We start from the raw sequence: 55961 nt of genomic DNA on the forward strand, positions 1-55961 counted from the left end.
GCCGGTGAGCGACGGGTAGTCCGACGGCGAGGGCGGCGACTGCGCCGCAGCGCCGGGCTGGCCGGGAACCGGCGGTCGCCCGATCGGCGGCGCGGCCACCGGTGGCGTGACCGGTGGTGTGACCGACGACGGCCCACCCCGCTGCTCGGCGACCGCAGCCCACGGCGGCACCGCGCCCCGGTCGCCCGGATCCGGCGGCCAGAGTGGTTCGACGTCCCGCTCCGGCACCGGCTGCTGGCCGGGCACCTGCGCCCGGTCGGCGTTCTCGTCCATTACGGCCCTCCCCAGTCCTCCTGCGAGGATAGGCCCAATCACCCAGCAGGGCCGATCGGCGCAGGCAGGTCGGCCGGTCGGTGCCGGTCGAGGTCAGATCGACCAGACCGCCCAGGCGCCCGGCTCGACCCACCAGGAACGCTTACGGGTCAGCTCGCCCTCGACACCATCGTCGAGGTACGGCACCTTGCCCTCCCTGGGCAGCACCGACACCGCCCGCCCACGGGCCCGCCGAACTTCGAGGCGTACCCGCTTGCGCCCCCACGCCGAGCGGACGACCACCGGCACGGCCACCGCGACCTCGACCTGGCCGTCGGCCGGGTCCGGCGCGGTCAGCAGCGTCACGTCGTTGAGCGTCGCGTACCCGCCGGCGTTGCCGACCGCGCAGGCCAGCAGCGGTTCCGTACCGTCGGTGAGGATGGTGTCGTCGACCTCCACCCGGGCGCGCCAGTGCAGCGGCCGGCCGGCGTCGTCGGCAGCGCCGAGGAGCGCGCCGTCCAGGGTCACCGAGCCGCCGTCGTTGCGCAGCAGGTCCAGCCGGCGCGGCGTGCCGTCCAGCACCGCGGCGGCCACCGCCGCCGGGTCACGGGGCAGCCCGAGCTGCGCGGCCAGGTCCCGGTGGGTGCCGCCACGGGCCGGATCGAGCGGGAGTACGGCCACCGGCGGCAGGTCGGGCAGGGTCCGGTTGCCGGGCAGATCCGCCGGGCGCTTGCTCGGCGCCGGGGCGTACCGCTTGACCAGTCGGCGCAGCACGGCGCGTAACTGCCCGTCGCTGGCCGTGGCGACGATCAGCCGGGTCTTGCTGTCCGGGTCCGGCCAGGTGAGGCCATCCGGGCGGGCCGGGCCGTCGAGCCGGGCCAGCACCGCGTCGATTTCCGCGTCGGAGCGGGCGGTGACCGTCTCCACCCGGGCGCCCCGGGCGTTCAGCGCGTCGGCGCAGGCCAGCACCGGCACCCGTGGCCGTTCCGTCGCGCACTGCTCGGTGTCGGTCTGGCCGCTGCTGGCCTGATCGGTGTTGGCCTGGCCGGAGTCGGTCTGGCTGCTGCTGGCCTGGTCGGTGTTGGCCTGGCCGGAGTCGGTCTGGCTCGTCGGGACGGTGTCGGCCCCGGTCGCGCCGCCGCAGCAGGCCCCACCGCTGCCACAGCCCCCGGGAGCGTCCCGCTCCGAACCGAGGGTGAGCAGCACCACGTCGTACACGGAAGGAGCCTCCTGCCTCTCGACGCGACCCCTGCCGGCCACGCCGTCACTACTTGTTAACCTGACACCCCGGGCTCGCCGAGCGGTCGCCACCTGGCACCCGAGCCTTCTGGAGGCGGAAAAGATGCCAGCGATCGTGCTCATCGGCGCTCAGTGGGGCGACGAGGGCAAGGGCAAGGTTACCGACCTGCTGGGTGAGCGGGTCGACTACGTCGTGCGCTACTCCGGCGGCAACAACGCCGGGCACACGGTGATCACCCCGGACGGCCAGAAGTACGCGCTGCACCTGATGCCGTCCGGCGCGCTCTCGCCAGACGCGATGATCGTCATCGGCAACGGTGTGGTGGTCGACCCGAAGGTGCTGCTCGCCGAGATCGACGGCCTGGCGGAGCGCGGTGTCGACGTGTCCCGGTTGCGGATCTCCGGTGACGCGCACCTGATCATGCCGCACCACCGGGCGCTGGACCGGGTCATCGAGCGCTACCTCGGCTCGTCCCGGATCGGCACCACCGGCCGCGGCATCGGCCCCGCGTACGGCGACAAGGTCGCTCGGATCGGCATCCGCCTCCAGGACCTGCTCGACCCGGGCATCCTGCGCAAGAAGCTGGAACTCGCGCTGCGCGAGAAGAACCAGATCCTGTTCAAGGTCTACAACCGCAAGGCGATCGACCTTGAGGCGACAGTCGAGGAGTACCTGGCGTACGCGGAGCGGCTCAAGCCGTACATCGCGGAGACCCGGGCGATGCTCTGGGACGCCCTGGACCGGGGCGAGACGGTGCTGCTGGAAGGCGCCCAGGCCACCATGCTCGACATGGACCACGGCACCTACCCCTTCGTGACCTCGTCCAACCCGACCGCCGGTGGTGCCTGCGTCGGCGCGGGCATCCCGCCGACCGCGATCACCAAGGTCATCGCGGTGAGCAAGGCGTACACCACCCGGGTGGGTGCCGGGCCTTTCCCGACCGAGTTGTTCGACGCCAACGGTGACCACCTGCGCAAGATTGGCGCGGAGTACGGCACCACCACCGGGCGGGAGCGCCGGTGTGGGTGGTTCGACGCGGTCGTCGCCCGGTACGCCTGCCGCCTCAACGGCGTCACCGATCTGGTCATCACCAAGCTGGACGTGCTCACCGGCCTGCCCAAGGTGCCGATCTGCGTCGGCTACGAGATCAACGGCGTCCGGGTCGACGACATGCCGATGAGCCAGACGGACTTCCACCACGCCAAGCCCGTCTTCGAGGAACTCGACGGCTGGTGGGAGGACATCACCAAGGCCCGCACCATCGACGACCTCCCGGAGAACGCCCGCCGCTACATCGCGAGGGTCGAAGAACTCTGCAACACGAGGGTGAGCGTCGTAGGCGTAGGCCCAGGCCGAGAAGAAAACGTAGTCCTCCACCCCCTCCTCCCCTAACCCCCACCCGATCACTGCGGTGATCATGGGGTTAACGGGCTATTCGATCTACCAGAGTCCCGTTAACCCCATGATCATTGAGATGGTGGGCACCATTGTCCACAGGGTTATCCACAGGGCTGGTGGTTGGCTGGTGGAGCGGTCAGCGTGGGCTGTGTGGATCGCGCAGAGTTTGTTCGCTCGGTTGCTGCCACGCAGGATGGCCTGATCACCCGAGCGCAAGCGCTTGGAGCCGGCTTCAGCCGGCACGAAATCGACCATCTGGTAGCTGTTGGTCGTTGGCGAGCACTTGCACGAGCGGTCTATCTGACGCGCGGCCCGTACGGTGACCCACCTGCTCGTCGGTGTCGCATTCGTGCTGCCGTTCTCTCGCTAGGCCCGGCGGCTCATGCGGTGTTCGGCACCGCGGCCGAGTTGTACGGCATCGCCGGACTGCCGCGTCGGGACGAGATCCATGTGGCGCTGCCGGGCAGGGCGGCAAAGCTGGCGCGGGTGTCGGACCCCGCAATCGTGCTGCACCAGATCGAACACCCTCTGGGCGCGGTGGCGCGGGTGAACGGGATCGCGGCTACGGAGCCACGGCTGACCGTTTCCGAGATCATCCTGCGGGAGTGCCGGTACGCGGCGGTCGCGGTGCTCGATTCCGCCCTCAATCGGGGACTACTCACACCCGAATGCCTAGCAACCATTCCAGCCCTGATTCGAGGCCGACGTGGTGCGGTCGCAGCACGCGGTTACCTCGCTGAGGCGGATGGCCGGGCACAGTCGCCACTGGAGACTCGCTCTCGACTGCGATGCGTTGACGGGGGAGTTCCGCCGGACACGCTGCAGTTGGAAGTGCGCGACGATGACGGCTATCTGCTCGGCATTGGCGACCTGGGCTGGCGCGGCCCAAGGCTGATCGCCGAAGCGGACGGCCGAGACGCGCATGGCACCCCGGAGGCCGCCTACGCCGACCGCCGTCGCCAGAACCGCCTGGTCAACGCCGGCTGGACCATCCTCCGTTTCACCTGGCAGGACACCCTCCAACCCACCTACATCCCCCACACCGTCCGCCAAGCGATCGCAGCCCTTCGCACCCGTTGATCATGAGGTTGACTGGCCAGTGGATCACCAGATGGCCCGTCAACCTCATGATCAACAGGGTGGGGGAGGGGGACAGTAGGATCTCGGGCGTGCGGGTTCTTTTGGTGGGTGGTGGTGGGCGGGAGCACGCGCTTGCGCTTGGCCTGGTGGCGGATTCGGGTGTTTCCGCGCTGATTGCGGCACCGGGTAATCCGGGGATCGCTGGCGTGGCTGAGCTGCGAGCGGTCACTCCGACGGATCCGGCCGCGGTGGCGGCGTTGGCCGTGGAGGTGGCGGCTGACCTGGTGGTGGTCGGGCCCGAGGCGCCGCTGGTCGCCGGGGTCGCCGATGCGGTACGAGCCAAGGGCATCGCCGTGTTCGGTCCATCCGGTGCGGCCGCCCAGCTGGAGGGCTCCAAGGCGTTCGCCAAGGACGTGATGACTGCCGCCGGCGTGCCGACCGCACGGGCGTACGTCTGCGCGGACGAGGAGAGCACCGCTCGGGCGCTGGACGAGTTCGGCGCGCCGTACGTGGTGAAGGACGACGGGCTCGCCGCCGGCAAGGGCGTGGTGGTGACCGACGACCGGGCCGCCGCGTTGGCGCACGCCAACGAGTGTGGACGTGTCGTGGTCGAGGAGTTCCTCGACGGCCCGGAGGTCAGCCTCTTCGTGGTCACCGACGGCGAGGCGGCGTTGCCGCTGGTGCCGGCACAGGACTTCAAGCGGCTCGGTGACGGCGACACCGGGCCGAACACCGGTGGCATGGGGGCGTACGCGCCGCTGGCCTGGGCCCCGTCCGGCCTGGTCGACGACGTGATGCGCGATGTGGTCCACCCGACGCTGGCGGAGATGCGTCGCCGGGGCACGCCGTTCGCCGGCCTGCTCTACGTGGGGCTCGCGATCACCGCCGCCGGCCCTCGGGTGATCGAGTTCAACGCGCGCTTCGGTGACCCGGAGACCCAGGTGGTGCTCGCGCTGCTGGAGACCCCGCTGGGTGGGTTGCTGCACGCGGCGGCCACCGGCACGTTGGCCGAGCACCCGCCGCTGCAATGGCGGGACGGCAGCGCCGTGACCGTGGTGCTTGCCTCGGCGGGTTACCCGGCCGCTCCGCGCACCGGCGACGTGATCACCGGTGCGGACCGTCCGGGCATCATCCACGCGGGCACCGCCCGCCGGGCCAGCGACGGCGCGTTGCTCTCCGCCGGCGGCCGGGTCCTCTGCGGTACGGCCACCGGCGCCGACCTGGCTGCCGCGCGGGACGCCGCGTACGCGCTGGTGGACGGGGTAGAGCTGGCCGGCTCGCAGCACCGCACCGACATCGCCGCCGCCGCAATCGAGGATCGGATCACGATTCCCGGCTGAACCCGGGCAACCTCGGCCCGCCTCGTCTCCGTTTGCTCAGTGAGACGAGGGGGTGGCGGCGGATGCCGGTTGATGTCGAGGGCTACCGCGACTACGTCGGCGCGCGGCTGGAGTCGTTGCGCCGCACGGCGTACCTGTTGTGCGGCGACTGGCACACGGCCGACGATCTGGTGTCGACGGCGCTGGTCAAGCTGCTCAGGCATTGGCCGAGGGTGTCCGCCATGGACAGCCCGGACGCGTACGTCCGGCGGACCCTGTTGCGGGTCTGGCTGGACGAGCGGCGCCGGCCGTGGCGACGTGAGGCCGCCTGGGCCGAGGTGCCGGAACAGGCGGCTGCGGCCGGCGGCACGGACGGCGCTGCCGACCGACTGACCATCCTCGCTCTGCTGGCCGAGCTGCCTCCGCGTCGTCGGGCGGTCCTGGTACTGCGCTATTTCTGTGACCTGTCCGTCGAGGAGACCGCCCGCGAGTTGGGTTGCACCGCCGGCACCGTGAAGAGCCAGTCGGCTCGCGCGATCGAGGCGCTGCGTGGTCGCCTCGTCGACGTGCCGACTCGAGTCGAGGAGGTACGGACCGATGGATGAGCTGACGGAGCATTTCCGGGACGCCGCGGCCGGGTCGCCGCCGAGCCGGATCGATCTGGACGGGTTGATCGCCGCCGACCGGCAGCGCCGTCGACACCGAGCGTGGACGTTGGCCGGCACCGGGGTGGCCGCGGCCGTCGCGGCCGTCGCGGTGCCGACCCTGGTAGCCGCACCGGGACCGGGCGGGATGGCCCTGCCGCCGATGAGTTCCGAGTCAGGTGACGGGTCGCTCTGCGCGGCACCGATCCCGTCGCCCAGCGGGCCGGAGCCATCGTTGCAGACGTACGACACGGTGCGCGCACGTCCGACGGAGTCCTCGGAGGCGGGCGTGCCTCGGCTGACCGCGGCGCTGCGGGCGGCGCTGGCCACCACCGTGCCCACGAACCTCACGGTGACCGGGACGGTGCCCGAGTGCGATCGGCCGCAGTTCGCGTATCAACCTCCATACCGGCAGTACGAGACGATCGCGACTCTCAGCCGCGACGGGCGGCACAGCCATCTGAAGGTCGCCGTGCACCCCACTGGAGCCGAAGCGCAGGCGGACTGTGTGGGCGCGCCTGACCCTCGCAACTGCGAGGTGCTCGGGCTGGACGACGACGGGAGGGTGATGCTCAGCACCAGTACGGACCCGGCCGGGGGCACTCTGCGCTGGGTGCGGCTCATGCGGGTGGACGGCACATCGGTGACGGTCACCGTTGGCAACCTCCTCTACGGGGACCGCGGTCCGGTCGACCGGGCTGCCCGCGAGGCGCTGCTGACCTCGCAGGAGCTCGTCGAACTGGCGCGGGCGCCGGGTCTGACCCTCTATCCGTGAACGGCGGTCAGCCGTAGTAGCGGCGCAGTTCTCGGGTGAGCACCTTGCCGGTGGCGTTGCGGGGCAGGTACTTCACGAAGATCACGTCTCGGGGGACGCTGAACCGGGCCAGGAAGTGCCGGACGTATTCGCGGACCGCCTCGGGGTCGAGGGTCTCGCCGGGGTGCAGGGCGAGGAACGCGGAGAGGCGCTGGCCGTATTCGGGGTCGGGCACGCCGATCACGGCGGCCTCGCGGACCTGTGGCAGTTGCGCGAGCAGGTCCTCCACCTCGGACGGGAAGACGTTCTCGCCACCAGAGACGATCATGTCGTCGGCCCGGCCGTCGACGAAGAGCAGCCCGTCGGAGTTGAGCCGGCCGAGGTCGCCGGTGTCGAGCAGGCCGTCGTGGGTTTCCCGGCTGGCACCTGAGGTGTAGCCCTCGAAGAGCATCTCGTTGCCGACGAAGATCCGCCCGACCCGTCCGTCCGGTACGGGTTGGCCGTCGTCGTCGAGCAGCTCCAGTCGGGTGCCGTGCGGCGGACGACCAGCGGCGGTGGGTGCCTGACGCAGGTCCTGCGGGCCGGCGATGGAGGCCCAGGAGACCTCGGTGGACCCGTAGAGGTTGTAGAGGACGTCGCCGTAGACGTCCATGAACTTCGGGGCCAGCCCGCCGGGCAGGGCTGAGCCGCTGACCGCGACGACAGTGAGCGGGGGGCGCGGGTCCGGCGGGGGCACCTCCATCAGCCGTTGCACCATCACCGGTACGGCGAAGAGCGCGTCGCACCGGTGCGCGGTCAGGGCGGCGAGCGTGGCGGCCGGGTCGAAGCGGCGGTGCAGCACGATGGTGGCCCGTAGTGCCAGGCAGACCTGGAGAGCGGCGAATCCCCAGGTGTGGAAGATCGGCGCGGCGATCATCACCCGGTCCCGGGCGTGCAGGGGGATGCGGTCGATGATGGACACCAGTGGGCCGAAGCCGCTGGGCGTCGGCCGGCGGGCGCCCTTGGGCGTACCGGTGGTGCCGGAGGTGAGCACGATGATCCGGCCGTCGCGCTCGGGCGGGTGCAGGTCACCCGGCAGTGCCCCGGCCACCAACTCCTCGCGGGCGCGTTCGTCGAGCCGGGGCAGCTCGGCGGGGAGGCCGAGGACCCGCTCGGCGAACTCGTCGTCGTGCACGAGGAGCCGCAGCCGCTGCTCCTCGGCGACGGTGCCCAGCTGGGCGGCGCTGAGCCCGGTGTTGACCAGTACCGCGTCGACGCCGAGCAGGGTGGCGGCGACGATCGTTTCGATCAGCCCGTGGTGGTTGCGGCAGAGCACGCCGATCCGGTCGCCGGCCTGTACGCCGAGCCCGGCCCGCATCGAGCGGGCCATCCGTTCGGCCCGGTCGAGCAGGTCGTGGTAGGTCAGCTCGACCCCGTTCTCGTCGATGACGGCGGGACGGCCCGGGTCCCGGGCGGCTGCTTGGCGTAGCTCGCCCGCCAGGCTCCACCCCCACGTCCGCAACGCGTTGAGCTGCGAGGCGACCCGGACCGGGCTACCGGGGGTGAGCAGCCCGCGACGGGTCAGCGTGGCAACGATGAACGGCAGGTCCATGCCGCAGACCTCCTCGGGGTGGTGCGCGGACGGGGCGGCTGCCGGCCCGTCCATCAGGGCTTCTTTCCTTGATCATGCACTGGGCGCGGCTGAAGGCCCAGTTGACGTCGGCGTGGGGTGACAAAGACGGCACAGATCGTGGAATCCGGGCCACCGTCGGCCCGACCCCTGTCGAGGAGGGGCTGGGCCGACGGCGGTCAGCGGATCTGCATCCCGGAGATCGCCCGGGAGATGACCAGTCGTTGGATTTCCGAGGTGCCCTCGAAGATGGTGTAGATCTTGGCGTCCCGGTACCAGCGCTCGACCGGGTGGTCACGCAGGAAGCCGGCTCCGCCGAGCAGTTGCACTGCCTTCTCGGTGACCGACACGGCCACCTCGCCTGCCTTGAGCTTGGACATCGACCCTTCGCCCGCGGTGAACGGGCGGTTGTTGCGGCCCATCCACGAGGCCCTCCAGACCAGCAGCCGCGCCGCGTCGATCTCCATCCGCATGTCGGCCAGCGCGAACGCGACCGCCTGGTTCTCGATGATCGGGCGTCCGAACTGGACCCGGTCCTTCGCGTAGTCGAGGGCGTACTCATAGGCGGCCCGGGCCACGCCGAGCGCCTGGGCGCCGACTGTGGGCCGGGACAGCTCGAAGGTGCGCATCGCGGCCTGTCCGGTGGCCCGCTGACCGGAGCGGGCCCGGTCCAGGCGTTCCAGCAGGGCGTCCCGTCCGCCGAGCAGGCAGCGGCCGGGTACGCGTACCCCGTCGAGGAAGACGTCGGCGGTGTGTGACGCGCGGAGGCCGAGTTTGCGCAGCTTGCGGGTGGCGGCCAGGCCGGGGGTGCCCGGTGGCACGACGAACGCCGCCTGACCCCGGGAGCCGAGCGCGGGGTCGACGGAGGCGGTGACCACGTGCACTCCGGCGATTCCGCCGTTGGTGGCGTACGCCTTCTGGCCGGTGAGCACCCACTCGTCGGTGGCCTCGTCGTAGACGGCCCGGGTGCGCATCGCGCCGACGTCGGAGCCGGCTTCCGGCTCGCTGGTGCAGAAGGCGGCGACGGCCGGCGAGTCGACGTCGCCGAAGCACTGCGGCACCCATTCGACCATCTGGTCGGGGGTGCCGGCGCCGTAGATGGCGGCGACGGCGAGCGAGGTGCCGAAGATGCTCAGGCCGATGCCGGCGTCACCCCAGAAGAGTTCCTCGCTGGCGATCGGCAGGGAGAGCCCGGTCGGGTCGGCCCAGCAGGTGGCGAGGAACTCGAAGCCGTAGAGGCCGACCTTGGCGGCTTCCTGGATCACCGGCCACGGGGTGTCCTCGCGCTCGTCCCACTCGGCGGCGGCTGGGCGCACGACCTCGGCGGCGAAGCCGTGCACCCAGTCGCGTAGATCCCGCTGTTCCTCGTTCAGGTCGAGCGAGAACTCAGCCATGTCAGGCCTTGGGGATGTCGAACAGGTTGGCGATGTTGGCGGCGAGGCCGAGGTCGCCCTTCGCCTTCAACTTGCCGGTCATGAACATCATCACCGGGTTGGCGCCACCGGAGACGATCTTCAGGAACTCGACCGGGCCCATGGTGAGGCTCAGCTTCGGGTCGTGCTGCGGGGTCTCGTTCACGACGCAGGTGCCGTCGGCGATGACCACCTCGTAGGTGTCGCTGCCGCCGTCGGGGCGACCGGTGATGATCCAGTGGATGACCGCGTTGGTGGAACCGGCCCGGTCCGCGCGGAACAGCGACGGCATCCGGCCGAACACCTCGCCCAGGACCTTGTCGCGCATGTCGCCGGACATCACCTGGGCGATCTTGTCGTCCGGGGTGGACTTGACCAGCTGGGCGAACTCCTTGGGGCCCACGTTGGCGAAGGTGGCCGGGTCGAAGTCAGTCATCAGGTGCGCCTTCCGGAAGATTGGCTACTCGCGCGTAACCCTACGCACGAGTAGGTATGCTCGCAAGGTGTCCAGCGTCCCCGCATTCAAGCGCCTGCCTCGCGCCGTCCGCGAGCAGCAGATGCTCGACGCGGCCGTCAAGGTCTTCTCCCGACGAGGCTTCCACGCCGCCAGCATGGACGAGATCGCCGAGGACGCCGGCATCTCCAAACCCATGGTGTACGCGTACCTCGGCACCAAGGAGGAGCTCTTCGTCGCCTGCCTGCACCGGGAGGGCACCCGGATGATGCAGGCCATCGCCGGGGCGGCGGCCCCCGACCTGCCGGCCGACGAGCGGCTCTGGCGCGGGCTGAGGGCGTTCTTCGGCTTCGTGGGCGCCCACCGGGACGGCTGGGCGGTGCTCTACCGGCAGGCCCGGGGCGAGCAGCCGTTCGCCGGCGAGTTGGCCACCATGCGGGCCCGGCTGGTCGAGGTGGTGGCCGGCATGCTCGACCACGCGCTGCGCGCCGAGGGCCGCGAGATCGCCGCCATCGACCTGGAGGTCGTCGCGTACGCCCTGGTCGGCGCCACCGAGTCGCTGGCCGACTGGCTCGCGGACCACCCGGACGCCGACCCGGAGAAGACGGCCACCCGGATGATGAACGTGGCCTGGCTCGGTGCCGCCCAACTGCTGCACGGCGTCACCTGGCGTCCGCCGGCCGACTGACGGCCCCGGCGGGAAGAACGTCGGTGCCCGGCTCACCGGCCCGCGCCGTACGGCGACGGTTGCGGAGCCAGCGCACCAACTCGACGACCACCGTCACCGTCAGGGCGAGGCCCAGACCGAGCAGGAGACCACGCAGCGGGTCCTGCTCGAAGGCCAGCCCGCCGAGGTAGCCGACCAGCGCCGAGTAGAGCCCCCACGAGCCGGCGGCCAGCGCGTCGAAGGCCAGGAACCGTCGCCGTGGATAGCGCACCGCCCCCATGGTGAGGGTGACAGCGGTCCGGCCGCCCGGAATGTAGCGGGCCACGGTGAGGATCAGACCGCCCCGGGTGGCGATCCCCCGACGGGCCCGGTCGATGGCGGCTCGGCGTCGACCGTCGGGCGGCAGCCGGTCGAGCAGCCGGGTGCCGCCACCCCGCCCGATGGCGTACGAGACGTGGTCGCCGACCAGCGCCCCGGCGGCGGCCACCAGGATCACCGCCGGCAGGTACGGCGCTCCGGAGGCCGCGAACACCCCCGCGGTGATCACCGCCGTCTCGCTCGGCACCACCGGGAAGAAGCCGTCGAGCACCGCGATCGCGAAGATCGCCAGGTACACCCAGGGCGAGGACATCGTGTCGTGCAGCAGGTCGAGCAGATCCATGATCCCGATGCTGGTCGGGGCGGCGGCTCCCGACATCGGCCAGTGGTCAGGTGAGCGGCACTACTTAGGTAGCGGCCGGCCCGGACTGTGCATCGGGGTCATCCCCCACCTCACCCGGGTACGGCGCTGCGGGGCGGCCCCATGCGTCGGCTGAGTTCTAGGCTCGCTGCGTGGCCTCCAGCGCCGTCGCCCTCCGGCGGGTCGTCCATCGGTACGCCCCGCCGCTGCTCGCTGTCCTGGTCGCCGCGGCCGTGTGGGCCAGCGCGACCGGTGACATCGGGGTCCGCTCGCCGCTGCCGAGCGTGGTCGTGCTGCTGATCGCACTGGGCTCGGCGTGGGCAGCCGGCACGGTCCGGACCCGCCGCTGGCCGTTGTTCCTGGCCGCGGCGGTCGGCTGGTTGGTGCTCGCCGCTGCGGCCGCCGGGGTGCTGGCCTCGTACCAGGCGGGTCTGCGGTTGCGAGGTCGCCAACTCGCCGGCTACCTCGCCGGGGCGGCAGTGGTGCTGACCGGTGGGGTGCTGGTCGGGCTGGCGGTGGGTGGCGTACGCCGGATCACCACCGCCAGCACCGGCAACGTGCTGCTGCTCGCCGCCTGTCTGGTGGGGCTTCCGTTGGTCTTCGGCCTCTGGGTGCGGGCCCGTCAGGACACGCTCGCCGCTCTGCGGGACCGGGCCGAGCGGCTGGAACGCGAGCAGGAGGCCCGCGCCGACCGGGTCCGTGCCGAGGAGCGGACCCGGATCGCTCGGGAGATGCACGACGTGGTGGCGCATCGGGTCTCGTTGATGGTGGTGCATGCCGGGGCGCTGGAGGTGACCGCCGTGGACCCGGCGACCGTCGAGGCCGCCGCGCTGATCCGGACGACCGGCCGGCAGGCGCTCACCGACCTGCGCGAGGTGCTGGGTGTGCTGCGCCAGGCCGGCCCGGCCGTGACACCGGAGCGGGGGCTCGACACGTTGGACGAGTTGATCGGGGAGTCCCGTGCCGCCGGGCTGCGGGTGTCCCGACAGGACGAGGGTGTGCCGGCGACCCTTCCGGCGACGCTGGGGCGTACCGCGTACCGGGTGGTCCGTGAGGCGTTGACCAACGTGCGCAAGCACGCGGCCGACGCCGAGACGACGGTCTGCCTGCGCTACCTGCCCGACGGGCTGGAGGTGCTGGTCCGCAACGGCCCGTCCGAGGGCGGGTCGACGCTGCCGGGTGCCGGGCAGGGGCTGCTCGGGCTGCGTGAGCGGGTGGAGCTGCTCGGCGGCCGGTTGGAGGCAGCTCCCGTGGACGGCGGCTTCCTGGTCCGGGCCCTGATCCCGCTGGCGGGTGCGGCGTGATCCGGGTGGTGGTGGTCGACGACGAGCAGCTGGTTCGGGCCGGGCTGCGGCTGATCCTTGAGGCGGCGGAGGACATCACTGTCGTCGGTGAGGCAGCGGACGGCGCCGGCGCGCTGGAGCAGGCACAGCGGTTACGCCCCGACGTGGTGCTGCTCGACGTGCGGATGCCGGGCGTCGACGGGCTGACCGTGGCGCCCGACGTGGTCGCCGTCGGCCCAAAGGTGATCATGTTGACCACCTTCGACCTCGACGAGTACGTGCACCGCGCGCTGCGGGCCGGCGCGGTCGGCTTCCTGCTCAAGGACACCCCGCCCCGCGAGTTGGCCGCCGCCGTTCGTACGGTGGCCGCCGGTAACGCCATGCTCGCCCCGACGGTGACCCGGCGCCTGATCAGCTCGTTCGCCGAGCGTGGTCCGGCCCGCCGGGACGCGGCCCGTGAGCGGCTCGCACCGCTGACCGAGCGGGAGTTGGCGATCGTCCGGGAGGTGGCGCGCGGGCACGGCAACGCGGAGATCGCCCGGCGGATGACGATGAGCGAGGCCACCGTCAAGGCACACGTCAGCCGGGCACTGGCGAAACTCCAGGCGGGCAATCGGGTGCAGCTGGCCATCCTGGTGTACGACGCCGACCTGCTGTGACGGGTGTCAGGTCGACCCGGCCCGATCGGTGGTGGCGGCGGCGCGGCGGCGCGCCCGGTGCCGCAGCCAACGGATGCCCTCGATGCCCAGCGTGACGATCACCGACAGGCCGATCCCGGCGAGGACGCCCTTGACGGGGTGCCGTTCGAAGGCCAGCCCACCGAAGTAGCCGAGCAGCCCGCAGTACAGGGCCCAGGTGACCGTCGCGATCGCGTCGTACAGCAGGAACGACCGGCGGGGATAGCGCACCGCGCCCATGGTGAGGGTGACGGCGGTCCGCCCGCCCGGCAGGTACCGGGAGGTGGTCAGGATCAGCCCGCCGCGCCGGTTCAGCGCGCGCCGGGCCCACTCCGAGCTGGCTCGTCGGCGGCTGCCGTCGGGAAACCCGGCGAGGCGTCTCGCGCCGCCACCGCGCCCGATGGCGTACGAGACGTGGTCACCGGCGCAGGCACCCAGCGCGGCGGCGACGATCACCGCCGCCAGCTTGGGATTTCCGCTTGTGGAGAGCACGGCGGCGGTGATGACGGCCGCCTCGCCGGGTACGGCCGGAAAGAACGCGTCGACCGCCGTGAGCCCGAAGATCAGCAGGTACACCCACGGTGAGGTGACCAGCTGTCGGAGCAGGTCGAGCGCGGAGTCCATGCCCCCCATGCTCGCCGGGTGCGACCCGCCCGGTGGCCGAAGCCGCTGGATAACCCCCACCTCGCCCCGCGCCGATCTTGCACTCTGTGCCCGAACCAAACTCTGCAAAAGCCGCGGAACAGCGACCGAAAGTGCAAGATCGACGGGTTGGGGCGGGTGGTCAGGCCGTGCGGACCAGGGCCGGTGGGGCGAGCAGCGAGCCGTGTGGGGTCTTGTCGTCGGAGGTGGGGCCCTGCGAGGTGAGCACCACCGGGGTGTCCAGCTCCGCGCGTACCGCTGCCGGCCAGTCCTCCGGCGGTTCGTCGTACACCGGGCGGGAACGCAGCAGGCGGGCGGTGAGCGCGGCCTGCCGGCCCAGGTCACCGGGCTGGCCCGGGGTGAGCCGGTCGGTGGTGTCGTAGCGGCGGCAGATCCGCAGGTCGGGGCCGGCCAGGTCGAGGTGGGTCAGGGCCAGGCCGTCGACGCCGCCGGCCGCCGCGAGGGCGTACCGGTGGGCGACCGCGTCGAAGTGGCCGAACCGGAACCGGCCCTGCCACGGGTTCGTGGCGTTGTGCGCGTCGGCGAACGGCAGGCTCGGGTCCTCGGTCACCAACGGGCCGTGCCCGTGCCGGGTGGTGACCACGCGGAGCACCCCGATCCGGGTCACGTCGCCGGGCCGGCCCGCCTCGGCGAGCAGGCTGTCGACGTTGGCGAACGTGGTGGTGCTCCAGGTGGTGTACGGGTGGAAGCCGTGCCACTCGTCGAGCAGCACCCCCTGCGCGCCCTCGAAGACGCAGGTCCCGGTGCGCAGCGCCCCGGCGAGCCAACCGCCGTCGACGATGGCGACCCGGTCGGCGAACCCGGTGTACGCGGGCAGGCAGTCCTCGATCGGTGGCGCGTCCAGTGGGCCCAGCTCGGCGGTCAGTCGGTCCCGCACTGTGGTCAGCCGGCGGCGCAGCAGTGCTGGGTGGTGGCAGTCGGCGACCCGGGGTGCGTCGTCGGGGTGGGCGAGACCGTACGCGACGGCCTCGCCCACCCCCAGCCCGCAGGAGCCGTGCCGGTCGGCTCCCCGGGCGATCTCGCGGGCCCGGTTGGCGGCCCGGTGGTACGGGGTGGCGAGCAGTGCGTCCCCGTCGACGGTCAGCCGGTCGAGCGCGTCGGGCACCCCGACCGTGGCGAGGTGGTTGGCCTCGGCGGCCAACGCCAGCGGGTCCACCACCACGTGCCGGGACAGGTGCGTTCGCACACCGGGATGGAACGTGCCGGCGCCGAACTGGGCGAACGTGTGGTGCCGCCCGTCGCGCAGCACGACGTTGTGTGCCGCCTGCGCGCCCCCGTTGAAGCGGACCACAGTGTGTACGGGACGGGTGGCGCAGAGCCAGTCCACCACCGTGCCCTTGCCGGCGTCGCCGTAGCCGAGGTCGACCACCGCCACGTGGTTCACAGCCGGGTCACCACGCTGGCCGTGTCGGTGAACGCCGGCAGCGTCGACACCTCGGCGCGCCGGTCCCGGCCGAGGCGGGCCAGCGCCTTCGACACGGTCCCGGTGGCGCCGGAGCCGGCGCGGTCCAGGTCGCGCAGGCCCTCGTCCAGGTCGATGGCCTGTTCGCCGAGGCCGATGGTGAGCGCGATGGTCTCGCAGACCGCGTCGAGGTCGTCGAGCACCACTGCGTTCTGCCCGAACAGGTCCCGCCAGAAGTCGAGCACCTTGGCGTTGCCGGCGTAGTGGCTGCCGGCGGGGAGCAGGTAGTAGGTGTCCCAGCGGCGGGTCACCTCGTCGACGACCTGCCGCAGCGGCACGTCCTCGGAGAGGCCGTCCCCAATCAGGCTGGCCACCTCCCGGGCCTTCACCCGCTGGTACGCCAGCTCGTCGCCGATGATGAACAGGTAGCCGCGCCGGCCGCGCTTCTCCCAGTTGTCGGTGACTGTGTGCCGCGCCATGAAGTACATGGCCAGCTCGTACGACTCGCTCATCTGTCCGCCGCCACCGCCCTCCAGCACGATCCGGCCGAGGTCGTCGTCCATCCGGTTGTCCGACTCGAACTGGCCCACCTGCAACGGCACCCGGTCGCAGGTGGCGTCGCCGATGGCACCGAACATGATCTGCGGGTCGCTCGCGTAGCCCTGCCGTTGCAGCAGCCCGAGCAGTTGCGGCAGCTTGGTCTGCAGGACCCGCGGCACCGTGCGCATCGAGCCGGTCACGTCGAAGAGCACCGCGACGGGCGTCGACCGGGGGTGCTCGTCGGAGTCGCGGCTCTCGCGGGTCGCGTCCCTGGGGTCGAGCGCGGGGTGCACGGTGCGCGCCCCGCTGTCGCTGTAGGAGAAGGCGCTCCTGCCGGTGGACCGGCGGTAGCGGTCGGCGGCGTCGTACACGTCGGTGGACCAGATTCCACTGCCCATGACAGCTCCTTAGGGGGTGAGGGTGAAGGGTCGGAAGGTGCGTGGCCCGTAGAGCCGGTCCAGCACCTGGTCGAGTTCGCGCAGCAGGCGCCAGGCGTCGTCGGGGCGGGCGCCCAGGGATCGTTGCCGGCAGCCCTGCGCGAAGGTGTGCAGCTCGCGGGGTACGCGCGGCCCCATCAGCCAGCTCATGCAGTGGCTGGCCATCGCGATGTCGGTGCCCGGCCCCGAGGGCTGCTTCTTGAGGACTTCCTCCGGGTCCCAGCCGTGGCCGGGTACGACCGCCGGGATCGTGCTCCCGACGGCCGCGGAGAAGCACCAGTCGATCAGCACCACGCCGTGGGCGTTCGGCTCGATCAGCACGTGCCGGGGCACTACCGCGCCGTGCACCACGCCCGCCCGGTGGGCCAGGCCGAGCACCACCAGCAGCCGCCGCCACATCCAGGCCACATCCCGGGCGTCCAGCCCGTCGGGGTACGCGCGCCGCACCTCATCGAGGTCGTGCAGGCCGGGTGCGGCGGCGAGGACGTTGATCCGCCGTTCCGCGCCGGTGGCGGCGTCCCGGTGCCGGAACTCGTCGACGAGCCGGGGCACGTACGGCAGGTAGCGCGGGTCGCCGCGCTCGGCGATGGTGCGCAGGGCATGCGCCTCGCGGGCCATCAGGTCGTTGTCGGTGGGCCGTCGAGGAAGCTTGAGCAGCCGGTCTTCGCCGACGTCGTAGAGGTCGGCCAGGTCACCCGAGTGGGCCGGCGCGCCGAGCCGGTAGTCGCCGAGGACGGTGGTCTGCCGTGCCTGCCACCGTGTGGTGACGTGGACGAACGCGTCGATGGCTTCGGCGCGTACCGCCGGGTCGGTCGGCAGGCGGTCGGGGTGCAGGGCCGCGACCAGCTCGCGGTAGCGGCGGGCGGGCTGGTCGGCGCCGAACAGGTCCGCGTCGGTGCGGGCGGCCGCGACCAGGCGAATGGCCTCCGCGGCCCTCACCGCGCCGTCTCCTCGCGGGCGGGGCGCAGCAGCGCCGGGTGCAGCAGGCGGGCGTCGCCGGCCCGGTAGAGCCGGGCGCGCGGGCCGCCTCGGGCACCACCGCGCTCGGTGCTGGCGCCGGTGCTCTCCACGAAGCCCGGCACGGAGAGCACCTTGCGGTGGAAGTTGCCGGCGTGCAGCGGGTGCCCCCAGACCGTCTCGTAGACGGCGCGCAGCTCGCTGATCGTGAACTCGGCGGCGAGGAAGCGGGTGGCGAGCGGGGTGTACTCCAGCTTGGAGCGGGCCCGTTCCAATGCGTCGTCGATGATCCGGCCGTGGTCGAAGGCGAGCTGTCGGCTGGTCAACGCGGTCACCGGCAGCCAGACTGCCTCGTCGGCGTCGCTGCCGGCGGCCGGGTCCGGCAGGTCGGGGGCGAACGCGAGGTGGGCGATCGAGACGACCCGCATGCGCGGGTCACGGTCGGGAGCGCCGTAGCTGCCCAACTGCTCCAGGTGTACGCGGCGCAGCGCCTCGCCGCCGAGCCCGGTCTCCTCGGCCAGCTCCCGTCGGGCGCCAGCGGTCAGGTCCTCGTCGGGGCGGACGAAGCCCCCGGGCAGCGCCCAGTGCCCCGCGAAGGGTGCCTCGCCGCGCCGGATCAGCAGCAGGTGCAGTGCGTCGTCGCGGATGGTCAGCGCCACCACGTCGACGGTCACGGCGACCGACGGATAGGCCCGGGGGTCGTACGCGGCCAGGAACTCCTGCTCGTTCATCACGTCTCTCTCATTCTGAGAACATCTCGCTGTGAGAACAACCTAGCGCAGAAGTGCGCGCCTGCCAAGGGCAACTCAGCGCACGAACCTGCCTGGTGCGTTCAGCGCACGAGACCAGCGCGGTGCGTTCAGCGCACGAGACCAGCGCGGTGCGTTCAGCGCACGGAACCGGTCAGGTGGGGTCGGCCACGGGAGTCGTGCAGGGCGAACCCGCCGTCCGGCAGGAGCGCGAAGCTCACGGTGCTCGGCAGCGGCACGGGCAGCTTGAAGGCGACCTCGACGGTGTACACGTCCGGCAGCCGGGCCTCCAGCGCGGCCAGGCAGCGCGCCTTGCTCCACATGCCGTGCGCGATCGGCCGGCGGAAGCCGAACAACCGCGCCCCGAGTCGGGAGGTGTGGATCGGGTTGTGGTCGCCGGAGACCCGCGCGTACTCCGTACCGATGCGCGGCTCCACCCGCCAGCTGGCGGTGGCCGTCGGCGCCGCGGGACGTTCGCCGGCCTCGCGCCCGCCCGGCTTGCGCTCCCGACCGAGGTACGTCGAGACGCCGCGCCACACCTCCTCCCCGTCAACCGAGCCGACCAGCACCACGTCCACCTGCCGCCCCCGGTCGTGTGGGCGCAGGTTCTCCGCGTACGTGGTGAAGTCGAGGGTCTCGTCGGCGGTGATCGGGCGGTGCGTGGTGATCCGGTTGCCGACGTGCACCAGGCCGATCAGCGGGAGGGGAAAGTCCGGCGCGGTCATCAGGCGCAGGGCCAGCGGAAAGCCCATGACGTGCGGAAACGTCGCGGGCAGCCGGTCGCTGAGCCGGAACCCGCAGACCCGGTCGTAGTCAGCCACCTGCGCCCGGTCGACGCTCACCCCGCCCACTGTCAACTCGACCGCGGGCAGGTCGGGCCCGCGCCGCCCCTTGCCGAGGCCCGGCAGCGCGCCGAGCAACGCCCGTCGGTGCAGCGCCCCGACCGCCGGCATCCGGGGCAGCTCGACAGGGGTACGGCTGCCCGACTCCGGCCGCGCGCCCATCACGCCCCCAGCAGGCTCTGGCCGCAGACCCGGACCACGTTTCCGCTGACCGCACCGCTGGCCGGCCAGGCCAGCCAGCCGATCGTCTCGGCCACGTCCACCGGCAACCCGCCCTGGGCCAGGCTGTTCATCCGCCGGCCCGCCTCGCGCACCACCAGCGGGATGCGCGCGGTCAGCCGGGTCTCGATGAAGCCGGGGGCCACCGCGTTGACGCTGATCCCGCGCTCCCGCAGGGCCGGTGCGAGCGAGTCGACCAGCCCGATCACGCCGGCCTTGCTGGTGGCGTAGTTGGTCTGGCCCCGGTTGCCGGCGATCCCGGCGATCGAGGAGACCGAGATGATCCGCCCGCCGGGCGGGATCAGCTCCCGCTCCAGCAGTACGTCGTTGATCCGCTCCTGGCTGGAGAGGTTGACGTCGATCACCTGGTCCCACCGGTCGGCGTCCATCCGGCCGAGCGTCTTGTCCCGGGTGATGCCGGCGTTGTGCACCACCACGTCGACCCGGCCGTGCCGGCTGGCCAGGTGCTCGGCGAGTCGGGTCGGTGCGTCCGGCGCGGTCAGGTCGAGTTGGACGGCGGTGCCGCCGATGTCGTTCGCCACCGCGGCGAGCGCGTCACCGGCGGCCGGGATGTCCAGGGCCACCACCTTCGCGCCGTCGCGGGCGAGCACCTTCGCCAGTGCCGCACCGATGCCCCGTGCGGCACCGGTGACCAGCACGACCTGCCCGTCCAGTGGGCGGTCCCAGTCGGCCGGGACGCTCGCCGCGCCGCCGCCGACCCGGATGACCTGTCCCGACACGTACGCGGACCGGCCGGACAGCAGGAACCGGAGTGTCGATTCGAGGCTGGTGGTCCTGCCAGCGGAGTGGGCCGGGTCGTCGGCTGCGGTACTGCTCAGGTAGACGAGGTGCGCGGTGATGCCCCGGCCGAACTCCTTGCCGATGCTGCGGACCAGCCCTTCGAGGGCGCGCTGGGCGGTCGCCTCGCGGGGTGTCGGGCACTCCTGCGGCGGGGTGCCCAGCACGATCACCCGGCCGCTGGGCAGCACGGCCCGGGCCTGCGGGTGGAAGAAGTCGTAGAGCTGGCGCAGCTCGGCCGAGTCGGTGATCCCGGTGGCGTCGAAGAGCAGTGCCCCGTAGCGCTGCGGGGTGGCGGCGGCCGGGTCGGCCAGCTCGACACCGGCGGCGGTGAGGATCTTGGCGATCGGCTCGCCGAGCCGGCCGCCGGTGGCCGCGCCGAGCAGGGCCGGGCCGGCCAGCAGCGGGTCGCCGGGGTGGTGCCGGCGCAGTCGGGGCGGGTCGGGCAGCCCGAGGCGCTTGACCAGCGCGCGGCCGGCGGCCGATTGGACGAAGCTCGCGTACCTGTCGGTCATGGGCGTAGCCTACTGGCGAGTAGGGTTCGAGCAACACATGTCGAGGAGGCGGATCGTGCAGAGCATCCGGCGGGTCGCGGTCATCGGGGGCAACCGCATCCCCTTCGCCCGTTCCAACGCCCGCTACGCGGACGCGTCGAACGCGGACCTGCTCGGCGCGGCGCTCGACGGCCTGATCGCCCGCTACGGGCTGGCCGGGCAGCGCATCGGCGAGGTGGTCACCGGGGCGGTGCTCAAGCACTCCCGCGACTTCAACCTCACCCGCGAGGTGGTCCTCGGCTCCCGGCTCGACCCACACACCCCGGCGTACGACATCCAGCAGGCCTGCGGCACCGGCCTGGAGGCGACCATCCTGGTCGCCAACAAGATCGCCCTCGGTCAGCTCGACGTGGGCATCGCCGGCGGTGTCGACACCACCTCCGACGCCCCGCTCGCCGTCAACGAGGAGATGCGCCGCACGCTGCTCAAGCTCAACTCGGCCCGCACGCTGGGCGAACGGCTCAAGATCGCGGCGAAGCTGCGCCCACTTCAGCCGTTCAAGCCGGAGATCCCGCGCAACGCAGAGCCGCGTACCGGCCTGTCCATGGGCGACCACGCCGCCCGCACCGCCCTGCGCTGGCAGATCGACCGGCGCGCCCAGGACGAGCTGGCGTTGCGCTCACACCAGCGCCTCGCCGCCGCGTACGACAGGGGTTTCTTCGACGACCTGATGACGCCGTACCTGGGGCTAACCCGGGATCAGAACCTGCGTCCCGACAGCAGCCTGGAGAAACTCGCCTCGCTGAAGCCGGTCTTCGGCACCCGCGGCCCGGATGCCGAGCAGGCCACCATGACGGCCGGCAACTCGTCACCGCTCACCGACGGCGCGTCCACAGTGCTGCTGGCCAGCGAGGAGTGGGCGGCAGCGCACCACCTGCCCGTGCTGGCCTGGTTCAGCTGGTCGGAGACGGCGGCGGTGGACTTCGTGCACGGCGACGAGGGGCTGCTGATGGCACCCGCGTACGCGGTGCCCCGGATGCTGGCCCGTGCCGGGCTGACGTTGCAGGACTTCGACTACTACGAGATCCACGAGGCGTTCGCGTCGCAGGTGCTGGCCACCCTCGCCGCCTGGGAGTCGCCGGAGTTCGCCAAGGACCGGCTCGGGCTGGACGCCCCGCTGGGCGCGATCGACACCGACCGACTCAACGTCAACGGTTCGTCGCTGGCCGCCGGGCATCCGTTCGCCGCCACCGGTGGACGGATCGTGGCGACCCTGGCCAAGCTGCTGGCCGAGCGGGGCGGCGGGCGAGGGCTGATCTCCATCTGCGCCGCCGGTGGTCAGGGCGTGACCGCCATCCTGGAGCGCTGAGCGGAGTGTGCAAGGCGACGCCCGCCGGACCCGAGGGTCCCGGCGGGCGTCGACAGTGCGGTGGGGCTCAACCGAGGGTGAACCTCTCCCAGGTGCTGATGACCGGGCCGTTGGCGATCAGTGGCTTGCTGCCCGCGCCGTCGGCGCTGACGTACTTGTTGTTGACGGCGGCCTTGAAGCTGACAGTGCCGTCGCTGCTGCGGACCATTGTGAACCGCTCGCAGGTGCTGGCCGTCGATGCGCTCGCGATCAGCGGCTTGGCGCCTGCGCCGTCGGCCGACACGAAGCGGTTGTTGACGCGGGCGAGGAGGCCAACCTGCCCGTTGCCGAGATCCACCACGTCGAACCGCTCCCAACTGCTGGCGGTTGCCGCGCTCGCGATCAACGGCTTGGTCCCCGCGCCGTCGGCGCTGACGAAGCGGCTGTTGACCTTCGCCTTCAGGGACCGGTTCGCGTCCGGTACGACGACCTGGAGGAACTTCTCCCAGGTGCCGATGGTGGACACGCTGGCGCTCATCGGAACGGCGCTGTCGACGTCGGCGGTCACGTACTTGTTGGTGATGGGGGCCTGGAGGCTGATGGTGCTGTCGCCGTTGCGCACCAGCGTGAACGACTCGCGTACGTCCACGAGGATGCTGTCCGCCGTCAATACGGAGAGGTCGAACTGGGAGATGGCGACGTAGCGCCCGACCGCCCGGGAGAAGAGGGCGACCTTGCCGTTGCCAGCGTCCGCCAGGTCGAACTGCGCGATGGTGCTCGGTTCGGCCTGGTTGGGCCGAAGCCCGAAGCCGGTCTCGTAGCTGACGTAACGCCGGTTGGACAGGGCGCGTAGACCAATGGTCCCGGTCGGCCGCAGCATGCTGATCTGAGTATTGCGGGTCGTCGACCGACCGTCGGTGCCTTTGACAGTGATGTTGACGAAGTAGGTGCCGGGGTTCGCGTAGGTGTGCGAGGCGATCGGGCTCGTCTGGGTGACCAGGCTGCCGTCACCGAACGAGAACTCGTAGGACGCGATCGGATTGAGGCCGGGGGTGGAGGCGGACGCGTCCACGGTGACTGAGCGCGCCTGGATGTTCAGGGCGACGTCGAACAACACCACGGGGCTTCGGATGGTCTCCACGGTTCCACGGTCGGCGTAGGTGACCGAGCCGGCGCCGGTGTTCGGCACGGTCGGGTCGTCGATGCGCGGCGAGCCGGCGCGGTCGAGCGTCGGGTAACCGGGGGCCGCCGAGTTCGCCGAGTCGATGTTGTCCCGGGTCTGTCCCGTCTCGCGGTCGTGGACGGCCTGGCCGGAGGCGGCCCGGAACGCGGCGAGACCCATCGGGGTGTTCCAGGCGTAGATCTGCGGCGAGTCGTTGTAGTAGTGGTGGGCGTTGTTGTAGTCGACCACCGTCTTCCCGACCGCACCGCCGTAGACGCCGATCTCGACACCGTCGAGGAACGCCGCGTCGCAGTAGCCCTGGCGGAAGAAGCCGTTCGTGACCAGCACGTTGTTCTGCGCTGAAACGCCGGACGAGGCTCCGTCGACGCGGATGCCGTCGCGGCAGCGGTCCTTGATGGTGTTGTTGGTGATCGCCGTGCCGGTGCCACCGTTGTTGTGCACCCCGTGACCGCGACCACCGTCGACCCGGTTGTTGGCCACCACCGTGCCGACCGCGCCCACCCCGATGGCGACTGCCGCACCGCTGAAGCCGCTGAACGTGCTGTCGAGGATGCTGACCCTCGGCCCGTCGACCCGAACGCCGACGCTGCCGGTGGGTGGCTCGTGCGCGATGTTGCTCGACACGTTCACGGATTGGACGAGAACTTCGCTGCTCGCGGCGTCGATGGTGATCCCGCCGCTCGGGGCCACCCCGCCGGTGCTGATCTGCCTCAGTGTCGACCCGATGACGCCAGCCAACCGCACTGCGGGCGCGGTCGAGGAGGTGTCCATCGCGAAGGTGCCGACCTGAACGGTGATCCGCGAGGAGTTGCGCAGGTCGAGGCCGGGCACGCTGGTCGACCCGATGCTGCGGAAATTCCGGAGTACGACATCGTGCTGGCCGTCGATCACGAAGCCGGCCGTCGCGCCGATCAGGGTCGCCCCAGAGCTAGCGAAGAAGGTGACCGGCTGCTCAGGCGTGCCGGACGTGCGGATCGTGACGCGCTCCCGGTAGTTGCCGCCGCCGACGTCCACCGACTGGCCGGGCGTGACCACCGCGGCCGCGGCACCGATGGTGCAGAACGGTTGCGCCAAGGTGCCCGGGTACTGGTCGGAGCAACCGGTGGCGAGATTCTGCCGGACGTAGAGCGTCGTCGGAGCGTCCGCCTGGGCGGGCAGCGCGGTGCCCACCAGGGTGCCGCCGGTCAGTACGACTGTCGCGAAAGCGGAGAAGAAGGATTTACGCATGCTGGCCTCGAAGATGAGGAGGACCCGGCGATGCCGGGAGTCAGATAAGGCGATCCTGCATGATCAACAAGCGAGGCGCTGACCTGGGTGACAAAACGGCCACCAACGGGTGGCTGACGGTCTACGAGCTGCGCTGACTGTGCCCTCGCACGACGACGCCCGCCGGACCCGAGGGTCCGGCGGGCGTCGACAGTGCGGTAGGGCTCAGCCGAGGGTGAACTTCTCCCAGGTGCTGACGGCCGGGCCGTTGGCGATCAGCGGCTTGCTGCCCGCGCCGTCGGCGCTGACGTACTTGTTGTTGATGCCGGCCTTGAAGCTGACCGTGCCGTCGCTGTTGCGGACCATTGTGAACCGCTCCCAGGTGCTGACGGCCGGGCCGTTGGCGATCAGTGGCTTGGTGCCTGCGCCGTCGGCGGACACGAAACGGCTGTTGGCGCGGGCGAAGACGGCGATCTGACCGCCACCGAGGTCGGCGAAGTCGTACCGCTCCCAGCTACCGGCGGTCGCCGCGCTCGCGATCAGCGGCTTCACACCGGCACCGTCGGCCATCACGAAACGGCCGTTCACGCTGGCCTTCAGCGACCTGTTCGCGTCGGCGACCGGAACCTGGGCGAACTTCTCCGAGGTGCCGATGGTGGACCGACTGGCGCTCATCGAGACGGTGCCGCTGGCGTCGGCGGTGACGTACAGGTTGTTGCTCGCCTTGAGGCTGACGGTGCCCTCACTGTTGCGGACGACAGTGAACTTCTCGGTGGTGCCAACCACCTGGCCCGCGGCGTTCAGGGACTCGTTGGCCAACTGCGTGACGTAGCGGCCGTTGGCCCGCGCGACGAGGGCCACCTGGCCGTTGCCGGCGTCCGCCAGGTCGTACTGCGCGGCGGCGGTCAACCCGACCTGGTTCGGCAGGAGAACCGACGCGGATGTACCTACGTAGCGACGGTTGGACAACGCGAGCAGGCCCACGGAAGCGGTCCGCCGCAGCACGCTGACCTGCTCGGTGCTGCTGCCGACGAGGCCATCGCTACCCCTGGGGACAACGGTCACGTCATAGGTGCCCGACGTGGCGTATTTGTGCGTGGCGATCGGACCGGACTGGCTGGTGGAGGTGCCGTCGCCCCAACGGAACTCGTAACTATCGATCGGGACGAAGCCCGGCGTGGAGGCGGAGGCGTCCACCCTGACAGTGCTCGTGGCGAGGTCCACTGTGGCGTCGAAGGACGACACCGGGTATTTGATGGACTCAGCAGTGCCACGGTCGGCGTACACGATCGGGCCTGCGCCGGTGTTCGCAACGGCCGGATCGTCCCGGCGTGGCTTTCCGCTGGTGTCAAGGTCCTGGTAGCCGGGTGCCGTCGAGTTCGCCGAGTCGACGTTGTCCCGGACATCCGACGTGTACCGGTCGTGTGCGGCCTGCCCGGAGACGGTGCGGAACTGGGTGAGACCCATCCTGGTTCCGTTCCAGGAGTAGCCGGTCGCGGACGTGGACTGATGCCAGGTGTTGTTGTAATCGATCACCGTGCCGCTCAGCGCCGCGCCGTGGACCCCGATCTCGGCACCCGCGGGAGCCTGCGGATCGCAGTAGCCCTGGTTGAAGGCGCCGTTGTTGCGGAGCACATTGTTCTGTACCGAGACCTGGGACGACGCCCCGTCGACCCGGACGCCGCCCAGGCAACGGTCCTGGATGTCGTTGTTGGCGATGCCCGTGCCCACGGCTCCGCGGTTGTGGATGCCGTATCCGATCCCGCCCCTGATCCGGTTGTTGGCGATCACCGTCCCGGAGGCGGCAGGGCCCACCGAGATGGCAGCTCCGGAGAAGCCGGCGACATCGCCGTCAACGATCGTGCTGCGCGGCCCGTCGACTCGAATGCCCACGCCGTTATCGGCGGCGACGTGGTTCGGGGCGGTCGACACCAGCGTGTTGCTAACGCGCACGTCGCTGGTGGAGGCATCCATCGTCAATCCGTCGGCGAGCGCCGCTCCGGTGGCGATGAGGCCATCCAGCCATGTCCACGTCGCATTGGCGAGTCGGATGGCGGGCGCGGTGGCGACGTTCGCCATGGTGAATCTGCCGCCCGCGACCACTACGTTCGAGGCGTTCCGCAGATCGAGGGCGGGCACGTCGGCAGACCCACTGACATTGATTTCCTGGATATAGATGTCGTGCTGGCCGTCGACGACCAGCCCCGCGTTCGGACCGACGAGCGTCACCGGGGTGCGAGGGTTCCGGGCCTTGAAGGCGATCCCTGCCTCTGGTGTGCCAGAGCTGGTGATGGTGACGCGCTCGGCGTAGGTGCCGCCGTCGATCCAGACCTCCCCTGGGGCGGTCACCACGGCGGCTGCCGCACCGATCGTGCAGAACGGCGTGTCGTCGGAGCCGGGCCCCTGGTCGGAGCAGTTCGCGTCGGCCTGATTGACATGCAGAAGCATCACAGGGTCGTCTGCCTGGGCGGGTGCGCCGGTGGCCAGCAGGGTGCCGCCGGTCACCGCGATCGCGGTGAGGCCGGCGAGGGATCTTCTACGCATGCATGCCCTCTGTCGTGAAGGGTGGATTCGGCTTCGCCGGAGATCAGATGGAGCCATGATCCGATACCGGCTGGTAGCACACCGCCCCGGGCGACAAAACGGCCAACCGGCCCCACCGGCACCCGCCCTGGCCTGCTGGCCGGACGGGCCGCCGGGTAGGAGAGAATGAGGCACGTGACGACGATCCCCAACGTGCTGGCCAACCGGTACGCCTCGCCCGAACTGGTCGCCCTCTGGTCCCCGGAGGAGAAGGTACGGATGGAGCGGCGGCTCTGGCTCGCCGTTCTGCGCGCTCAGCGCGACCTGGGCGTGCCGGTGCCGGACGGCGTGGTCGAGGCGTACGAGCGGGTGCTCGACCAGGTCGACCTCGCCTCGATCGCCGAGCGGGAGCGGGTCACCCGGCACGACGTGAAGGCCCGGATCGAGGAGTTCAGCGCGCTCGCCGGGCACGAGCACGTGCACAAGGGGATGACCTCCCGGGACCTCACCGAGAACGTCGAGCAGCTCCAGGTGCGCGCCTCACTGGAGCTGATCCGTGACCGGGTGGTGGCAACCCTCGCCCGGTTGGCCTGGCTGGCCCACGAGCACTCCGAGCTGGTCATGACCGGCCGTTCGCACAACGTGGCGGCGCAGGCCACCACGCTGGGCAAGCGCTTCGCGTCGGCGGCCGAGGAGTTGCTGATCGCGTACGAGCGGCTGGAGGAGCTGATCGCCCGCTACCCGCTGCGGGGGATCAAGGGACCGGTCGGCACGGCCGCCGACCAGCTCGACCTCTTCGACGGCGACGCCGACAAGGTGGCCGAGCTGGAACGACGGGTCGCCGAGCACCTGGGCTTCTCCCGGGTGCTGGACAGCGTCGGGCAGGTCTACCCGCGCTCGCTGGACTTCGACGTGCTGGCCGCGCTGGCCCAGACGGCCGCCGCGCCGTCGTCGCTGGCCACCACGATCCGGTTGATGGTCGGTCAGGAGCTGGCGACCGAGGGCTTCAAGCCGGGGCAGGTCGGTTCCAGCGCGATGCCGCACAAGATGAACACCCGTTCCTCCGAGCGGGTGAACGGCTTCGCCGTGATCATCCGGGGTTACCTGTCGATGGTCGGCGAGCTGGCCGGTGACCAGTGGAACGAGGGGGACGTGTCCTGCTCGGTGGTCCGCCGGGTGGCACTGCCGGACGCGTTCTTCGCCGCCGACGGGCTGTTCCAGACGTTCCTCACCGTGCTCGACGAGTTCGGCGCGTACCCGGCGGTGATCAACCGGGAGCTGGAGCGCTTCCTGCCGTTCCTGGCCACCACGAAGATCCTGGTCGCGGCGGTCCGGCGGGGCGTCGGCCGGGAGGTCGCCCACGAGGTGATCAAGGAGCACGCGGTGGCGGTGGCCCTGGGGATGCGCGAGAAGGGCTCACCGGAGAACGACCTCTTCGACCGCCTGGCGGCGGACGGTCGACTCGGCCTGTCCCGCGCCGACATCGACACCCTGGTCGCCGACCACAACGCCTTCGTAGGTGCCGCCCAAGCCCAGGTGGCAGCGGTGACAAGCCGCATCACCACTGTGGTGACCGCCCACCCAAACGCGGCAACCTACAGCCCACCCCCCATCCTCTAACCCCACCCCTCCCACCCCACCCCCGCCCTTCCCCGGGTGATCAAGAGGTTTGCGTCATTTTCGATCTCCGTGATGACCGAAACCTCTTGATCAACACGGGAGAGGGGGCCCGGTGGGCCGGTTGGTGGGTTATTCGCCGGTTGGGGTTTCGGCGGCGGTTCTCAGGTTGGGAGCGCTGGCCGGTTCGGCGATGCCGCCGGGAGACCCGGTGAAGCCCGCGATTTCCGCGGTTTCCGCGGCGACCGCCGGCTGGTCGGCCGGCATGACCTCGGGCATCTTGGGTACGGCGACCACGGCCGTCCCGTACGCGCAGATCTCCATCCACATCTCGCCACAGTCCCGGCTGTCGAATCGCATGCCGATCACCGCGTTCGCGCCGAGCCGCAGGGCCTCCTCGCCGAGGCGGGCCACCGAGTCGGTGCGCCACCGGGTCAGGTTGTCCGGGGCCATCGGGTCGTACGCGCCACCGCGCAGGTTCTTCACACCCTCGCGGTACGGGTTGCGCGTCCTGGCCATCGATGACACCACCTCACCGAGAATCTGGCGGATCTCGTAGCCGGGCAGTTGCTCTGTCGTCACGACCAGCACGGTTCCGATGCTGTCAGGAGTGGCGCGACCCGATCGTGTGCATTGTTCACCTGATCGGATGCTGCAAAACGACGCGGCGCGGACGGCCGGCACGTGGCCGACCATCCGCGCCGAGCGGGGCGCTAACCGTCAGACACCGGCCACCGAGGTGATCCAGGCCCGGTTGTACGCAACGCTGCCGTAGTTCTGGATGCTCGACCCGTCGGCGGTGGAGGCGACGCCGACCTGCTGACCGTTGTAGAACTGCGGGCCGCCGGAGTCACCGCGCCAGGCGTTGCCGTTGATCCGGGTGCTGCGGATCGCCTGGCCGCCGTACGCGTCGGTGGCGCTGTTGCTGGTCACCCGGACGGTGGCGGTCTTCAGCACGGTGGACGCCGAGCAGCCGCTGTAGCAGGTCATGCCCCAGCCGTAGATCGAGTTCGTCGAGTTGATCGGCGGGTTGCTGCTGGCCAGGCTCACGGTGGAGGTGCTGACGGTGCTGGAGAGCCGCATGAGCGCGAGGTCGTTGCGGGTGTAGGTGGCGCTGACCGTGCGGGTGACCCCGCCGGAGGTGCGGTTCACGCTGCCGACGCGCACCGACATGGTGCCGCTGATGCAGTGCCGGGCGGTGAGCACCCACTGCGCGGCGATGACGCTGCCGGAGCAGGTGAACGAGCCGTTGCTGAGCACCGCGGCGGCCCAGGGCGCGGACGAGACGGTGCCGCCGCCGATGATGGGTTGTGGGCCGGCGGGGGCAACGGGGGCGGCGGACGCGGCGGACGTGACGCCGAGGGCGCCGACCAGCGCGGTGCTGAGTACGGCGAGCAGGGGGCGGATGCGCATCGGGTGGACTCCTTGGACGGGGCGGGCCCGGGGTCGCCGGGTGCGGATGGTGCCGGGCGGCGGGGGTTCCCGGAGCCGGCGAAATCGACTTGCGTCGATGTAGAGTAGGACGCGACGCGATCGTTATCAAGGAGTTGATCGAGGTTGCCCAATGTAACGATTCGGCCACCCGCTGCGCCGTATATGACCTGCTAGGGCCACCTGTCGTGCGTGACAGGTCCGACTGGGCGTCAGTAATGTCGATCACTGCCTGAACTGCACCCGGCCGGTGCGTCCGCGGCGATATCTGCCAGGTACGCTGGCTGCGCTCGCCCATTGTGGGTCGGCACCCAACTGCGTACACAGTCAGGAGTGCCCAGTGCCTCGCGTCGTCGTCGACGTCATGCTCAAGCCCGAGATCCTTGATCCGCAGGGCCAGGCCGTCGCAAACGCGCTGCCCCGGCTCGGCGTCGGTGACGTCGCCTCGGTTCGGATCGGCAGGCGGATCGAGATCGAGTTCACCGGTGAACCGGACCTGGACCGCGCTCGGGAGATTGCCGACAAACTGCTCGCCAACCCGGTCATCGAGGACTTCACCGTCCGCCTGGTCGAGGCCGACGAGACTGCGGACGCCCGCTCGTGACCGCCCGGGTCGGTGTGGTCACCTTCCCCGGCTCGCTCGACGACGGGGACGCGGCCCGGGCCGTCCGGATCGCCGGCGCTGAGCCGGTCCGGCTCTGGCACGGCGACCCGGAGCTGCACGGTGTCGACGCGGTCGTCCTGCCCGGCGGTTTCTCCTACGGTGACTACCTGCGATGCGGCGCCATCGCCCGGTTCGCCCCGGTGATGGAGACGATCGTGGACGCCGCCCGGGGTGGTCTGCCGGTGCTCGGCATCTGCAACGGCTTCCAGATCCTGTGCGAGGCGCACCTGCTGCCCGGCGCGCTCACCCGCAACCAGCACCTGCACTTCCGCAACCGGGACCAGGTCCTGCGCATCGAGTCGGCCGGGACGGCGTGGACCAACGCGTTCCAGCCCGGCCAGGAGGTGCTCATCCCGGTCAAGAACGGCGAGGGCTGCTACGTCGCGGACACCGCGACGCTGGACCAGCTCGAAGCCGAAGGTCGGGTGGTCGCCCGCTACGTCGGCGGCAACCCCAACGGGTCCCAGCGCGACATCGCCGCGATCACCAACGCCGCCGGCAACGTGGTCGGCATCATGCCGCACCCCGAGCACGCGGTGGAGGCGCTCACCGGCCCTTCGCTGGACGGCCTCGGCTTCTTCACGTCGGTCCTCAAGCACCTGGTGGGGGCGCCGGCATGACCGGCGGCACGATCATCGGTCAGCTCAACCGCCGGCCTGGCGGGCACGAGCGCAGCGAGGAGAGGTCATGACCACCCATCCGGACCCGGTACGGGACACACCGGAGGCGTACTCCGCCCCGGCGCAGCCGGCCGAGCCGAGCGCGGCGCAGCCGGTCGCACCGGCGACCGCTCCCGCCCAGCCGGCCGCCGCCGTCTGGACCGAGGGCGTGGACACCGTGCCGCGCGCCGGTGGCACCCCGGGCGAGCTTCAGCCGTACACCGAGCTTGGTCTGCGCGACGACGAGTACGACCGGATCCGGCAGATCCTCGGCCGCCGGCCCACGCAGTCCGAGCTGGCGATGTATTCGATCATGTGGAGCGAGCACTGCTCCTACAAGTCGAGCAAGGTGCACCTGCGCCAGTTCGGTGAGAAGGCCCCGCACAGCGACCGGATGCTCGCCGGCATCGGTGAGAACGCCGGTGTCGTGCAGATCTCCGACGAGCTCGCGGTGACCTTCAAGGTCGAGTCGCACAACCACCCGAGCTTCGTCGAGCCGTACCAGGGCGCGGCGACCGGCGTCGGCGGCATCGTCCGGGACATCCTCGCCATGGGCGCCCGCCCGGTCGCGGTGATGGACCCGCTGCGCTTCGGTGCCGCGGACCACCCGGACACCGCCCGGGTGCTCACCGGTGTGGTCGCCGGCGTCGGCGGCTACGGCAACTGCCTGGGCCTGCCCAACATCGGTGGTGAGCTGGTCTTCGACCCCTCCTACCAGGGCAACCCGCTACTCAACGCGCTCTGCCTGGGCGTGCTGCCGGTCAGCCGGCTGCAGAACAAGGCCGCCGCCGGCCCGGGCAACGTTGTCGTGCTGATGGGCGCCAAGACCGGCCGCGACGGCATCGGCGGCGTCTCGGTGCTGGCCAGCGCCACCTTCGACGAGGGCAGCGAAGCGCGTCGCCCCGCCGTGCAGGTCGGTGACCCGTTCACCGAGAAGCTGCTGATCGAGGCGTGCCTCGAGCTGTACGACGGCCAACTGGTCGTCGGCATCCAGGACCTCGGCGGCGCCGGTCTGACCTGCGCGCTCACCGAGACCGCCGCCGCTGCCGGCACCGGCATGCGGGTCTGGCTGGAGCGGGTGCCGCTGCGCGAGCCCTCGATGGACCCGCACGAGATCCTGGCCAGCGAGTCGCAGGAGCGGATGCTGCTGGTCGTCGAGCCGGACAAGCTCGACGCGGTGCTCAAGACCTGCGAGAAGTGGGGCGTCCTCGCCACCGCGATCGGTGAGGTCACCGCACCGGAGCCGGACGGCAGCCCCGGTCGCCTGCTGATCACCTGGCAGAACCACCTCGTCGTCGACGTGCCGCCGGGTTCGCTGGTCGACGACGGCCCGGTCTACGCCCGACCGATGCGTGAGCCGGCCGACCTGATCCTGCTCCAGGCCGACCGGGCCGAGACGCTGCCCCGCCCGGCCGACCCGGAGGCGCTGCGGGAGACCGTGCTGCGCATGATCGCGTCGCCCAATCTGGCCGACAAGTCCTGGGTCACCGAGCAGTACGACCGCTACGTGCTGGGCAACACAGTGCTCGCCCAGCCGGAGGACGGCGGCGTGATCCGGATCGACGAGCGGACCGGTCTCGGTGTGGCGCTGTCGGTGGACGGCAACGGCCGGTACGCCAGGCTCGACCCGTACAACGGCACCAAGCTGGCCCTGGCCGAGGCGTACCGGAACGTGGCGGTGACCGGCGCCAAGCCGATCGCCGTCACCGACTGCCTCAACTTCGGCTCCCCGGAGGACCCGGGCGTCATGTGGCAGTTCGCCGAGGCCGTCCGCGGCCTGGCGGACGGTTGCCTGGAGCTGGGCATCCCGGTGACCGGCGGCAACGTGAGTTTCTACAACCAGACCGGTGCCGCGGCCATCCACCCGACCCCGGTGGTCGGTGTGCTGGGCGTGCTGGACAACGTCGCCGACCGGGTGCCGATGGGCTTCGTGCCGCGCGCCGGCGGCGACCACGACCAGCTCTACCTGCTCGGCGAGACGAACGTGGAGCTGTCCGGCTCGGAGTGGGCCTGGGTGACGCACGAGCACCTCGGTGGTATTCCGCCGCAGGTCGACCTTCTCCGCGAGAAGGCGCTCGCCGAGCTGCTGGCCGAGGCGGCCCGGGTCGGCCACCTTGCCTCCGCGCACGACCTCTCCGACGGCGGTCTCGCCCAGAGCCTTGTCGAGTCCTGCCTGCGGCGCGGCGTCGGTGCGCGGATCGCGGTGCCGGAGCAGTTCGCCGAGGGCTCGATGCCGTTCGTCTACCTGTTCAGCGAGTCCGCCACGCGGGCGCTGGTCTCGGTGCCGCGCGGCCACGACAAGGCGTTCGCGGCGCTCTGCGCCGAGCGGGGCGTGCCGTTCGAGCTGATCGGCGTCACCGACCCGTCCGGCGGGGCGCTCGAGGTGCACGGCCAGTTCCGGATCGGCCTGGACGAGCTGCGCACCGCGCACACCGAGACGTTGCCGCGCCTCTTCGGGGGCTCGGCGGCAGTCGAGGTGCCCGCGCCGGCTGCCGGTGTGGCGGGTGCGGTCGAGGCCGTTCCGCTGCCGGTCGCACAGGCTGAGCCGGTGGACGCGGCGGCGGTGGTCTCCGAGCCGATCGCTTCCTCGGGTCCTTCCCCGGAGACCGGCGCGGTCGAGCCGATCGGGTCGGAGCAGCCCGGCGGGGCGTCCGAGTCTGACTCCGGTGTCACCGAGCCGTCGCCCGACGAGCGCTGAGGCGTTGACGGCCGCCGTCTACGGCCAACCCGGATCGGGTGCCCGGTTCGACTGGGGGCTGACCGGGGCGGCGGAACTCGGCCGGGTCTGCGCGGCGTTGGTGGTGGTGGACGTCCTCTCGTTCACCACCGCCGTGGAGGTGGCGGTCGCCCGGGGCATGCGGGTGCACCCGTTCCCCTGGGGTGAGCAGGCCGCCGAGTACGCCGTACGGGTCGGTGCGACCGCTGCTGTCGGGCGGCGGCAGACGACAGCGGAACACCCGTGGTCGCTCTCGCCCGCCGCGCTGAGCAGCGCACCCGTGGTGGCGGACCTCGTGCTGCCCTCCCCGAACGGCTCGGCAATCAGCGCCGCCGCCAGCGCCACCGGCCTGCCGGTGGTCGCGGCGTGCCTGCGCAACGCGCGCGCCGTCGGGCATTGGCTGCGCCGCCAGGGGTACGGCACGCTGGACGCCCCGATCGGCGTGATCGCCTCCGGGGAGCGGTGGCCGGACGGGTCGCTGCGACCGTCGGTGGAGGACCAACTTGGCGCCGCCTCGGTGCTGGACGCCCTCTCCGGCGTGCCGGGTGGGCTCTCGGTGGAGGCGGCCATGGCGCTCGCCGCGCTGGCGAGCACCCCGGATCTGCCCGCCGCGGTGCGCGGCAGCGTCTCCGGACGGGAGCTGACCGAAAGCGGCTTCGCCGCGGACGTGGACGTCGCCGTCCGGATCGGCGTGTCGGACGTCGTGCCGGTGCTCCACCAGGGCGTCTTCTCCGCCGCCTGACCGCGCCGGCCCGCACCTGACCGCGCCGGCCCGCACCTGACCGTGCCGGCCCGCACCTGACCGCGCCGGCCCGCACCTGACCGTGCCTTGTGATCAACTCGGCTTTCAGGAAGTCGCGGTGTCCACGCTTGCGGGATGGCCCGACTTCACTGATCGCGAGTGGGTCTTGTGACAGCGAAACGGCCACCCGGAGATCCGGGTGGCCGTTTCCATGGCGCTGTGGTGGGTGGGGTCAGTCGTCCAGCCAGTCGAGGCGGCGACCGCCCCGCTCGGTCGGCGGCGGTGGCGGCGGGGTGTCCGGTCGGTTCCGCCCGGCGGGCTGCTGGCCGTAGCCACCCTGGTCGTAGCCCCGGTCGTCGTAGCCGCCGCGCTGCTGCGGAGGCTCCTGGCCGTAGTTACCGCCCTGGTCGTATCCACCGGCCTGCTGGCCGTAGCCACCCTGGTCGTACCCGCCCGCCTCCGGAGCGCCGTACCCCGCGGTCGGCTCGGCAGCGCGACCGCCGTACGGGGCGGCATCGGGCTGGCCGTACCCCTGCCCCTGCTCAGGCTGGTAGACGCCGGTGGCGTACGGGTCGGCCGGGGCCGGGTACTGGGTGCTGTCGCCGGTGTACCGGCCGGTCGGCTCGTCGAACCGCTCGCCGTACGCCGGTCCGCCAGCGGGAGCCGCCGGATACGCGGCGGTGCCACCCGGGGCGTCGTAGTCGCGACTGCCGTAGCCGCCGCCGGAGGCCGGTGCGTTGCCGTAGCCGCCACCCGAGGCCGGAGCGTTGCCGTAGCCGCCACTGGGCGCGGCACCGTAAGCGTCACCGGCCGCACCGGCGCCGTACCCGCCCTCCGGGCCGGCCGGAGCGCCGTAGCCGCCGGCACCGTACCCAGCGGACGCTGGCTCCTCGCCGTAGCCGGCGCCGCCCCAGCCCTGCTGACCCGCGCCGCCGTACGCCTGGGCAGGCGCGCCGTACGGGTCTGGCGGAACGTCGTCGACCACCGGTCGGTGCATCATCGTCGGCGCCTCGCTCAGCGCCGCGCCGCCGACCATGGTCGGGTCCGCTCCGCCGCCGGGACGACCGCCGACCACCCGGGTCTGGTCGTCGGGACCGCGGAACCCGCCCCGCGAGGGCGGCACCACACCGCCGCCACCAGCGGCCGCCGGAGCGTCGTCGTCGTCGCCGTTCTCCCTGCGCTTCATCCAGAGCAGCACGATCGTGCCGACACCGGCGGCGACCAGGAGACCACCGAGCAAAATGATCATGTACGAGCCAATGCCACCGCTGTCCTCGTTGTTCGCGGCGTTCGCCGGAGCACCCTGGCTGGCCTCCTCGGTGGGCTCCTCCTCGGTGCCCTCCTCGGTCGCCTCGTCGGTGGGGGTGGCCTCGGGAGTGGCGGACGGGGTGGCGCTGGGCGTCACCTCGACCTTGAGCGCGAGGCTGAGCCGCTGACCGGTGATCGCCTGCCCGGCGGTGGCGTTCAGGGACTTGAAGGCCTTGATGTTGTCGAACGACGCGCCCAGGTCGATCCGTCCGGGCGCGATCGGGTTCTGGGTGGTGCCGGTGAACCGGAAGTTGCCGCTACCGTCGCTCGTGGCGTCGTAACGGTGACCGGCGGTGTCCTGAAGAACCACGAACGCGTTCGACACGGACTTGCCGTCGGCCTGCGAGACAACCTTGCCGGAGACCGACCGCACGGTCTGGTTCTGCGGCGGCGGCGGAGCGGCCTTGCCCTTCACGGTCAGCGAGACGGTGGCGGTGTCCGGCCCAGACTCGGCCTCGACGGCCACCGTGACGCTCGCGGTCGCGTCGCCGGCGTTGTCGTTGGCCGCGATCCTGACCAGCACCGATCCTGTCGGGTTGCCCAGGCCGCCGCCGGAGAGCTTGACATCGCCGCAACCACTGGCGCAGCTGACGCCGGACGGCAGGCCAGCAAGGCTGACCTTCGCTGACTCGTCGTCATTACCCCCGGTGACGCGCACTGTGATTGTGGCGTCGCTGCCGGCGTTTACGGTGATTGAGCCGGGGGAAACACTGACATCTGCGGCCATGGCTGGTGTGGCGGGGACGGCGAGCAGAGCGCCGGCAACCAGCGCTACGACCACACCGGCCCGCTGCTTCCAGGCACGTCGGTGTGTTGACACGTCCACCGCCTTCCGGGCTGACTTCCCTCTGACCGGCGGGGCGCCGGGCCGGGGATCATCACGGTACGAATACGCCGTCGGCAACTATGCCTTGTCCGACTGCATGAGCGCGACCCAGGGCCAGCGTCGCGTGTCTGGCCTGGGGGTCGTATCGTCCCGTCGTGTCCTCTCCGCACAGTAAGTCCGCTGCCATTGCGGCCGCGTTGTCGGCGCTCGACGAGGGGCGTACACCCGAAAGGCCGGTGTTCCGGGAGGCGGTCCGGTCGCTGTTGGCCGTCCTCGCGGAGCGCGCCCCCGGCCGATCGGTGGAGGTGCGCGTCCCACCATACGGGGCGATCCAGTGCGTACCGGGGCCTCGACACACCAGAGGAAATCCACCAAACGTGGTCGAGATGGCCCCGAACACCTGGTTGGAGCTGGCAACCGGCAGGGTCGACTGGGCGTCGGCGGTCACCGACGGTCGCGTCCAGATGAGTGGCAACCGGGCGGACCTCTCGGCCTATCTGCCCCTCTAGTCGTCCCGATGTCCCACTCGCTGTAACGCTGAGCAGGGGAATCGTGACTTTCTGTATTGACGTCGATTCGCGTACACTGTCAGGCGATGACAGTGGTCCCGGCAGAGGAGAGTGGATCCGCCCGTGATCCCCGCCCGGCCGGTCCAGACCAGCATGAGGGAGCGGTAGGTGCCCCGAGGCGACGGCCGGCTGAGCCACGACCTTGACCCCCAACGACCTGGCCCCCAGGATGCCTGCGGCGTCTTCGGCGTCTGGGCCCCCGGCGAAGAGGTTGCCAATCTGACCTACTTCGGCCTCTACGCCCTGCAGCACCGCGGCCAGGAGGCGGCGGGCATCGCGGTGAGCGATGGCTCCGGCGTGGTGGTCTACAAGGACCTCGGCCTGGTGGCGCAGGTCTTCGACGAGCCCACCCTGGCCAGCCTGCGCGGTCACCTGGCGATCGGGCACGCCCGATACTCCACTACCGGCGCGTCCAACTGGGAGAACGCCCAGCCGACGATCCGGTCGACCACCTCCGGCACGACCATCGCGCTGGCTCACAACGGCAACCTGGTCAACACTGCCGAGCTGGAGAAGGAGGTCGCCGAGCGCGGCCTCATCGCGGACGGTTCGACAAACGACACCTCCCTGGTGACGATGCTGCTCGCCAGCCGACCGGATCTGTCGGTCGAGGCAGCCGCGCTGGAGGTGCTGCCGCAGCTGCGCGGCGCGTTCAGCTTCGTCTTCATGGACGAGTCGACCCTCTACGCGGCTCGCGATCCGCACGGCGTCCGCCCGCTGGTGCTCGGCCGCCTGGAGCGCGGCTGGGTCGTGGCCAGCGAGACGGCCGCCCTGGACATCGTCGGCGCCAGCGTGGTGCGCGAGGTAGAGCCGGGCGAGCTGATCGCGATCGACGAGAACGGGCTGCGCTCCACCCGGTTCGCCGCGCCGGAGCCGAAGGGCTGCCTCTTCGAGTACGTCTACATCGCCCGCCCGGATGCCACGATCGCCGGGCGCAACGTCCACTCGGCGCGGGTGCAGATCGGCCGGCAGTTGGCCAAGGAGCACCCGGTCGAAGCCGACCTGGTGATCCCGGTGCCCGAGTCCGGCACTCCAGCCGCCATCGGGTACGCGGAGGCGTCCGGCATCACGTACGGCGCCGGCCTGATGAAGAACCCGTACGTGGGTCGCACCTTCATCCAGCCGTCGCAGACCCTGCGTCAGCTCGGCATCCGGCTCAAGCTCAACCCGCTGCGGGAGAACGTCCGCGGCAAGCGGTTGGTGGTAGTGGACGACTCGATCGTGCGCGGCAACACCCAGCGCGCCATCGTGCGGATGCTGCGTGAGGCAGGGGCGCTGGAGGTGCACGTCCGGATCTCCTCCCCGCCGGTCAGCTGGCCGTGCTTCTACGGCATCGACTTCGCCACCCGGGCGGAGCTGCTGGCCAACGGGTTGGACAACGACGGCATCCGGCGCTCCATCGGCGCCGACACGCTGGGCTTCGTTTCCCTTCCCGGCCTGATCGCCGCGACCGAGCAGCCGAAGACCAGGTTGTGTCGGGCGTGTTTCGATGGGGAGTACCCGATCGAGTTGCCAGCCGGCAACCTGATCGGCAAGCACGTGCTCGAAGGGGTGGGTCGACGCGTCGCCAACTCGGCGCCGGAGGCCCCGCACACCAACGGCTCGTCCGTCGCCACTCCGGGTGGCGTTACCGCAAACCGCCCGTAGCACCAACCGGCGCGGCCCGGCTACCGCCGGCGGCACCGAGAACCAAAGGGGAGAACCGTGACGCACGTGTCCGAGCGCAGCGGCGCAGGAAGCAGCCCGACCGGCGCCGGCGGCGACCGCCAGCCGTGGACGGGCGGTGCTGGCCGCCAGGCGCGCAAACGCTCGGTCTCGTACGCCGACGCCGGTGTCTCCATCGACGCGGGCGACCGCGCGGTGGAGCTGCTCAAGTCGAAGGTGCGGCAGACCCGCCGTCCCGAGGTGCTCGGTGACCTCGGTGGCTTCGCCGGCCTGTTCCGGCTGGACACGAAGAAGTACAAGAGCCCGATCCTGGCGTCCTCCACCGACGGGGTTGGCACCAAGCTGGTGATCGCCCAGCAGATGGACATTCACGACACGGTCGGCATCGACCTGGTCGCCATGGTCGTCGACGACCTGGTGGCCTGCGGCGCCGAGCCGCTGTTCCTGCTCGACTACATCGCCACCGGCGAGGTCGTGCCGGACAAGGTCGCCGAGATCGGCGCGGGCATCGCCGACGGCTGTCGTTACGCCGGCTGCGCGCTGCTGGGCGGGGAGACCGCCGAGCACCCCGGCGTGCTGCGTCCGGACGAGTACGACATCTCCGCGACCGGCGTGGGCGTGGTCGAGGAAGCCGACATCCTGAGCCCCGACCGGGTCGAGGTGGGCGACGTGGTGATCGCCATGCGCTCCTCCGGCCTGCACTCCAACGGATACTCGCTGGTCCGGCACGTGCTGCTGGGCGCGGCCCGGATGCGTCTGGACATCGTGATCGACGACTTCGGTCGGCAGCGGACCCTCGGCGAGGAGCTGCTCACGCCGACCAAGATCTACGCCAAGGACTGCCTCAAGCTGATCGCCGAGGCCGAGGTGCGGGCGCTGTCCCACATCACCGGTGGCGGCATCCCCGGCAACCTGGTCCGGGTGCTGCCCGAGCACGTCGACGCGGTGGTCAACCGGTCCACCTGGAAGCCGCAGCCGATCTTCGACCTGATCCAGACGAAGGGTCGGATCGACGACCACGACATGGAGTCGACCTTCAACATGGGCGTCGGCATGTTCGCGATCGTCTCGGCCGAGGACGCTGACCGCGCGCTGGCCACCCTGACCGGCCGTGGCGTCGAGGCGTGGCAGGCCGGCGAGATCATCGAAGGCACCGGCAACGTGCAGATGGTCGGTCAGCACACCCGAGGATGATCACTTTCCGGTGATCGTACGGGCACCTGATCAGGGCTTCACCCGAGTGGCCAATGCCGCCTAGCCTGAAGGGCACCCTCAGGCTAGGCGGAGGAGGGCGATGGCTGCTCGGGGACAGTCGTTCAGCGGGATGCGCGGTCTTGCCGCCGTCCCGTCGTACGTCGTGATGCAGCCCACCACCCTCTGCAACCTCGACTGCGCGTACTGCTATCTGCCGTTTCGCGCCACCGACCGGCGGATGCCGGTGGCGGTGGCCGAGGCGGTCGCAGCCGCGGTCAATCCCTGGGCGGCGAACGGTCGGTTCTCCGTGGTGTGGCACGGCGGCGAGCCCCTAGCCGCCGGTCGAGAACACCTGGCCGATCTGATCGCCCCGTTCGGGCCAGAGGTCGAGCATCATGTGCAGACCAACGCCACCCTCATCGACGACGACTGGTGCGATTTCTTCGCCCGGCACGAGATGCGGGTGAGCGTGAGCGTCGACGGGCCCCGGGCGCGCAACGGCGACCGGGTCAACCGGGGCGGTCAGCCGGCGTACGACCGGATCCTGCACGGGATCTCGGTGCTGCGCCGGCGCGGTCTGCCCTTCTCCGCGCTGGCTGTGGTGTCCCGGCCCGAGCCGGGGCTCGCCACCGAGCTGTACGACTACTTCCTTGAGCTGGGCTGCGACGTGCTGGGCATCAACATCGAGGAGACCGAGGGCGTCAACACCCGCGACAACCGCCACGACCCGGCGGCGGTGTCCGCGTTCTGGGCGGAGCTGGTCGGGGCGTGGCGCCGGGAGCCCCGGATCCACCTCCGCGAGATCGAGTGGTCGTTGCGCTACGCCGCCGCGGTGCTCGACAACTCGGCGGACGCGGTGCTGCCCCGCCACCTGGACCCGATCCCGACCATCGGCCACGACGGCTCGGTGATCGTGCTCTCCCCGGAGTTGGCCGGCTTCACTGACCCCCGCTACGGCGACTTCAGCAGCGGCAACGTGCTGACGACCCCGTTGGCGCAGATCCTCGGCAATGCGGCGACGACGCCGTGGGTGAAGGAGTTCCTGGCCGGGGTGGAGGCGTGTCGGGCGTCCTGCCCGTACTTCGGCTTCTGCGGTGGTGGCCATGCCGCCAACCGTTACTTCGAACTGGGGCGTTTTGACGGTACGGAGACCGAGCACTGCCGCAACAGCAAGATCCGCCTATTGGAGGGAGTGTTGGAGCATGCCCGAGACCACCAGTCACCGGCGGCCTGAGCGCGAAGCGGACGGCGGAGTCACCGAACGGGTGCGGGACGCGGCTCCCGCGCTCGTCGCACTGCTCCAGGAGGCCGAGGACGCACGGCGGATGCGTTCGGAGGTGTCGGGCGGAGAGGGCTCCAGCGCGGTCTGCGCCTGGAACCACTTCGAGAACATCCCGACGTTCTACAACTGGAACAATCGCCCGCGCTGAGGAAGCCGTTGTCAGGGGCCTGTCGAGCGGCCGGAGTGATCCGGTCGGGCCAGGCCCCTGATCGTCGGCGATTGCACCCGCACGGGACGTGCGTGAGCACGCGGGGGTTACCGCGTGCTCAGCTGCGTCGAGAGGTCAGCGGGTCGGACGGACCCAGGGATCCGGATCGTCGTCCGCGTGATCCTCATCATCGTCGTCGACGAACTCTTTAGAGTCGTCGTCGAAGTGGTGCTCAGACTTACCAGCACCCGCCAGTTCGCGCTGCAAAGCGGTGAGGTCGGTGTTCGGGGAGTGGTACTTCAACTCCCGCGCCACCTTAGTCTGCTTGGCCTTAGCACGGCCGCGCCCCATGGCTCGACCCCCTCGCACAGAATGCGGGGCAGCCCGAAGGCGGGCCCCGATGACGTCAGGCATCTCTCGTGGCTCTTACGGTACATGGGGATGCCATCGTTCGGCACCTCGGGTTACCGTCAGCCGGCTCTGCGCGTCGCGTCGATCCGGCCGTCACCCAGTGTACCGGGTAAGGAGCGGAACGGTTAGCACCCGTGACACCGGACAAACCGCATCAAATTTGACCCCGGCTCAGCTTACCCAGCGACGCCCGGCACGGGGGCCCGGAGGCGGATCTCGTCGATCCGCCCCCGGGGGAACGCTCAGCGCAGGTGGATCGCGCGCAGCCGGCCGACGTCCGCCATCCGCCGCTCCGCCAGCCGGTCGGCGGCCACCGCCGGCGGCACACCCTCCGCGTCAGCCAGGTGCAGGATCTCGCGGGTGGTGTCGTAGATCCGGGTCGCCCGCAGCTTCGCCCGGTCGAAGTTGAAGCCCTCGATCTCGTCGGCCACCTGGATCACGCCGCCCGCGTTGACCACGTAGTCCGGCGTGTAGAGGATGCCCCGGTCGGCCAGCAGCTTCTCGATGCCCGGGTGGGCGAGCTGGTTGTTCGCCGCCCCGGTGACCACCTTGGCGCGCAACGCCGGCACGGTGTCGTCGTTCAGGGCGCCGCCCAGCGCGCACGGCGCGTACACGTCGATGTCCGCGGCGACCAGCGCGCTGGCGTCATCGACGAGGGTGACCTGCGGGTGGTTGCTGCGCACCCACGCCAGCGCCTTCGGGTTGACGTCGGTGGCGACGACCTCGGCGCCATCCTCCAGCAGGTGCCCGGTGAGGTACTTGCCGACCTTGCCCAGCCCGGCCACGCCAACCCGCCGGCCCCGCAGGCTCGGGGTGCCCCAGACGTGCTCGGCCGCGGCCCGCATCCCCTGGAAGACACCCCAGGCGGTGAGGATCGACGAGTCGCCGGCGCCGCCGTGCTCCACGCTGCGCCCGGTCACGTAGCGGGTCTCCCGGGCCACGACGTCCATGTCCGCGACGTACGTGCCGACGTCACAGGCGGTGTAGTAGCGGCCGCCCAACGACTCCACGAAGCGGCCGTACGCGCGCAGCAGCGCCTCGCTCTTGATCTGCTCCGGGTCGCCCCAGATGACGGCCTTGCCGCCGCCCAGGTCCAGCCCGGCGAGCGCGTTCTTGTACGCCATTCCGCGGGACAGGTCCAGCACGTCGGCGAGGGCGTCGTCCTCGCTCGCGTACGGGTAGAAGCGGGTGCCGCCGAGCGCCGGGCCCAGCGCGGTGGAGTAGATCCCGATGATCGCCTTCAGGCCGCTCTGCTTGTCCTGGCAGAACACGACCTGTTCGTGACCGGTCGATACCGGGTCGTCGGTGCTCGCGAATACGCCCATGGTTGGCTCCTACTGTGGTGTGCGTCCTTGTGGGACGCGGACCTGGTGGACCCCGGCGGGGATGCTGCCGGTGTGATCGAGCCTAGTATCGGCCGCCGGGCGGGCGCTCGACGCGCCGCCGCCGTCCCACGGTGCGGCGCGCGTGCTCCGGCCGCTGACCGCGTACGGGCGTGGTTCGTGGGAGGATCGCGCGGTGCCGTCGCTCTTCGCTTCTTACCTGCGCGTGTACGAACCGCTGGCCGCCTTCGATCGAGACCGGCAGAGCTACTGGCGCCGCTACGTCTCGGAGGGGCGCGCGATCGCCCCTGTCGAGGGGCCCGGCCGGCAGCGGACGGCGGTGATCGAGGCACTGGGTGCTGGCTGGACCCGGCTGCCGGACCTGCCGGAGGAGGCGTACGTCCTGGAGACGGACGACGGCCTGCTGGTCTGCCCCTGGAACCTGCGCATCCGGGTCGCTGAGGCGGCGCTCAGCGCCCGGGACGGGGTGCCCTCGGTGCTCGCCGACGCCTTCGTGCCGCCGGTGCTCGCCGGGCAGGCCAGGGCGGTGGTGGACGACTGGCGCAGTGGCGCCCGGGTGCTGGAGCACGGGGTGCCCCGGGTGCACGAGCAGATCGCCACCTGGGGGGTACCGCTGCGGTGGTTCGTGCTCTTCGAGCCGGCGGAGCGGGACCTGGTCACCCAGCCGGGCCGGCGGGCGTTGCGCTACCGCACCGAAATCTCCAAGGCGCGACGCCGCTCGTCGCGGGCGCTGTCGGTGCTGCGCAAGTCGGTGGGCGAGGCGCCGATCACCGAGGCGGTGGAGGAGGCGGCCCGCTGGCTGGAGGAGTTCCATCCGCGGTCAGTGGTCGAGCTGGACTACGGCGGTCTGGTCGACCTGCTCTCCGACGAGACACTCGCCGCGGACGACTCGCCCGAGCTGGTTGCCGGCGGCCTCGCGGGGCTGTCGCGCGGCGAGGCCGAGGAGGCGTCGGCCGCGTACGACAAGTTGGTGGCGCGGTGGCGCGCGGTGCAGCTGCTGGAGCGGTGCAACTAGGGCAAATCACCCTAGGAGCGCTCCCAAGGTGAGTTGTGCTCGTAGTTGACGCATCACGAACCGTGATCATGAGTCCGAATAAGGTAGTTTCTGCCGTGTAAAAGTCGTAAAAATCGGGCATGGTTCATCCGTCCGTCTAGGGACCTTCATCCGTTCGGCCCATGTCGGACATCGGGGACTAGCCGGACCATGGGAGACGCGTCGGCCGGCGGGACCCCGGCCGATGTCTATACATGTGGAGGAGTGACCGATGGCATCGCGAACGCACGAACCAGAGCCGCTACTCACGCCGGCCGAGGTGGCGTCGATGTTCCGGGTCGACCCGAAAACGGTGACCCGGTGGGCCAAGGCTGGCAAGCTCAGTGCCATCCGCACCCTGGGTGGCCACCGTCGGTACCGTGAGTCGGAGGTCAGGGCGCTGCTGCAGGGCCAGATCCCGCAGCAGCGGCAGGGCGACTGAGCCGGCAACAGTTCTTCGAAAGGGGCGGTGGATCTCGATCCGCCGCCCCTTTCGTATGCCCGGCCGCGGCTCAGCGCCGTGGCTCGGCCAACGTCACCCGGATGCCGACCGTGCCGCCCTCACCGCGACGCAACCGGCTGCCCAGCAGGCTGAGTCGGCCGATCAGGCGGTATTTGTGCTTGAGCAGGTCGCGGACCCGACCGGTGTCACCGCTCCCGTAGATCGTCGCGTGAGCCGACACCTCCGCCCCGTGGGGCCGACCCCGCACATCGCACGGTGCCACGGTCACCTCGCCGTTGCGGCGGATCCGCTTCACCTTGCCCGAATCGGCCCGGGTCCAGACCGCCAACGCCTCTCCGTCGCGTACCGCCCAGACCGGGGTCGGCACCGCCCGACCGTCCTTGCGGAAGGTCGTGAGCAGGATGTATTTCTCGGCCGACAGCCGGTCCAGCATGGTCACGCCGCCAGGATACGGCCGGCGCGGGCCACTGAGTGGCCGGATAGCGTGAACGTCGTGACGGTTGAGCCTCTAATCGGTGACGTGATCGGCGAACTGCTGCGAGACACGCTCGCCGTGGCCACCGGGGTAGGCCCCCGGCCCCTGGTCGGTGGTCGACTGCCGCGACCGGTCATCGAGATCATCGAACGCGACGACGGTCTGATCAACGGCGCCCCGTCCGCGCACTACCTGGACGGGCCGGCGGAGTGGCAGCCGTACGACCACCGCGCGGTGGACCGGGCGCACGGCGAGACGCTGGACATCGGCACCGGAGCCGGCCGGATCGCGCTGCTGCTCCAGGAGCGCGGCGTACCGGTCACCGGGCTGGACACCTCCGCGGGCGCACTGGAGGTGAGCCGGCGTCGCGGTGTCCGGCGGCTGGTGCACGGCACCGTCGACACGCACGTCGCCGACGGGTCGAGGTACGACACGTTCCTGCTGCTCGGCAACAACCTCGGGCTGTTCGAGGGGCGGGAGCGTGCTCCCGAGTTCCTGGCCGCGCTCGCCGCGCTGGCCCGACCTGGGGCGCAGATCATCGCTCAGGGCACCGACCCGTACGGCACCCGCGACCCGCTGCACACCGGCTACCACGAGCGCAACCGTCGGCGCGGCCGGCTCGGTGGCCAGCTACGGCTGAGGCTGCGCTACCGCGAGTTGAGCACCGAGTGGTTCGACTACCTGGTCTGCTCGGCGGACGAGTTCGCCAGCCTGGTGCACGGCACCGGTTGGCGGCTCACCGATGTGGACGACCGCGACGCCCCCTACTACCTGGCCACCCTGCGCCTCGTCGACTGAGCAGAACGGCCCCCGCTCTCCGCCGGGCGGAGAGCGGGGGCCGTCGTACGTCTCAGACCTGGACGGTCGGGGGGAGCTGCTCGGGCGGCAGGCCGCCGTCGCCGTCGACCACCTCGTCCGGTTGGCCGTCCTCGTCGATGTCGACCATGGTGATGTCCACCTTGCCGTCACCGTCGGTGTCGAACTGGAACAGGTCCGCCTTGCCGTCGCCGTCGGTGTCCACCACCCACACGTCGGTCTTGCCGTCGTTGTTGGTGTCGGCGCGCAGCAGTTCGACCCGCTCGTCGCCTCGGGTCTCCACGATCTCCCCGTCGGTGACGCTCTCCGGTGCCTGGCTCATGTCGATGCGGTCCTTCCCTCGGTTGACGGGCCGTCATTACCCGATCCGGCGCTCCCCCACGCATGGGCCGGGTCGTCGCGCTGTCTAGGGTCGCACCATGAGCGAGCGGAGCGGTCGGGACACCCGGGCCGGCGTGGCGGGGACCCCGCGCGTCGGCGGGCGGGACAGGGAGGCGTGATGAGCGATCGTTTCGTGGTCGTGGGTGCCGGCACGATGGGGCTCGGCATCGCGTACGTGGCGGCCGGCGCCGGGCACGCCGTCGAGTTGGTCGAGGTGGACCCCGAGCGGGGTGCGGCCGCGCTGAACCGGCTCGCCGAGCTGTGGGAGCGGGCGGTGCAGCGCGGGAAGCTGAGCGCTGACGAGGCCGCCACCAACCGGCAGCGGGTGACGCTGCGTCCGACCCTCACCGCTGTCGCTCCCGCCCCCCAGGTGATCGTGGAGGCGGTGCCGGAGCGCCTGGACCTGAAGCGGGCGGTGCTGCGGGACGCCGCCGCGCTGCGCCCGGAGCTGCTGGGCAGCAACACCTCCAGCATCGCCATCGGTGATCTGGCCGCCGAACTGGACGCGCCCGAGCACTTCCTCGGCCTGCACTTCTTCAACCCGGTCTGGGCGATGACGCTGCTGGAGATCGTGGTCGGCCCGGCCACCGCCGAGGAGACCACCGCCGCGGCCGTCGCGCTCGCCGGCCGGCTCGGCAAGGACCCCGTCGTCGTACGCGACATGCCCGGCTTCGCCACCTCCCGGCTCGGGGTCACCCTCGGGCTGGAGGCGATCCGGATGGTCGCCGACGAGGTGGCCAGCCCGGCGGACATCGACAAGGCCATGGTGCTCGGCTACCGGCATCCGATCGGCCCGTTGGAGCTCACCGACCTGGTCGGCCTCGACGTGCGGCTGGACATCGCCCGCACCCTCCAGGCCGCGTACGGGGACCGCTTCGCGCCGCCGCCGCTGCTGGTCGAGATGGTGGCCGCAGGGCGGCTGGGTAAGAAGTCCGGTCAGGGCTTCTACCGCTGGGAAGGCGGTGTCAAGCAGTGAGCGGGCTGCGGATCGAGGAACGGCCGGACCGGCTGGTGGTCACCCTGGACCGGCCGGAGAAGCGCAACGCCATCGACGCCGACCTGATCGCCGAGCTGCACCAGGTCTGCGCCGAGTTGGAGGCGCGGCCGCGGCTGCTGCTGCTCACCGGCGGCGCGTCGGGCATCTTCGCCGGTGGTGCCGACATCGGCCAGCTCCGCGAACGGGGTCGCACGGACGCCCTCGCCGCGATCAACTCGGCCGCCTTCGCCCGCATCCGGGCGCTGCCGATGCCGACCGTGGCGGCCGTCGACGGCCCGGCGTTGGGCGGTGGCGCGGAGCTGGCGTACGCCTGCGATCTGCGGGTGTGCACGGCGCGGGCGGTCTTCGGCCAGCCGGAGGTGCGGTTGGGCATCCTGGCCGGCGCCGGCGCGACCCACCGGCTGCCCGCGTTGATCGGCGAGGGCCGGGCCAAGGAGCTGCTCTTCACCGGCCGGCGGGTGGACGCCGCGGAGGCACTGCGGATCGGCCTGGTGAACCGGGTGGTGGACGAGCCCGGCGAGCTGCTGACGGTGACGCACGCGTTGCTGGACGAGATCGCCCTGGGCTCACCGTTGGCGGTGCGGCTGACCAAGCTGGCGGTGGACGCGCCCGCCGCCGCGCACCCGCATCTCGACCTGGTCAGCCAGGCGGTGCTCTTCGAGGACGACGAGAAGCACCGCCGGATGACCGAGTTCCTGGAGCGTCGCCGGCCGCGCTGATCCCGCGTACCAGAAACGGCCGCACCGGCGGGAAGCCGGTGCGGCCGTCGCGGGTTTCGGGTCCTGGCTACTGCCGGATCTGCACCCCGGCGTCGGCCAGGCCGCGGATCACCTGGGCGGACTCACCGAAACCGATGATCAGTACGGCGTCCGCGCCGAATTCCTTGATCTCCTTCGCGCCACCGCTGAAGTCGACCGGAGCGGCCTTCGCGTCGGCCGGCGGCTCGTACGTCAACAGCTTGAGCCGGTCGTTGGCGATACCGGCCTTCTCCAGCTCGTCGCGGACGGTGCCCTGGAGGCCCTCACCGTAGGAGTCCTTGCGGGCGACGATGACGATCTTCTGTGACCCGTCGCGAAGGATCACGTCGGCCAGCGCCCGGCCCTGGAGGCTGTCCGGCGGGGCGGTACGGAAGTAGAGGCCCTGGTCGTCGACGTCGGTCAGGCTGCTGTCGGTGTTGGACGGGGAGAAGAGGATCTTCCCGGCCTGCACCACGTCCGGCAGCACCGCCCGGGAGATGCCGGAACCGCCGGCACCGATGATCACGCTGACGCCGTCCGTCACGTGCTTGGCCACCATCGCCTTGGCCACCGCCGGGTTGGTGCCGTCGTCGCCGTCGAGCCACGTCACCGGCTTGCCCAGTGCGCCGCCAGCGGCGTTGATCTCCTTGATCGCCAGCGCGGCGCCGGCGGCCATCGGCGGGTAGGCGATCGACAGGTCACCGGTCTTCGGCAGCAGGCCGCCCAGGATCAGCGGCTCCTGGTCGGCGGCGCCACCCGGGCGCTGCTTCTTCGGCTTCGGCGGCGTCTTGGTGCTCGCCGCCGACTCGATGCCCGCGCCGACGAACTCGGTCTTGCCGTCGTTGATCTGCTGCCCGTCGAAGGTCAGCGTGGCGTAGCTCGCGGTGGCCGGCTCACCCTTGTCGGTGAAGCCCGCCCGGGTCAGCGACACGCCGCGGTACTCGATGTCCTGCCCGTTGCGGGCCAGCGCGAGACAGCTTGCCGGGTCTTCGCAGCGCTGCCCGTCGTTGGTCACGGCGACGATCTGCTTGGTGATGGCTGCCGGGTCGGTGCTCCCGGCCAACTGGGCGGCGAGCACGGCGATCACCACCGCGTCGTACGTCTCGGCGGAGTACACGTAGTCCGTCAGCGCCGGATTGACGGCCCGTAACCGGCCCTTGAAGTCGTCTGGGAGCGGTACGAGGGGCGTGGTGCCCTTCATCCCGTCCACGAGACTCGCCCGTTCCTTCAACTCGGCAGGATAGGAGTTGAGCATGTTGCCGTCCGTGCCGTAGAGGCGCACCTGTTGGGCGCTGGCCTCTTCGGGCTTGTCTTCCCCGCAAGCGCTTGTGGCGAGCAGGATCGTCGCGCAGGCAGCCAATGTGGCTACCCGCGAGCGGCGTGATACGAACATGGTCGTCCTTCCTCCGGCGAAGGTCCGCTGCGCACATTAGCGTGCCGAGGCCGGCGGCGGGACCGTGGAGGTGGCGTAATGCGCAGGTAGCTCGCGTTGAACACGGACAGTGACGGTTGCGGGAGGCGCTTGACCACCCGTCCTACTGTGCGCTGCGTGACCGACCTACCACAGCAGACGTTCGATGACGCGGCCGCCGTGCTCCGTTCGGCGCTGACCGGCGATGGAGACGCGGTGGTGGGAGCGTTCGACGCGGTCGTCGACCGGGCCGGCCTGGACGGCGCGTACGGCGTCGCCTGGTGCCTGGCCGCGACCATGCTCGGTGACGCGCCGGCGGCCAGCGGGGCGGCGCTCGACTTTCCGGGAATCGATCAGGCCGGGTACGACACCCGCTGGGTGGCCCGCTTCGTCAGTGCGTACGCGAATCGGGACGAGCCGACCGGGGAGGCGCTGTTCGGCGCGGCGGCCGCCGACGGGCTGCTCCCCGACTGCCTGCTCACACTCGCCGGCTCGACGATCGCCACCCTGCGCAGCCGCGCCGGGTGACGCGCAGCCGGGTCGCGGCGTCCGTCGGGGGGCGGACGCCGCGACCGTGCGGGCCGGTCAGAACGCGTGGTACGCGATCAGCGGTTCGTACTCGTACCGCAGGTTCTCGAAGCGGACCCGGAAGTTGACGCCGTCCCGGACATTGGTCGCCACCGTGATCCAGCCCGAGTTGGCCGGCAGGTAGGTCCAGTAGTTGCAGGCGCTCGTCTTGTCGACGAAGATCACGCACGCCTCGGTGGCGTACACGCTCGCGTTACGCACGTTGATGTCGCGACAGCGCGTCGTGGTGCGGTACTGGCCGGCCGAGCCGCCGTAGCGGCCGGTCTCGAAGTACGACCGGACCGCCCCGCCGTAACAGGTGGCGAGCGGAGCGAACGCGTTCGGCCCGGAGCTGACCGGCGTGGTCGGTGTTGTCGGCTCCGCCTGCGCGGGCGTGCCGACAGAGAGCAGTGCGACGGCCGTGGCGACGGCGAGCAGACGAGCGGTCGGGGATGGCATCCGTTCGTTCCTCCAAACAGTTGGCTGACCGTCCGTATCGGACTGATCATCTGGCCGTGACGATGATACGTATCGATTGATTGCGGCGCGGCCCCGATGATGTCCGGCCCGTGTGGTAGCTCTGTAGGCATGTCCGAGGCCATGCTCAGCAAGGTGCGCAAGCTGCTGGCCCAGGCCGAGGACCCGGCCTGCACACCGGCCGAGTCGGCCGCGTTCACCGCCAAGGCGACCGAGCTGATCGCCCGCTACGGCGTCGACCGGGCGCTGCTCGCCGCCCAGAACCCGACCACCGACCCGGTCGGCGATCGAGTGCTGGACGTCGTCGCCCCGTACGCCCGGGACAAGGTCGGCCTGCTCGCCGCAGTGGCGGAGCCGCTGCGCTGCCGATGCGTACGCCGTCGGCAGGGCAACGGCTTCGCCCTGCACCTCTTCGGCTTCGCCAGCGACCTGGAACGGGTGGACCTGCTCTTCACCTCACTGCTCGTGCAGGCGGCGCACGGCCTGGCCGCCACCGAGGTGCCCGCGGACGACCACCCCGCCGCCTTCCGCCGCTCCTGGCTGGCCGGCTTCGCGGAGGTGGTCGGAGGTCGACTCTGGGCGGCGGAGTCGGCGGCGGCCAGCGAGTCGGGCACACCGTCGATGGCGCTGGTGCTGGCCGACCGGTCCGACCGGGTGCAGCGCCGGCTCACCGAGGAGTACCCACGGCTGCGCACCGCACCGCCACGTCGGTTGGGCGGCACCGGCTTCGGTTCAGGGGCGGAGGCCGGTCAACGCGCGAACCTTGGTGGTCGGGACCTCGGCGGCGGCGCCGCTGCCGGTCGGCGGCTCGGTCGGTGACCCGGTGGGTCGTCAGGCCGTCGCGCTGGGGCGGTGGCGTGACACCGTGGCGACGTAGCGGGTGAGCAGCTCGTGCCAACCGGCCGTGAGCGCCTTGCGGTAACCCTCGGCAGCCTCGCCGTGCCGGTCGAAGTGCCGGTGCTCCAGCTCGACCCGGGTGCGATCCGGCCCCTCGGCTTGGAACAGCACCTCGACCTCGCTCGCGCGGGCCGGGTCCGGCACCGGCGCCCGGTCGGGGCCGATCTGCCAGACGAAGACCAGCCGGCGAGGCGGATCCCAGGTGAGCACCCGGCCCCAGTCGGCGCGGAAACCGTACGGGCCGATCTCGTAGAGCATGCCGCCGGCCCGAGGCTCCATGCCCAGCTCGGCCAGCGCGTCCGGGCCGGACCAGGTGTATTCGGTGACCCACCAGTCGGTCAGCTCGTCGGTGAAGACCGTGAACGCGTGCTCGGCGGAGCCCGGGACGAGAAGGCTGCACCGGAGAGAGAACTGGCCGGCGTCCTGCCGGATGTCGGCCGGATCAGTCAATTCCTGTCCCATAGGCCCGGACCATACCGGCTGATGCCTCGGTGTGCAGCTTCACGCGATGCCCGGTTCCAGACAGAGGGTCGTCGAGTCGTCACGGACGGGATGGCCCGCCGGAAAGCGGGTAACCGCGCCCAACGGCCCGGACGACCGGGCTGGTGCGCAGGTGGGGCGGGAGAACATGAGCGACAGCGGGCAGCAGCGGGAGCCGGACCGGAACGTCGACAGCGAGGACCCGGACGTCCTGCTCGACATTCCGAAGGTCTCCGTCGACTCCATCCGACTGGCGGTCGACGGTCTGGAGGCCGACCTGTCGCTGCGGGCCCGGGTGGCCAACCTGCTCCAGGTCGACGCCGGCGTACGCGTCCACCTCAACGGCGGCGAGTTGAACATCGACGGGGTGAACGCCGAGGCGCAGCTGCGGGTGCGGTTGGAGCAGCTGACCAGAATCCTGGGCCGCGCGCTCGACACGCTCGACCACAACCCACACATCATCGAGGCGCTCGCGCGCACGGCCGGCACCGCCGTCGACGACGTGAACCGCAGCGCCCAGCAGTTGGCTGCGGGCGCAGTGGATATCAAGGCGTCGAGTCGACGCTCGAACGACGTACGCGACGAGCCGGGCCAGCAGGTCGGCGCGGCCAGCCCGGTGGCCGACCGCGACCGACTGGGTTCCGGCCGGCCGGGTCCGGGTCGGCCATCGGGTTCTGGCCGGCCGGGTCCCGATCAGCTCGGCCCCGGTCGTCTGGGTTCTGATCGGCCGGAGGCGGGTCGGCCGGAGGCGGGTGGGTCCGGGGCGGGGCCGGGCGGCTCGGGACCGGGTGCCGGCGGCCCAGGGCCGCGAGCCGGCGGCCCAGGGCCGGCCGACCAGGCGCATGCGCAGGGCCAGCAGCCGGAGGGCCAGCATGCGCAGGGCCAACAGCCGGAAGGTCGGCGTCCTGAGGGGCCGCATGGGCAGGGCCAGCAGCCGCAGGGCCAGCAGCCGCAGGGCCGGCGTCCTGAGGGTTCGCATGCGGAGGGCCAGCATCCTCAGGGACGGCAGCCAAATGGACGGCAGCCGGGAGGCCGTGAGCCGGAGGGCGGCGCGCCAGGTGGCAACCGTCCGGAAAGCATGCAGTCCGAGGGGTCGCGTCACGCCGGTGGAGAGCGGCCCGAAGGCGCGGGTGACGGGAAGCGCCCTGCAGGGGCGGGCCGGGACCAGCAGCGCCCCGAGGGATCGGCGGGGCCGGCGGCCGGGGAGACCGGCGACAAGCCCGGCCAGTCGGCTGCGTCCGGTCCGAGCCCGTCCGGGGATGGCGGTGGTGGTCTGCCGGGCGCTGCGCAGGCCGCGGCGCAGAGCGCAGCCCAGTTCGCCGAGCAGGCGGGGGAGACGCTGCGAGAGGCCGGACGCAGCGTGTGGGAGGCGATCCAGGGCAGCGTGGCCCAGCATCGCCCGCAGGGTCGCCGCGACCACTGACGCCGTCGCCGCGACCACTGACGCCGTCGCCGGGACCACTGACGCCGCGCGGTGGTCACGTTCGGCGCACGGTCGTGCGGTGACGTCCGCCGTCCGGTCGTGCGGTGACATCCGCCGCAAGGTGCGTCAGGTCCGGCGCACGGTGCCGTCCGTCGCGCATGACGTCCGCCGCGCTGCTCCGATGCGAACGCGACCCCGGGCATGATCGACTCGGTTTCCTTGAATACGCGGTGTTGCGCCTGCTGGGACACCGCGACTTCAAGAAAGTCGTGTTGATCACGCAGGCTGGCCGGGTCGATCACGCAGGCCGGCCGGGGTTGGTCACGCAGGCCGGCCGGGTCGATCTACGCGGGCTGGCCGGGCCTGGTCATCCAGGCCGACGGGAGGTGCCGGCGATAGCCCAGTGCAGGAGTGGCCCACGCGGATACAGGAGCAGCCCACGCGGAGAGTGGTGGGTGCGGCCGTCACTGAAAGCGACCCGCAAAAGCAAGATCCCCACCTGCGTTTCCGCTGGCGGGGACCTCTGTAGCCCGGCGAAAGGCTATGTGGCCAGGGGCGGGGTCGAACCGCCGACCTTCCGATTTTCAGTCGGACGCTCGTACCAACTGAGCTACCTGGCCGTGTCGCTCGGCTCATGTTACCCGGCAACCGGACGAACCGGCGGCAAGGCGACCTGCTCCGATACGCAGAACGCCGCGCGGGGCGCGGCGTCAGCGCTGCGGTCCTGACGGGACTTGAACCCGCGACCTCCGCCTTGACAGGGCGGCGAGCACTCCAACTGCTCCACAGGACCTAGCTTGTGTTGCTCCGGCTTTCGCCGGTCTTGCCTTGCTCCGGCTTTCGCCGGTCGTGCCCCCAACGGGATTCGAACCCGTGCTACCGCCTTGAAAGGGCGGCGTCCTGGGCCGCTAGACGATGAGGGCGGCCCCGCCATCATTGCACATTCGCAACTTCAAGCGGACTTGCTCCCATCCGGCCCCGCCGGAGGCTTGGAAAGCATACGTGATGGTCCGTCGGTCGACAAAATCGGTGTCGGCAAGGGCTTGGGACGGGCTATAACCGCAGGTCAGAGCGGTTCTAGCGGAGTCGGGTGATGCCGAAGCGCTTCTTCAGGTCGGCGATCAACTTCGGGCACGCGGCGAGTGTCGCGGCCCGATTACCGCCTCCGTCGTGCAGAAGAACGATCCCACCGGGTCGGGTGGCGGCGTGGACCCGCTTGCCGATCGTGGCCGCTGTCGGCTTGTCCCAGTCCTGCGGGTCGACGGACCAGTGCAGCGGACGCATGCCGAGGTCCTTGGCCACCCCGAGCACCTCCGACGTCCACCGGCCGCCCGGCTGCCGGTAGAACGACACCTTCGCCCCGGGAACGGCCTTCTGGATGGCCTTGTTGGTGCGGTCCAGGTCGGCCCGGATCTCGGCGACAGGTCGACGGGCAAGGTCGAGGTCGTGACGCCAGCTGTGGTTACAGAGCTGGTGTCCCTCCCGGACGATCCGCCGGACCAACTCCGGGTGACGCTGCACCTCGCGACCGACGACGCAGAAGGTCGCCGTCACCTTGGCGGCCTTCAGCTGGTCGAGCACCTTGGGTGTCCAGGCCGGGCTGGGCCCGTCGTCGAACGTCAGGGCCACCGGGCGTACGCCGGTGTTGCGTCCCAGACCGGAGGGGAGCTTGGCCGGCAGTGGCCGCAGTGGCGGCTTGGCAGGCTTGGTGACGCTGGGGTGGGGTGTCGGGGTGGGCGGCGTGGTCGATTCCACCGGCCGTGGAGCGCCGGCGGGTGCGATGGTGCGCTCCGGCTGCGCACAGCCGGAAAGGACCAGCGCCACGGCGAGGACGGACGCCAGGATGGCGCGGGCTTGCATCTGCTCGCTCCCGGAGGGTCGGGGTAGGCGGACCCGCCCGACGGTAGTTCACGCCGCGATCCGGCGACAGTGCGATCAATCACGCCTCGACTGGTCCAGGGAGTCGCGGACGGCGGCGGAGAGCGAGACCGCCTCGGCCAGGTCGACCGGCCGCACCACCCCGGCGGGCAGCGTGTCGGCTCGCCAGCCGGGGCCGGCGGCCAGCACCAGCAATGGGCGTCGGGGCGCGGCGAGCAACGCGCTGAGTTGGGTCGGGTCGGCGGTGGCCCGGGTGTGCGACCAGAGCACCACGGCGGCCGGTCCGGTCCGGTTGACCGCCTCGACGAGAGCGGCCACCGGCACCCTGGCGCCGAGCATCCGGTAGCTGACACCGGCCTCCGCGAGAGCTGCCGCCAACGCCTCCAGCGGCAGGGTGTGCTGTTCCTCGTCGGCGCAGGAGAGCAGGATCCGGGCCGGCCCGGTGGGAACGTTGGCCCGGCTGGCCGCCGCGAGCGCCTCCGAGACGCAGCGGGACATCAGGTGTTCCACCTCGATCAGGCC

At 71.2% G+C, this 55961-nt stretch carries 53 protein-coding genes, 3 tRNA genes and 1 pseudogene (1 of these 57 running past the window's edge); 27 read left to right on the forward strand and 30 right to left on the reverse strand.

Going from position 1 to position 55961, the window contains the following annotated elements; all coding sequences use genetic code 11:
- Together GUI43_RS11250 and GUI43_RS11255 are read right to left on the reverse strand one after the other, a co-directional pair.
- Nucleotides 1–273, reverse strand: a pseudogene (locus GUI43_RS11250) (chromosome partitioning protein); the annotation flags it as partial.
- Nucleotides 274–366: 93 nt separating this feature from the next.
- Nucleotides 367–1470 carry a diacylglycerol kinase family protein gene (locus GUI43_RS11255; RefSeq protein ID WP_112698758.1) on the reverse strand — a complete coding sequence of 368 codons (1104 nt, stop codon included), beginning with the start codon at nt 1468–1470 and terminating at the stop codon, nt 367–369.
- Between the two features lie 124 nt (nt 1471–1594).
- Between GUI43_RS11255 and GUI43_RS11260 the strand changes: the two genes are divergently transcribed.
- From GUI43_RS11260 to GUI43_RS11280, 5 genes are all read left to right on the forward strand, one after another.
- The gene (locus GUI43_RS11260) at nt 1595–2884 is read left to right on the forward strand and encodes an adenylosuccinate synthase (protein ID WP_112586156.1); all 1290 of its coding nucleotides are present in this window, start codon (nt 1595–1597) and stop codon (nt 2882–2884) included.
- Between the two features lie 156 nt (nt 2885–3040).
- On the forward strand, nt 3041–3970 hold the full coding sequence (locus tag GUI43_RS11265) for a putative endonuclease domain-containing protein (protein ID WP_112698759.1): 930 nt from the start codon (nt 3041–3043) through the stop codon (nt 3968–3970).
- 89 nt (nt 3971–4059) lie between these two features.
- Entirely contained in the window at nt 4060–5310 is a 1251-nt protein-coding gene (gene purD / locus GUI43_RS11270; RefSeq protein ID WP_112586160.1) for a phosphoribosylamine--glycine ligase, read from the forward strand.
- Nucleotides 5311–5372: 62 nt separating this feature from the next.
- Nucleotides 5373–5894, forward strand: a complete 522-nt coding sequence (locus GUI43_RS11275) for a SigE family RNA polymerase sigma factor (protein WP_112586162.1) — start codon at nt 5373–5375, stop codon at nt 5892–5894.
- The gene (locus tag GUI43_RS11280; RefSeq protein WP_112586164.1) at nt 5887–6708 is read left to right on the forward strand and encodes a hypothetical protein; all 822 of its coding nucleotides are present in this window, start codon (nt 5887–5889) and stop codon (nt 6706–6708) included. The genes GUI43_RS11275 and GUI43_RS11280 overlap by 8 nt, the downstream gene beginning before the upstream one ends.
- A gap of 7 nt (nt 6709–6715) precedes the next feature.
- On the opposite strand, the gene GUI43_RS11285 is transcribed toward GUI43_RS11280, so the two are convergent.
- The 3 genes from GUI43_RS11285 to GUI43_RS11295 form a co-directional block, all read right to left on the reverse strand.
- On the reverse strand, nt 6716–8278 hold the full coding sequence (locus GUI43_RS11285; RefSeq protein ID WP_112586434.1) for an AMP-binding protein: 1563 nt from the start codon (nt 8276–8278) through the stop codon (nt 6716–6718).
- Nucleotides 8279–8475: 197 nt separating this feature from the next.
- A complete protein-coding gene (locus GUI43_RS11290) occupies nt 8476–9690 on the reverse strand; it encodes an acyl-CoA dehydrogenase family protein (protein ID WP_112586166.1) in 1215 nt (404 codons plus the stop codon).
- A gap of 1 nt (nt 9691) precedes the next feature.
- Entirely contained in the window at nt 9692–10144 is a 453-nt protein-coding gene (locus tag GUI43_RS11295; RefSeq protein ID WP_030332160.1) for an SCP2 sterol-binding domain-containing protein, read from the reverse strand.
- 67 nt (nt 10145–10211) lie between these two features.
- On the opposite strand from GUI43_RS11295, the gene GUI43_RS11300 reads away from it, so the two are divergent.
- A complete protein-coding gene (locus GUI43_RS11300; RefSeq protein ID WP_112586169.1) occupies nt 10212–10850 on the forward strand; it encodes a TetR/AcrR family transcriptional regulator in 639 nt (212 codons plus the stop codon).
- Here GUI43_RS11300 and GUI43_RS11305 read toward each other — a convergent pair.
- A complete protein-coding gene (locus GUI43_RS11305; protein ID WP_428842206.1) occupies nt 10825–11490 on the reverse strand; it encodes a DedA family protein in 666 nt (221 codons plus the stop codon). The two genes, GUI43_RS11300 and GUI43_RS11305, sit on opposite strands and share 26 nt — an antisense overlap.
- A 170-nt stretch (nt 11491–11660) precedes the next feature.
- Between GUI43_RS11305 and GUI43_RS11310 the strand changes: the two genes are divergently transcribed.
- Complete coding sequence (locus tag GUI43_RS11310; protein WP_112698760.1) at nt 11661–12812, forward strand: sensor histidine kinase; 1152 nt, start codon at nt 11661–11663, stop codon at nt 12810–12812.
- Nucleotides 12809–13450 carry a response regulator gene (locus GUI43_RS11315; protein ID WP_112586173.1) on the forward strand — a complete coding sequence of 214 codons (642 nt, stop codon included), beginning with the start codon at nt 12809–12811 and terminating at the stop codon, nt 13448–13450. The genes GUI43_RS11310 and GUI43_RS11315 overlap by 4 nt, the downstream gene beginning before the upstream one ends.
- 6 nt (nt 13451–13456) lie before the next feature.
- Here the strand turns inward: GUI43_RS11315 and GUI43_RS11320 are convergent, their stop codons facing one another.
- From GUI43_RS11320 to GUI43_RS11350, 7 genes are all read right to left on the reverse strand, one after another.
- Nucleotides 13457–14092 (reverse strand): DedA family protein, encoded by a 636-nt coding sequence (locus GUI43_RS11320; RefSeq protein ID WP_091396100.1) that lies wholly within the window; start codon nt 14090–14092, stop codon nt 13457–13459.
- A gap of 160 nt (nt 14093–14252) precedes the next feature.
- Complete coding sequence (locus GUI43_RS11325) at nt 14253–15515, reverse strand: adenylosuccinate synthetase (protein WP_112586174.1); 1263 nt, start codon at nt 15513–15515, stop codon at nt 14253–14255.
- Nucleotides 15512–16471, reverse strand: coding sequence for a hypothetical protein (locus GUI43_RS11330; RefSeq protein WP_112586176.1), 960 nt, complete (start codon nt 16469–16471; stop codon nt 15512–15514). The genes GUI43_RS11325 and GUI43_RS11330 overlap by 4 nt, the downstream gene beginning before the upstream one ends.
- Nucleotides 16472–16480: 9 nt before the next feature.
- Nucleotides 16481–17449 carry a protein kinase family protein gene (locus GUI43_RS11335; protein WP_112698761.1) on the reverse strand — a complete coding sequence of 323 codons (969 nt, stop codon included), beginning with the start codon at nt 17447–17449 and terminating at the stop codon, nt 16481–16483.
- The gene (locus tag GUI43_RS11340) at nt 17446–18198 is read right to left on the reverse strand and encodes an NUDIX hydrolase (protein WP_112698762.1); all 753 of its coding nucleotides are present in this window, start codon (nt 18196–18198) and stop codon (nt 17446–17448) included. The genes GUI43_RS11335 and GUI43_RS11340 overlap by 4 nt, the downstream gene beginning before the upstream one ends.
- Before the next feature lie 155 nt (nt 18199–18353).
- Nucleotides 18354–19220: a MaoC/PaaZ C-terminal domain-containing protein gene (locus tag GUI43_RS11345; protein WP_112698763.1), complete on the reverse strand. Its 867-nt coding sequence runs from the start codon at nt 19218–19220 to the stop codon at nt 18354–18356.
- Nucleotides 19220–20590, reverse strand: coding sequence for a 3-oxoacyl-ACP reductase (locus tag GUI43_RS11350; RefSeq protein ID WP_112698764.1), 1371 nt, complete (start codon nt 20588–20590; stop codon nt 19220–19222). Before GUI43_RS11350 ends, GUI43_RS11345 begins: the two co-directional genes overlap by 1 nt.
- Before the next feature lie 55 nt (nt 20591–20645).
- Here GUI43_RS11350 and GUI43_RS11355 point away from each other — a divergent pair, with 55 nt between their 5' ends.
- Nucleotides 20646–21938 carry an acetyl-CoA C-acetyltransferase gene (locus GUI43_RS11355; protein ID WP_112698765.1) on the forward strand — a complete coding sequence of 431 codons (1293 nt, stop codon included), beginning with the start codon at nt 20646–20648 and terminating at the stop codon, nt 21936–21938.
- Between the two features lie 67 nt (nt 21939–22005).
- On the opposite strand, the gene GUI43_RS11360 is transcribed toward GUI43_RS11355, so the two are convergent.
- On the reverse strand, nt 22006–24327 hold the full coding sequence (locus GUI43_RS11360; RefSeq protein ID WP_112698766.1) for a PKD domain-containing protein: 2322 nt from the start codon (nt 24325–24327) through the stop codon (nt 22006–22008).
- A 204-nt stretch (nt 24328–24531) separates the two neighbouring features.
- Nucleotides 24532–26850 carry a PKD domain-containing protein gene (locus GUI43_RS11365; protein WP_170158714.1) on the reverse strand — a complete coding sequence of 773 codons (2319 nt, stop codon included), beginning with the start codon at nt 26848–26850 and terminating at the stop codon, nt 24532–24534.
- 174 nt (nt 26851–27024) lie between these two features.
- On the opposite strand from GUI43_RS11365, the gene purB reads away from it, so the two are divergent.
- Nucleotides 27025–28449, forward strand: a complete 1425-nt coding sequence (gene purB / locus GUI43_RS11370) for an adenylosuccinate lyase (protein WP_112698768.1) — start codon at nt 27025–27027, stop codon at nt 28447–28449.
- A gap of 129 nt (nt 28450–28578) precedes the next feature.
- On the opposite strand, the gene GUI43_RS11375 is transcribed toward purB, so the two are convergent.
- Both GUI43_RS11375 and GUI43_RS11380 read right to left on the reverse strand, forming a co-directional pair.
- Nucleotides 28579–29142 (reverse strand): YbjQ family protein, encoded by a 564-nt coding sequence (locus GUI43_RS11375; RefSeq protein WP_112586197.1) that lies wholly within the window; start codon nt 29140–29142, stop codon nt 28579–28581.
- Nucleotides 29143–29166: 24 nt separating this feature from the next.
- Nucleotides 29167–29859, reverse strand: coding sequence for a S1 family peptidase (locus tag GUI43_RS11380; RefSeq protein ID WP_112586199.1), 693 nt, complete (start codon nt 29857–29859; stop codon nt 29167–29169).
- A 358-nt stretch (nt 29860–30217) separates the two neighbouring features.
- Between GUI43_RS11380 and purS the strand changes: the two genes are divergently transcribed.
- The 4 genes from purS to GUI43_RS11400 all read left to right on the forward strand — a co-directional run bounded on the left by purS (nt 30218) and on the right by GUI43_RS11400 (nt 34658).
- Nucleotides 30218–30481 (forward strand): phosphoribosylformylglycinamidine synthase subunit PurS, encoded by a 264-nt coding sequence (purS, locus tag GUI43_RS11385; protein ID WP_030491392.1) that lies wholly within the window; start codon nt 30218–30220, stop codon nt 30479–30481.
- Entirely contained in the window at nt 30478–31161 is a 684-nt protein-coding gene (gene purQ / locus GUI43_RS11390) for a phosphoribosylformylglycinamidine synthase subunit PurQ (RefSeq protein ID WP_091396055.1), read from the forward strand. Before purS ends, purQ begins: the two co-directional genes overlap by 4 nt.
- Nucleotides 31162–31228: 67 nt before the next feature.
- A complete protein-coding gene (gene purL / locus GUI43_RS11395; protein WP_112586201.1) occupies nt 31229–33898 on the forward strand; it encodes a phosphoribosylformylglycinamidine synthase subunit PurL in 2670 nt (889 codons plus the stop codon).
- Between the two features lie 4 nt (nt 33899–33902).
- Nucleotides 33903–34658 (forward strand): 2-phosphosulfolactate phosphatase, encoded by a 756-nt coding sequence (locus GUI43_RS11400; protein WP_112586203.1) that lies wholly within the window; start codon nt 33903–33905, stop codon nt 34656–34658.
- A 232-nt stretch (nt 34659–34890) separates the two neighbouring features.
- Here the strand turns inward: GUI43_RS11400 and GUI43_RS11405 are convergent, their stop codons facing one another.
- Nucleotides 34891–36786 (reverse strand): carboxypeptidase-like regulatory domain-containing protein, encoded by a 1896-nt coding sequence (locus GUI43_RS11405; RefSeq protein WP_249037718.1) that lies wholly within the window; start codon nt 36784–36786, stop codon nt 34891–34893.
- Between the two features lie 191 nt (nt 36787–36977).
- Here GUI43_RS11405 and GUI43_RS11410 point away from each other — a divergent pair, with 191 nt between their 5' ends.
- The 5 genes from GUI43_RS11410 to amcA all read left to right on the forward strand — a co-directional run bounded on the left by GUI43_RS11410 (nt 36978) and on the right by amcA (nt 41650).
- Nucleotides 36978–37301, forward strand: coding sequence for a sterol carrier family protein (locus GUI43_RS11410; protein ID WP_112586438.1), 324 nt, complete (start codon nt 36978–36980; stop codon nt 37299–37301).
- 168 nt (nt 37302–37469) lie between these two features.
- Nucleotides 37470–39008 carry an amidophosphoribosyltransferase gene (purF, locus tag GUI43_RS11415; RefSeq protein WP_091396045.1) on the forward strand — a complete coding sequence of 513 codons (1539 nt, stop codon included), beginning with the start codon at nt 37470–37472 and terminating at the stop codon, nt 39006–39008.
- Nucleotides 39009–39065: 57 nt separating this feature from the next.
- Entirely contained in the window at nt 39066–40220 is a 1155-nt protein-coding gene (gene purM / locus GUI43_RS11420) for a phosphoribosylformylglycinamidine cyclo-ligase (RefSeq protein WP_091396042.1), read from the forward strand.
- Nucleotides 40221–40350: 130 nt separating this feature from the next.
- Nucleotides 40351–41454, forward strand: coding sequence for a cyclophane-forming radical SAM peptide maturase AmcB (gene amcB, locus GUI43_RS11425; RefSeq protein WP_283016230.1), 1104 nt, complete (start codon nt 40351–40353; stop codon nt 41452–41454).
- A complete protein-coding gene (amcA, locus tag GUI43_RS11430) occupies nt 41423–41650 on the forward strand; it encodes a multiple cyclophane-containing RiPP AmcA (RefSeq protein WP_112586209.1) in 228 nt (75 codons plus the stop codon). Before amcB ends, amcA begins: the two co-directional genes overlap by 32 nt.
- Nucleotides 41651–41785: 135 nt before the next feature.
- On the opposite strand, the gene GUI43_RS11435 is transcribed toward amcA, so the two are convergent.
- Nucleotides 41786–42001 (reverse strand): DUF3073 domain-containing protein, encoded by a 216-nt coding sequence (locus tag GUI43_RS11435; protein ID WP_030332207.1) that lies wholly within the window; start codon nt 41999–42001, stop codon nt 41786–41788.
- 302 nt (nt 42002–42303) lie between these two features.
- Entirely contained in the window at nt 42304–43386 is a 1083-nt protein-coding gene (locus tag GUI43_RS11440; protein WP_112586211.1) for a Glu/Leu/Phe/Val family dehydrogenase, read from the reverse strand.
- Between the two features lie 193 nt (nt 43387–43579).
- Between GUI43_RS11440 and GUI43_RS11445 the strand changes: the two genes are divergently transcribed.
- On the forward strand, nt 43580–44419 hold the full coding sequence (locus GUI43_RS11445; RefSeq protein ID WP_112586440.1) for a DUF8083 family protein: 840 nt from the start codon (nt 43580–43582) through the stop codon (nt 44417–44419).
- Nucleotides 44420–44669: 250 nt separating this feature from the next.
- A complete protein-coding gene (locus GUI43_RS11450; RefSeq protein WP_007073996.1) occupies nt 44670–44879 on the forward strand; it encodes a BldC family transcriptional regulator in 210 nt (69 codons plus the stop codon).
- A gap of 70 nt (nt 44880–44949) precedes the next feature.
- Here GUI43_RS11450 and GUI43_RS11455 read toward each other — a convergent pair whose 3' ends face one another.
- Nucleotides 44950–45339, reverse strand: coding sequence for a PPOX class F420-dependent oxidoreductase (locus GUI43_RS11455; RefSeq protein WP_112586213.1), 390 nt, complete (start codon nt 45337–45339; stop codon nt 44950–44952).
- 54 nt (nt 45340–45393) lie between these two features.
- Here GUI43_RS11455 and GUI43_RS11460 point away from each other — a divergent pair, with 54 nt between their 5' ends.
- Complete coding sequence (locus tag GUI43_RS11460) at nt 45394–46173, forward strand: class I SAM-dependent methyltransferase (RefSeq protein ID WP_112586442.1); 780 nt, start codon at nt 45394–45396, stop codon at nt 46171–46173.
- A 52-nt stretch (nt 46174–46225) separates the two neighbouring features.
- Here GUI43_RS11460 and GUI43_RS11465 read toward each other — a convergent pair whose 3' ends face one another.
- Nucleotides 46226–46513, reverse strand: coding sequence for a hypothetical protein (locus GUI43_RS11465; RefSeq protein ID WP_091396025.1), 288 nt, complete (start codon nt 46511–46513; stop codon nt 46226–46228).
- Nucleotides 46514–46690: 177 nt separating this feature from the next.
- Here GUI43_RS11465 and GUI43_RS11470 point away from each other — a divergent pair, with 177 nt between their 5' ends.
- Nucleotides 46691–47548: a 3-hydroxyacyl-CoA dehydrogenase family protein gene (locus GUI43_RS11470; protein ID WP_112698770.1), complete on the forward strand. Its 858-nt coding sequence runs from the start codon at nt 46691–46693 to the stop codon at nt 47546–47548.
- Nucleotides 47545–48288 (forward strand): enoyl-CoA hydratase/isomerase family protein, encoded by a 744-nt coding sequence (locus GUI43_RS11475; RefSeq protein WP_112698771.1) that lies wholly within the window; start codon nt 47545–47547, stop codon nt 48286–48288. The genes GUI43_RS11470 and GUI43_RS11475 overlap by 4 nt, the downstream gene beginning before the upstream one ends.
- Before the next feature lie 67 nt (nt 48289–48355).
- Here the strand turns inward: GUI43_RS11475 and GUI43_RS11480 are convergent, their stop codons facing one another.
- Nucleotides 48356–49699, reverse strand: a complete 1344-nt coding sequence (locus GUI43_RS11480; RefSeq protein ID WP_112586219.1) for an ABC transporter substrate-binding protein — start codon at nt 49697–49699, stop codon at nt 48356–48358.
- A 156-nt stretch (nt 49700–49855) separates the two neighbouring features.
- On the opposite strand from GUI43_RS11480, the gene GUI43_RS11485 reads away from it, so the two are divergent.
- Entirely contained in the window at nt 49856–50245 is a 390-nt protein-coding gene (locus GUI43_RS11485) for a hypothetical protein (protein ID WP_091396011.1), read from the forward strand.
- A gap of 57 nt (nt 50246–50302) precedes the next feature.
- Here GUI43_RS11485 and GUI43_RS11490 read toward each other — a convergent pair whose 3' ends face one another.
- Nucleotides 50303–50743 carry a hypothetical protein gene (locus GUI43_RS11490; RefSeq protein WP_112586221.1) on the reverse strand — a complete coding sequence of 147 codons (441 nt, stop codon included), beginning with the start codon at nt 50741–50743 and terminating at the stop codon, nt 50303–50305.
- 129 nt (nt 50744–50872) lie between these two features.
- Here GUI43_RS11490 and GUI43_RS11495 point away from each other — a divergent pair, with 129 nt between their 5' ends.
- On the forward strand, nt 50873–51580 hold the full coding sequence (locus tag GUI43_RS11495) for a DUF2786 domain-containing protein (protein WP_112698772.1): 708 nt from the start codon (nt 50873–50875) through the stop codon (nt 51578–51580).
- Nucleotides 51581–51592: 12 nt separating this feature from the next.
- Here GUI43_RS11495 and GUI43_RS11500 read toward each other — a convergent pair whose 3' ends face one another.
- Nucleotides 51593–52120, reverse strand: a complete 528-nt coding sequence (locus tag GUI43_RS11500; protein ID WP_112602154.1) for an SRPBCC family protein — start codon at nt 52118–52120, stop codon at nt 51593–51595.
- 166 nt (nt 52121–52286) lie between these two features.
- Between GUI43_RS11500 and GUI43_RS33470 the strand changes: the two genes are divergently transcribed.
- Nucleotides 52287–53561, forward strand: coding sequence for a hypothetical protein (locus GUI43_RS33470; RefSeq protein ID WP_170158715.1), 1275 nt, complete (start codon nt 52287–52289; stop codon nt 53559–53561).
- Between the two features lie 546 nt (nt 53562–54107).
- On the opposite strand, the gene GUI43_RS11510 is transcribed toward GUI43_RS33470, so the two are convergent.
- The 5 genes from GUI43_RS11510 to GUI43_RS11530 all read right to left on the reverse strand — a co-directional run.
- A tRNA-Phe gene (locus GUI43_RS11510) sits at nt 54108–54181 on the reverse strand.
- A 99-nt stretch (nt 54182–54280) separates the two neighbouring features.
- Nucleotides 54281–54354, reverse strand: a tRNA-Asp gene (locus GUI43_RS11515).
- A 57-nt stretch (nt 54355–54411) separates the two neighbouring features.
- Nucleotides 54412–54484: transfer RNA gene (locus tag GUI43_RS11520), tRNA-Glu, on the reverse strand.
- Between the two features lie 154 nt (nt 54485–54638).
- Nucleotides 54639–55421 carry a polysaccharide deacetylase family protein gene (locus GUI43_RS11525; protein WP_112586227.1) on the reverse strand — a complete coding sequence of 261 codons (783 nt, stop codon included), beginning with the start codon at nt 55419–55421 and terminating at the stop codon, nt 54639–54641.
- A gap of 75 nt (nt 55422–55496) precedes the next feature.
- Nucleotides 55497–55961, reverse strand: partial view of a MerR family transcriptional regulator gene (locus GUI43_RS11530; RefSeq protein ID WP_112698817.1) — the 3' portion only. The gene runs 486 nt beyond the window's last position; only the last 465 of its 951 coding nucleotides appear in the window; its start codon lies beyond the right edge, outside the window; the stop codon is at nt 55497–55499.

Origin of the sequence: Micromonospora noduli, from assembly GCF_003264365.1 — a bacterium.
GTDB lineage: Bacteria > Actinomycetota > Actinomycetes > Mycobacteriales > Micromonosporaceae > Micromonospora > Micromonospora noduli.

What these genes read in the sequence shown, in the direction of transcription:
- GUI43_RS11375 (WP_112586197.1), bottom strand. Translation starts at nt 29,142, where the DNA reads ATGGTCGGCCACGTGCCGGCCGTCCGCGCCGCGTCGTTTTGCAGCATC.
- GUI43_RS11495 (WP_112698772.1), top strand. Translation starts at nt 50,873, where the DNA reads ATGTCCGAGGCCATGCTCAGCAAGGTGCGCAAGCTGCTGGCCCAGGCC.
- amcA (WP_112586209.1), top strand. Translation starts at nt 41,423, where the DNA reads ATGCCCGAGACCACCAGTCACCGGCGGCCTGAGCGCGAAGCGGACGGC.
- GUI43_RS11450 (WP_007073996.1), top strand. Translation starts at nt 44,670, where the DNA reads ATGGCATCGCGAACGCACGAACCAGAGCCGCTACTCACGCCGGCCGAG.
- GUI43_RS11280 (WP_112586164.1), top strand. Translation starts at nt 5,887, where the DNA reads ATGGATGAGCTGACGGAGCATTTCCGGGACGCCGCGGCCGGGTCGCCG.
- GUI43_RS11480 (WP_112586219.1), bottom strand. Translation starts at nt 49,699, where the DNA reads ATGTTCGTATCACGCCGCTCGCGGGTAGCCACATTGGCTGCCTGCGCG.
- GUI43_RS11350 (WP_112698764.1), bottom strand. Translation starts at nt 20,590, where the DNA reads ATGACCGACAGGTACGCGAGCTTCGTCCAATCGGCCGCCGGCCGCGCG.
- GUI43_RS33470 (WP_170158715.1), top strand. Translation starts at nt 52,287, where the DNA reads ATGAGCGACAGCGGGCAGCAGCGGGAGCCGGACCGGAACGTCGACAGC.
- GUI43_RS11275 (WP_112586162.1), top strand. Translation starts at nt 5,373, where the DNA reads ATGCCGGTTGATGTCGAGGGCTACCGCGACTACGTCGGCGCGCGGCTG.
- purL (WP_112586201.1), top strand. Translation starts at nt 31,229, where the DNA reads ATGACCACCCATCCGGACCCGGTACGGGACACACCGGAGGCGTACTCC.
- GUI43_RS11500 (WP_112602154.1), bottom strand. Translation starts at nt 52,120, where the DNA reads ATGGGACAGGAATTGACTGATCCGGCCGACATCCGGCAGGACGCCGGC.
- GUI43_RS11490 (WP_112586221.1), bottom strand. Translation starts at nt 50,743, where the DNA reads ATGCCATCCCCGACCGCTCGTCTGCTCGCCGTCGCCACGGCCGTCGCA.
- GUI43_RS11435 (WP_030332207.1), bottom strand. Translation starts at nt 42,001, where the DNA reads ATGGGGCGCGGCCGTGCTAAGGCCAAGCAGACTAAGGTGGCGCGGGAG.
- GUI43_RS11470 (WP_112698770.1), top strand. Translation starts at nt 46,691, where the DNA reads ATGAGCGATCGTTTCGTGGTCGTGGGTGCCGGCACGATGGGGCTCGGC.
- GUI43_RS11320 (WP_091396100.1), bottom strand. Translation starts at nt 14,092, where the DNA reads ATGGACTCCGCGCTCGACCTGCTCCGACAGCTGGTCACCTCACCGTGG.
- GUI43_RS11290 (WP_112586166.1), bottom strand. Translation starts at nt 9,690, where the DNA reads ATGGCTGAGTTCTCGCTCGACCTGAACGAGGAACAGCGGGATCTACGC.
- GUI43_RS11525 (WP_112586227.1), bottom strand. Translation starts at nt 55,421, where the DNA reads ATGCAAGCCCGCGCCATCCTGGCGTCCGTCCTCGCCGTGGCGCTGGTC.
- GUI43_RS11340 (WP_112698762.1), bottom strand. Translation starts at nt 18,198, where the DNA reads ATGAACGAGCAGGAGTTCCTGGCCGCGTACGACCCCCGGGCCTATCCG.
- GUI43_RS11360 (WP_112698766.1), bottom strand. Translation starts at nt 24,327, where the DNA reads ATGCGTAAATCCTTCTTCTCCGCTTTCGCGACAGTCGTACTGACCGGC.
- GUI43_RS11285 (WP_112586434.1), bottom strand. Translation starts at nt 8,278, where the DNA reads ATGGACCTGCCGTTCATCGTTGCCACGCTGACCCGTCGCGGGCTGCTC.
- GUI43_RS11365 (WP_170158714.1), bottom strand. Translation starts at nt 26,850, where the DNA reads ATGCGTAGAAGATCCCTCGCCGGCCTCACCGCGATCGCGGTGACCGGC.
- GUI43_RS11260 (WP_112586156.1), top strand. Translation starts at nt 1,595, where the DNA reads ATGCCAGCGATCGTGCTCATCGGCGCTCAGTGGGGCGACGAGGGCAAG.
- GUI43_RS11330 (WP_112586176.1), bottom strand. Translation starts at nt 16,471, where the DNA reads ATGGGCAGTGGAATCTGGTCCACCGACGTGTACGACGCCGCCGACCGC.
- GUI43_RS11465 (WP_091396025.1), bottom strand. Translation starts at nt 46,513, where the DNA reads ATGAGCCAGGCACCGGAGAGCGTCACCGACGGGGAGATCGTGGAGACC.
- amcB (WP_283016230.1), top strand. Translation starts at nt 40,351, where the DNA reads ATGCGCGGTCTTGCCGCCGTCCCGTCGTACGTCGTGATGCAGCCCACC.
- GUI43_RS11380 (WP_112586199.1), bottom strand. Translation starts at nt 29,859, where the DNA reads ATGCGCATCCGCCCCCTGCTCGCCGTACTCAGCACCGCGCTGGTCGGC.
- GUI43_RS11305 (WP_428842206.1), bottom strand. Translation starts at nt 11,490, where the DNA reads ATGGATCTGCTCGACCTGCTGCACGACACGATGTCCTCGCCCTGGGTG.
- GUI43_RS11295 (WP_030332160.1), bottom strand. Translation starts at nt 10,144, where the DNA reads ATGACTGACTTCGACCCGGCCACCTTCGCCAACGTGGGCCCCAAGGAG.
- GUI43_RS11440 (WP_112586211.1), bottom strand. Translation starts at nt 43,386, where the DNA reads ATGGGCGTATTCGCGAGCACCGACGACCCGGTATCGACCGGTCACGAA.
- GUI43_RS11345 (WP_112698763.1), bottom strand. Translation starts at nt 19,220, where the DNA reads ATGGGCGCGCGGCCGGAGTCGGGCAGCCGTACCCCTGTCGAGCTGCCC.